General features: G+C 58.5%; 56 protein-coding genes and 1 tRNA gene (1 of these 57 running past the window's edge). 23 read left to right on the top strand and 34 right to left on the bottom strand.

Translation table 11 applies throughout. The annotated features are described in order from the left end of the window. The 8 genes from hscA to trmJ form a co-directional block, all read right to left on the bottom strand. Positions 1 to 648 carry the start of a Fe-S protein assembly chaperone HscA gene (gene hscA, locus ACIPIN_RS19445; protein WP_401121024.1) on the bottom strand. Its footprint begins 1,215 nt before the window's first position, so the window shows 648 of its 1,863 coding nt (coding positions 1-648); it begins with the start codon at positions 646 to 648; its stop codon lies beyond the left edge, outside the window. Between the two features lie 51 nt (positions 649 to 699). Continuing rightward, entirely contained in the window at positions 700 to 1,221 is a 522-nt protein-coding gene (gene hscB, locus ACIPIN_RS19440; RefSeq protein ID WP_401121021.1) for a co-chaperone HscB, read from the bottom strand. An 8-nt stretch (positions 1,222 to 1,229) separates the two neighbouring features. Then, positions 1,230 to 1,553: an iron-sulfur cluster assembly protein IscA gene (iscA, locus tag ACIPIN_RS19435; protein ID WP_019693468.1), complete on the bottom strand. Its 324-nt coding sequence runs from the start codon at positions 1,551 to 1,553 to the stop codon at positions 1,230 to 1,232. A 34-nt stretch (positions 1,554 to 1,587) separates the two neighbouring features. Then, positions 1,588 to 1,974, bottom strand: coding sequence for a Fe-S cluster assembly scaffold IscU (gene iscU, locus ACIPIN_RS19430; protein ID WP_003443374.1), 387 nt, complete (start codon positions 1,972 to 1,974; stop codon positions 1,588 to 1,590). 94 nt (positions 1,975 to 2,068) lie between these two features. Then, entirely contained in the window at positions 2,069 to 3,283 is a 1,215-nt protein-coding gene (locus ACIPIN_RS19425) for an IscS subfamily cysteine desulfurase (RefSeq protein WP_103319241.1), read from the bottom strand. 50 nt (positions 3,284 to 3,333) lie between these two features. Next, the gene (iscR, locus tag ACIPIN_RS19420) at positions 3,334 to 3,825 is read right to left on the bottom strand and encodes a Fe-S cluster assembly transcriptional regulator IscR (protein ID WP_019693470.1); all 492 of its coding nucleotides are present in this window, start codon (positions 3,823 to 3,825) and stop codon (positions 3,334 to 3,336) included. A gap of 267 nt (positions 3,826 to 4,092) precedes the next feature. Continuing rightward, complete coding sequence (cysE, locus tag ACIPIN_RS19415) at positions 4,093 to 4,869, bottom strand: serine O-acetyltransferase (protein WP_401121018.1); 777 nt, start codon at positions 4,867 to 4,869, stop codon at positions 4,093 to 4,095. Between the two features lie 2 nt (positions 4,870 to 4,871). After that, positions 4,872 to 5,642 (bottom strand): tRNA (cytosine(32)/uridine(32)-2'-O)-methyltransferase TrmJ, encoded by a 771-nt coding sequence (gene trmJ / locus ACIPIN_RS19410; RefSeq protein ID WP_401121016.1) that lies wholly within the window; start codon positions 5,640 to 5,642, stop codon positions 4,872 to 4,874. 145 nt (positions 5,643 to 5,787) lie between these two features. Between trmJ and suhB the strand changes: the two genes are divergently transcribed. Continuing rightward, positions 5,788 to 6,603: an inositol-phosphate phosphatase gene (suhB, locus tag ACIPIN_RS19405; protein ID WP_401121014.1), complete on the top strand. Its 816-nt coding sequence runs from the start codon at positions 5,788 to 5,790 to the stop codon at positions 6,601 to 6,603. A 170-nt stretch (positions 6,604 to 6,773) separates the two neighbouring features. Here the strand turns inward: suhB and ACIPIN_RS19400 are convergent, their stop codons facing one another. From ACIPIN_RS19400 to queA, 6 genes are all read right to left on the bottom strand, one after another. After that, positions 6,774 to 7,325, bottom strand: a complete 552-nt coding sequence (locus tag ACIPIN_RS19400) for a glycine zipper 2TM domain-containing protein (protein WP_401121011.1) — start codon at positions 7,323 to 7,325, stop codon at positions 6,774 to 6,776. 118 nt (positions 7,326 to 7,443) lie between these two features. Then, entirely contained in the window at positions 7,444 to 8,358 is a 915-nt protein-coding gene (gene secF / locus ACIPIN_RS19395) for a protein translocase subunit SecF (RefSeq protein ID WP_401121009.1), read from the bottom strand. A 9-nt stretch (positions 8,359 to 8,367) separates the two neighbouring features. After that, positions 8,368 to 10,236, bottom strand: coding sequence for a protein translocase subunit SecD (gene secD / locus ACIPIN_RS19390; RefSeq protein ID WP_401121008.1), 1,869 nt, complete (start codon positions 10,234 to 10,236; stop codon positions 8,368 to 8,370). A 64-nt stretch (positions 10,237 to 10,300) separates the two neighbouring features. Continuing rightward, positions 10,301 to 10,636 carry a preprotein translocase subunit YajC gene (gene yajC / locus ACIPIN_RS19385; RefSeq protein ID WP_401121007.1) on the bottom strand — a complete coding sequence of 112 codons (336 nt, stop codon included), beginning with the start codon at positions 10,634 to 10,636 and terminating at the stop codon, positions 10,301 to 10,303. A gap of 43 nt (positions 10,637 to 10,679) precedes the next feature. Further along, a complete protein-coding gene (tgt, locus tag ACIPIN_RS19380; protein ID WP_185015345.1) occupies positions 10,680 to 11,795 on the bottom strand; it encodes a tRNA guanosine(34) transglycosylase Tgt in 1,116 nt (371 codons plus the stop codon). 14 nt (positions 11,796 to 11,809) lie between these two features. Then, entirely contained in the window at positions 11,810 to 12,859 is a 1,050-nt protein-coding gene (gene queA / locus ACIPIN_RS19375; RefSeq protein WP_401121006.1) for a tRNA preQ1(34) S-adenosylmethionine ribosyltransferase-isomerase QueA, read from the bottom strand. A 107-nt stretch (positions 12,860 to 12,966) separates the two neighbouring features. Here queA and ACIPIN_RS19370 point away from each other — a divergent pair. From ACIPIN_RS19370 to ACIPIN_RS19360, 3 genes are all read left to right on the top strand, one after another. Then, positions 12,967 to 13,051: transfer RNA gene (locus ACIPIN_RS19370), tRNA-Leu, on the top strand. A 149-nt stretch (positions 13,052 to 13,200) separates the two neighbouring features. After that, the gene (locus tag ACIPIN_RS19365; protein ID WP_401121005.1) at positions 13,201 to 13,530 is read left to right on the top strand and encodes a hypothetical protein; all 330 of its coding nucleotides are present in this window, start codon (positions 13,201 to 13,203) and stop codon (positions 13,528 to 13,530) included. 265 nt (positions 13,531 to 13,795) lie between these two features. Then, positions 13,796 to 14,476, top strand: coding sequence for a hypothetical protein (locus ACIPIN_RS19360; RefSeq protein WP_401121004.1), 681 nt, complete (start codon positions 13,796 to 13,798; stop codon positions 14,474 to 14,476). Positions 14,477 to 14,840: 364 nt separating this feature from the next. Here ACIPIN_RS19360 and ACIPIN_RS19355 read toward each other — a convergent pair whose 3' ends face one another. The 6 genes from ACIPIN_RS19355 to ACIPIN_RS19330 form a co-directional block, all read right to left on the bottom strand. Continuing rightward, a complete protein-coding gene (locus ACIPIN_RS19355) occupies positions 14,841 to 15,278 on the bottom strand; it encodes a hypothetical protein (RefSeq protein WP_401121003.1) in 438 nt (145 codons plus the stop codon). A 284-nt stretch (positions 15,279 to 15,562) separates the two neighbouring features. Further along, positions 15,563 to 16,060, bottom strand: coding sequence for a DUF4411 family protein (locus ACIPIN_RS19350; protein WP_401121002.1), 498 nt, complete (start codon positions 16,058 to 16,060; stop codon positions 15,563 to 15,565). Further along, positions 16,057 to 17,193: an ImmA/IrrE family metallo-endopeptidase gene (locus tag ACIPIN_RS19345; RefSeq protein WP_401121001.1), complete on the bottom strand. Its 1,137-nt coding sequence runs from the start codon at positions 17,191 to 17,193 to the stop codon at positions 16,057 to 16,059. The genes ACIPIN_RS19350 and ACIPIN_RS19345 overlap by 4 nt, the downstream gene beginning before the upstream one ends. 410 nt (positions 17,194 to 17,603) lie before the next feature. Next, positions 17,604 to 17,861 (bottom strand): hypothetical protein, encoded by a 258-nt coding sequence (locus ACIPIN_RS19340; protein ID WP_145015107.1) that lies wholly within the window; start codon positions 17,859 to 17,861, stop codon positions 17,604 to 17,606. Between the two features lie 34 nt (positions 17,862 to 17,895). Continuing rightward, positions 17,896 to 18,279 (bottom strand): DUF6124 family protein, encoded by a 384-nt coding sequence (locus ACIPIN_RS19335; RefSeq protein ID WP_401121000.1) that lies wholly within the window; start codon positions 18,277 to 18,279, stop codon positions 17,896 to 17,898. 376 nt (positions 18,280 to 18,655) lie between these two features. Further along, positions 18,656 to 19,162 (bottom strand): AAA family ATPase, encoded by a 507-nt coding sequence (locus tag ACIPIN_RS19330; RefSeq protein ID WP_401120998.1) that lies wholly within the window; start codon positions 19,160 to 19,162, stop codon positions 18,656 to 18,658. Between the two features lie 449 nt (positions 19,163 to 19,611). Between ACIPIN_RS19330 and ACIPIN_RS19325 the strand changes: the two genes are divergently transcribed. The 5 genes from ACIPIN_RS19325 (at position 19,612) to ACIPIN_RS19305 (ending at position 25,755) form a co-directional block, all read left to right on the top strand. Next, the gene (locus ACIPIN_RS19325) at positions 19,612 to 20,088 is read left to right on the top strand and encodes a formate dehydrogenase subunit gamma (protein WP_401120996.1); all 477 of its coding nucleotides are present in this window, start codon (positions 19,612 to 19,614) and stop codon (positions 20,086 to 20,088) included. Then, the gene (locus ACIPIN_RS19320; protein WP_401120995.1) at positions 20,085 to 21,647 is read left to right on the top strand and encodes a formate dehydrogenase beta subunit; all 1,563 of its coding nucleotides are present in this window, start codon (positions 20,085 to 20,087) and stop codon (positions 21,645 to 21,647) included. Before ACIPIN_RS19325 ends, ACIPIN_RS19320 begins: the two co-directional genes overlap by 4 nt. Continuing rightward, positions 21,644 to 24,532 (top strand): formate dehydrogenase subunit alpha, encoded by a 2,889-nt coding sequence (fdhF, locus tag ACIPIN_RS19315; protein ID WP_401120994.1) that lies wholly within the window; start codon positions 21,644 to 21,646, stop codon positions 24,530 to 24,532. The genes ACIPIN_RS19320 and fdhF overlap by 4 nt, the downstream gene beginning before the upstream one ends. Further along, positions 24,529 to 24,750, top strand: coding sequence for a formate dehydrogenase subunit delta (locus tag ACIPIN_RS19310; protein ID WP_150802351.1), 222 nt, complete (start codon positions 24,529 to 24,531; stop codon positions 24,748 to 24,750). The genes fdhF and ACIPIN_RS19310 overlap by 4 nt, the downstream gene beginning before the upstream one ends. Before the next feature lie 216 nt (positions 24,751 to 24,966). Next, complete coding sequence (locus ACIPIN_RS19305; protein ID WP_401120993.1) at positions 24,967 to 25,755, top strand: hypothetical protein; 789 nt, start codon at positions 24,967 to 24,969, stop codon at positions 25,753 to 25,755. A gap of 50 nt (positions 25,756 to 25,805) precedes the next feature. Here ACIPIN_RS19305 and ACIPIN_RS19300 read toward each other — a convergent pair whose 3' ends face one another. From ACIPIN_RS19300 to ACIPIN_RS19290, 3 genes are all read right to left on the bottom strand, one after another. Continuing rightward, on the bottom strand, positions 25,806 to 26,213 hold the full coding sequence (locus tag ACIPIN_RS19300; RefSeq protein ID WP_401120992.1) for a hypothetical protein: 408 nt from the start codon (positions 26,211 to 26,213) through the stop codon (positions 25,806 to 25,808). A 130-nt stretch (positions 26,214 to 26,343) separates the two neighbouring features. After that, a complete protein-coding gene (locus ACIPIN_RS19295; RefSeq protein ID WP_401120991.1) occupies positions 26,344 to 27,465 on the bottom strand; it encodes an alginate lyase family protein in 1,122 nt (373 codons plus the stop codon). A 188-nt stretch (positions 27,466 to 27,653) separates the two neighbouring features. Further along, positions 27,654 to 28,538 carry a LysR family transcriptional regulator gene (locus ACIPIN_RS19290; RefSeq protein WP_401120989.1) on the bottom strand — a complete coding sequence of 295 codons (885 nt, stop codon included), beginning with the start codon at positions 28,536 to 28,538 and terminating at the stop codon, positions 27,654 to 27,656. 71 nt (positions 28,539 to 28,609) lie between these two features. Here ACIPIN_RS19290 and ACIPIN_RS19285 point away from each other — a divergent pair, with 71 nt between their 5' ends. Then, positions 28,610 to 29,887, top strand: coding sequence for an MFS transporter (locus ACIPIN_RS19285; RefSeq protein WP_401120987.1), 1,278 nt, complete (start codon positions 28,610 to 28,612; stop codon positions 29,885 to 29,887). A gap of 369 nt (positions 29,888 to 30,256) precedes the next feature. Continuing rightward, positions 30,257 to 30,892: a hypothetical protein gene (locus tag ACIPIN_RS19280; RefSeq protein WP_401120986.1), complete on the top strand. Its 636-nt coding sequence runs from the start codon at positions 30,257 to 30,259 to the stop codon at positions 30,890 to 30,892. Between the two features lie 39 nt (positions 30,893 to 30,931). On the opposite strand, the gene ACIPIN_RS19275 is transcribed toward ACIPIN_RS19280, so the two are convergent. The 3 genes from ACIPIN_RS19275 to ACIPIN_RS19265 all read right to left on the bottom strand — a co-directional run bounded on the left by ACIPIN_RS19275 (position 30,932) and on the right by ACIPIN_RS19265 (position 33,605). Continuing rightward, positions 30,932 to 31,474, bottom strand: a complete 543-nt coding sequence (locus ACIPIN_RS19275; RefSeq protein WP_401120984.1) for a hypothetical protein — start codon at positions 31,472 to 31,474, stop codon at positions 30,932 to 30,934. Positions 31,475 to 31,548: 74 nt separating this feature from the next. Further along, positions 31,549 to 32,886 carry an ATP-binding protein gene (locus tag ACIPIN_RS19270; RefSeq protein ID WP_401120982.1) on the bottom strand — a complete coding sequence of 446 codons (1,338 nt, stop codon included), beginning with the start codon at positions 32,884 to 32,886 and terminating at the stop codon, positions 31,549 to 31,551. An 8-nt stretch (positions 32,887 to 32,894) separates the two neighbouring features. Continuing rightward, on the bottom strand, positions 32,895 to 33,605 hold the full coding sequence (locus ACIPIN_RS19265; RefSeq protein ID WP_401120981.1) for a response regulator: 711 nt from the start codon (positions 33,603 to 33,605) through the stop codon (positions 32,895 to 32,897). A gap of 168 nt (positions 33,606 to 33,773) precedes the next feature. Here ACIPIN_RS19265 and ACIPIN_RS19260 point away from each other — a divergent pair, with 168 nt between their 5' ends. The 3 genes from ACIPIN_RS19260 (at position 33,774) to ACIPIN_RS19250 (ending at position 35,637) form a co-directional block, all read left to right on the top strand. Further along, positions 33,774 to 34,565 carry a VacJ family lipoprotein gene (locus tag ACIPIN_RS19260; protein WP_401120979.1) on the top strand — a complete coding sequence of 264 codons (792 nt, stop codon included), beginning with the start codon at positions 33,774 to 33,776 and terminating at the stop codon, positions 34,563 to 34,565. Then, positions 34,555 to 34,821 (top strand): hypothetical protein, encoded by a 267-nt coding sequence (locus ACIPIN_RS19255; protein WP_401120977.1) that lies wholly within the window; start codon positions 34,555 to 34,557, stop codon positions 34,819 to 34,821. The genes ACIPIN_RS19260 and ACIPIN_RS19255 overlap by 11 nt, the downstream gene beginning before the upstream one ends. A 237-nt stretch (positions 34,822 to 35,058) precedes the next feature. Further along, positions 35,059 to 35,637, top strand: a complete 579-nt coding sequence (locus tag ACIPIN_RS19250; protein WP_401120976.1) for a DedA family protein — start codon at positions 35,059 to 35,061, stop codon at positions 35,635 to 35,637. Positions 35,638 to 35,754: 117 nt separating this feature from the next. On the opposite strand, the gene ACIPIN_RS19245 is transcribed toward ACIPIN_RS19250, so the two are convergent. Continuing rightward, a complete protein-coding gene (locus tag ACIPIN_RS19245; RefSeq protein WP_401120975.1) occupies positions 35,755 to 36,936 on the bottom strand; it encodes an aspartate aminotransferase family protein in 1,182 nt (393 codons plus the stop codon). A 102-nt stretch (positions 36,937 to 37,038) separates the two neighbouring features. Here ACIPIN_RS19245 and ACIPIN_RS19240 point away from each other — a divergent pair, with 102 nt between their 5' ends. From ACIPIN_RS19240 to ACIPIN_RS19230, 3 genes are all read left to right on the top strand, one after another. Continuing rightward, positions 37,039 to 37,947, top strand: coding sequence for a LysR family transcriptional regulator (locus ACIPIN_RS19240; RefSeq protein WP_401120973.1), 909 nt, complete (start codon positions 37,039 to 37,041; stop codon positions 37,945 to 37,947). 142 nt (positions 37,948 to 38,089) lie between these two features. After that, the gene (locus ACIPIN_RS19235; RefSeq protein WP_401120972.1) at positions 38,090 to 39,103 is read left to right on the top strand and encodes a diguanylate cyclase domain-containing protein; all 1,014 of its coding nucleotides are present in this window, start codon (positions 38,090 to 38,092) and stop codon (positions 39,101 to 39,103) included. Between the two features lie 107 nt (positions 39,104 to 39,210). Next, positions 39,211 to 39,708, top strand: a complete 498-nt coding sequence (locus ACIPIN_RS19230; RefSeq protein ID WP_401120971.1) for a GNAT family N-acetyltransferase — start codon at positions 39,211 to 39,213, stop codon at positions 39,706 to 39,708. A gap of 19 nt (positions 39,709 to 39,727) precedes the next feature. Here ACIPIN_RS19230 and msrA read toward each other — a convergent pair whose 3' ends face one another. The 3 genes from msrA to msrB form a co-directional block, all read right to left on the bottom strand. Continuing rightward, a complete protein-coding gene (gene msrA, locus ACIPIN_RS19225; RefSeq protein ID WP_401120969.1) occupies positions 39,728 to 40,435 on the bottom strand; it encodes a peptide-methionine (S)-S-oxide reductase MsrA in 708 nt (235 codons plus the stop codon). An 87-nt stretch (positions 40,436 to 40,522) separates the two neighbouring features. Further along, the gene (locus ACIPIN_RS19220; protein WP_401120968.1) at positions 40,523 to 42,334 is read right to left on the bottom strand and encodes a cytochrome c biogenesis protein DipZ; all 1,812 of its coding nucleotides are present in this window, start codon (positions 42,332 to 42,334) and stop codon (positions 40,523 to 40,525) included. 44 nt (positions 42,335 to 42,378) lie between these two features. Further along, complete coding sequence (gene msrB / locus ACIPIN_RS19215; protein ID WP_401120967.1) at positions 42,379 to 42,897, bottom strand: peptide-methionine (R)-S-oxide reductase MsrB; 519 nt, start codon at positions 42,895 to 42,897, stop codon at positions 42,379 to 42,381. A 152-nt stretch (positions 42,898 to 43,049) separates the two neighbouring features. Here msrB and ACIPIN_RS19210 point away from each other — a divergent pair, with 152 nt between their 5' ends. The 3 genes from ACIPIN_RS19210 (at position 43,050) to ACIPIN_RS19200 (ending at position 45,892) form a co-directional block, all read left to right on the top strand. After that, entirely contained in the window at positions 43,050 to 43,766 is a 717-nt protein-coding gene (locus tag ACIPIN_RS19210) for a response regulator transcription factor (RefSeq protein WP_401120966.1), read from the top strand. Beyond that, a complete protein-coding gene (locus ACIPIN_RS19205; protein ID WP_401120965.1) occupies positions 43,763 to 45,289 on the top strand; it encodes a sensor histidine kinase in 1,527 nt (508 codons plus the stop codon). Before ACIPIN_RS19210 ends, ACIPIN_RS19205 begins: the two co-directional genes overlap by 4 nt. 90 nt (positions 45,290 to 45,379) lie before the next feature. Continuing rightward, positions 45,380 to 45,892, top strand: coding sequence for a hypothetical protein (locus tag ACIPIN_RS19200; protein ID WP_401120964.1), 513 nt, complete (start codon positions 45,380 to 45,382; stop codon positions 45,890 to 45,892). 51 nt (positions 45,893 to 45,943) lie between these two features. Here the strand turns inward: ACIPIN_RS19200 and ACIPIN_RS19195 are convergent, their stop codons facing one another. Both ACIPIN_RS19195 and ACIPIN_RS19190 read right to left on the bottom strand, forming a co-directional pair. Then, positions 45,944 to 47,299, bottom strand: coding sequence for a hypothetical protein (locus tag ACIPIN_RS19195; protein WP_401120962.1), 1,356 nt, complete (start codon positions 47,297 to 47,299; stop codon positions 45,944 to 45,946). Further along, a complete protein-coding gene (locus ACIPIN_RS19190; RefSeq protein WP_401120961.1) occupies positions 47,299 to 48,414 on the bottom strand; it encodes a LysR substrate-binding domain-containing protein in 1,116 nt (371 codons plus the stop codon). Before ACIPIN_RS19190 ends, ACIPIN_RS19195 begins: the two co-directional genes overlap by 1 nt. Positions 48,415 to 48,445: 31 nt before the next feature. On the opposite strand from ACIPIN_RS19190, the gene ACIPIN_RS19185 reads away from it, so the two are divergent. From ACIPIN_RS19185 to ACIPIN_RS19175, 3 genes are all read left to right on the top strand, one after another. Next, entirely contained in the window at positions 48,446 to 50,386 is a 1,941-nt protein-coding gene (locus tag ACIPIN_RS19185; RefSeq protein ID WP_401120959.1) for an FAD/NAD(P)-binding protein, read from the top strand. Next, positions 50,379 to 51,449 carry an NAD(P)H-dependent flavin oxidoreductase gene (locus ACIPIN_RS19180; RefSeq protein WP_401120958.1) on the top strand — a complete coding sequence of 357 codons (1,071 nt, stop codon included), beginning with the start codon at positions 50,379 to 50,381 and terminating at the stop codon, positions 51,447 to 51,449. The genes ACIPIN_RS19185 and ACIPIN_RS19180 overlap by 8 nt, the downstream gene beginning before the upstream one ends. A 350-nt stretch (positions 51,450 to 51,799) precedes the next feature. Beyond that, entirely contained in the window at positions 51,800 to 52,504 is a 705-nt protein-coding gene (locus ACIPIN_RS19175) for a hypothetical protein (RefSeq protein ID WP_401120956.1), read from the top strand. A 228-nt stretch (positions 52,505 to 52,732) separates the two neighbouring features. On the opposite strand, the gene sigJ is transcribed toward ACIPIN_RS19175, so the two are convergent. After that, positions 52,733 to 53,629: an RNA polymerase sigma factor SigJ gene (gene sigJ, locus ACIPIN_RS19170; protein WP_401120954.1), complete on the bottom strand. Its 897-nt coding sequence runs from the start codon at positions 53,627 to 53,629 to the stop codon at positions 52,733 to 52,735. Then, a complete protein-coding gene (locus ACIPIN_RS19165; protein ID WP_401120953.1) occupies positions 53,619 to 54,671 on the bottom strand; it encodes an alpha/beta fold hydrolase in 1,053 nt (350 codons plus the stop codon). Before ACIPIN_RS19165 ends, sigJ begins: the two co-directional genes overlap by 11 nt. Positions 54,672 to 55,268 lie beyond the last annotated feature (597 nt).

Below are 55,268 nucleotides of genomic sequence, written 5' to 3'. Positions count from 1 at the left end.
CGAAATATCGAAGGTGCCGCCGCCCAGGTCATAAATGGCAACCAGGCCTTCGGCCTGTTGATCCAGACCATAAGCCACCGCCGCAGCGGTCGGCTCGTTGAGCAAACGCAGCACGTTCAGACCGGCCAACTTGGCCGCGTCCTTGGTTGCCTGGCGCTGTGCGTCATCGAAATATGCCGGAACGGTGATCACCGCGCCAACCAGCTCGCCGCCCAGCGTCAACTCGGCGCGCTGACGCAGCACCTTGAGGATATCGGCGGAAATTTCGACCGGGCTTTTCGGCCCTTGCACGGTGTCGATAAACGGCATGTGCGACTCGCCATCGACAAAGCGGTACGGCAACTGTTCGCCCAATTGCTTGACGTCGGACAGACCACGACCCATCAAGCGCTTGACCGACAACACCGTGTTCAGCGGATCGGTAGCAGCTGCCAGTTTGGCGGACTCGCCGACCTCGACACGGTCAGCGTGATAGCGCACCGCAGACGGCATAATGACTTGCCCGTCAGCATCGGCCAGCGGCTCGGAAAGACCACTGCGCAACGCAGCGACCAGCGAATTGGTAGTGCCCAAGTCGATCCCCACAGCCAGACGACGCTGGTGCGGTTGAGGACTTTGGCCGGGTTCGGCGATCTGCAGTAGGGCCATCGTAATCCGGACTGATCGGTATATCAGGCGTGCGACCGAGGCGGCACTGGGTTAATCGTCGAGGCGCTCTTCTAACTGGCGCACTTCGTAGGTGAGCTTGTCGAGGAACTGCATGCGCCGCATCAGGCGTTCGGCCTGTTCACGTTGCGCTGCATCATTCCAGCAAGCCGCGAAGCTTTCGTTCAGTTCATCCTGAGCGACCTTCAGGCGACGCTTGAATACTGCAATCCCGGCCAGATCGGCACTGTCTTGCAGGTCTTCGAGCTCTTCGCGCCATTGCATCTGCTGCAGAAGAAATTCCGGATCATGCACCGTGACCTCCAGCGGCAGCTCACGACCACCCATGGCGAGCAGGTAACGCGCGCGCTTGGGGGGACTTTTGAGCGTCTGGTAGGCCTCGTTGAGGCTCGCGGATTGCTCTAGCGCCAGCCGTTGCTCGCGCTCGGAAGCGTCAGCAAAGCGGTCTGGATGAACGCCGCGCGCCAACTCACGGTAGCGCGTAGCCAGCTGATCGAGATCCAGAGTGAAGCTCGGTTGCAGCTCAAATAAAGCGAAATGACAAGGAATACCCACGAGCAGCCTCAGATGTTGAAGCTTTCGCCGCAGCCACATTCGCCGCGCACGTTGGGATTGTTGAACTTGAAGCCTTCGTTCAACCCTTCCTTGACGAAATCGAGCTCGGTACCGTCCAGGTAAGCCAGACTTTTCGGATCGATGATCACTTTCTCGCCGTGACTTACGAATACCTGATCGTCTGCCCCTACCTCATCGACAAACTCCAGCACGTAGGCAAGGCCGGAACAGCCCGTGGTGCGAACACCCAGACGAATCCCATCACCCTTGCCGCGCCCGTCGAGGGAGCGTCGCACGTGTTGAGCAGCCGCTTCTGTCATGCTGATAGCCATCGGTGACTCCTTACTCGTCGCCAAATCTTGAAAGTCAGATCAAGCCTTTCTTCTGCTTGTAATCGCGAACGGCAGCCTTGATGGCGTCTTCAGCGAGTACCGAGCAGTGGATTTTCACTGGCGGCAGGGCCAGTTCTTCGGCCAGCTGAGTGTTCTTGATGGTTTCTGCTTCATCCAGAGTCTTGCCCTTCATCCACTCGGTAGCGAGGGAGCTGGAAGCAATGGCAGAGCCGCAGCCGTAGGTCTTGAACTTGGCGTCTTCGATGATGCCTTGCTCGTTGACCTTGATTTGCAGGCGCATAACGTCGCCGCACGCTGGAGCGCCGACCATGCCGGTGCCGACATCAGGATCTTCCGCGTCCATCTTGCCGACGTTGCGCGGGTTCTCGTAGTGGTCGATGACCTTTTCGCTGTAAGCCATGATTCAATCCTCACTCATCAGAGAGTCGCTCTTCGGGCCCTGTAAGCCAACTTTTCAGTACGCTTACAGAGCCCGTATGCGGCGACTTAATTCGTTAGTGTGCCGCCCACTCGATCTTCGAAATGTCGACGCCGTCTTTGTACATGTCCCACAGCGGCGACAGAGCGCGCAGCTTGGTGACGGCCTCGCAGACTTTCTGCGCGGCATAATCGATTTCTTCTTCGGTGGTGAAACGGCCGAAGGTGAAGCGAATCGAGCTGTGTGCCAGTTCGTCGTTGCGGCCCAGGGCGCGCAGTACGTACGAAGGCTCAAGGGACGCCGAGGTGCAGGCCGAACCGGACGATACCGCCAGATCCTTGAGCGCCATGATCAGCGACTCGCCTTCAACGTAGTTGAAGCTCAGGTTCAGGTTGTGCGGAACACGGGCCGTCAGGCTGCCGTTGACGTACAGCTCTTCGAGGCCTTCGACCTGTTTGAAGAAGCGGTCGCTCAGGGCTTTGATACGGACGTTTTCGGTAGCCATGTCTTCTTTGGCCACACGGAACGCTTCGCCCATGCCAACGATCTGGTGAGTTGCCAGGGTGCCGGAACGCATGCCGCGCTCGTGACCGCCGCCGTGCATGGTCGCTTCAAGGCGAACACGCGGCTTGCGGCTTACGTACAGCGCGCCAATGCCTTTAGGACCATAGGTTTTGTGAGCCGAGAAGGACATCAGATCGACTTTCAGTTTCTGCAGGTCGATCTCGACCTTGCCGGTGGACTGCGCAGCGTCGACATGGAACAGGATGCCCTTGGAACGGGTCAGTTCACCGATGGCTGCGATGTCGTTGATGGTGCCGATTTCGTTGTTCACGTGCATGACCGACACCAGGATGGTGTCATCGCGCAGCGCGGCTTCGATCATCTCAGGCGTCACCAGACCGTCTTCACGAGGATCGAGGTAGGTGACTTCAAAACCTTCGCGCTCCAGTTGGCGCATGGTGTCGAGGACAGCCTTGTGTTCGATCTTGGTGGTGATCAGGTGCTTGCCTTTGGTGCCATAGAAATGCGCGACACCCTTGATTGCCAGGTTGTCGGACTCGGTAGCACCGGAGGTCCAGACGATTTCACGCGGGTCGGCATTGACCAGATCGGCGACCTGGCGGCGAGCGTTCTCGACCGATTCTTCGGCTTTCCAGCCGAACACGTGGGAGCGGGACGCCGGGTTACCGAAGTTTCCGTCGACCAGCAGGCATTCACTCATCTTTTGCGCGACACGCGGATCAACCGGGGTGGTCGCAGAGTAATCAAGGTAAATCGGCAATTTCATGGACTATCTCCTAAATCAGGCTGGCTGGCGTGCCGCTAGCTCTTTGGCTGTCATTCGACGGCGGACGCTTCAATCTTGTCCAGACGCGGTGTCTTGCTGTTGCAACGACGCTGGTCCTGACGCTGGGCTACTTCTTGCACCTCACGGCGAGTTACAAGGTCAGCCAAGCTGATACCGCTCAGAAATTCGTGAATTTGCAGGCTCAGATCACACCACAAGTGGTGGGTCAGACAGGTGTCGCCGCCATGGCAATCACCCAGCCCCTGGCATTTGGTCGCATCGACCGATTCGTTTACCGCATCGATTACCTGAGCAACCTGGATGCCCTGCATGTCACGCGATAGCTGGTAGCCACCGCCTGGACCACGGACACTGGAGACCAGATTGCTGCGGCGCAATTTGGCGAAAAGCTGTTCGAGGTAGGACAGGGAAATGCCTTGGCGCTCAGAGATATCGGCCAGGGACACCGGCCCATGTTGCGCGTGCAACGCCAGGTCAAGCATGGCGGTGACAGCGTATCGGCCTTTTGTAGTCAGTCGCATGGACAATTACCGCGGAGTTTCGGGATGGGGGCGAGTATGCAATTCCCGAGTATTTAAGTCAACTATAAGACCTAGTACTTTAGTCAGGTTTACCCGCAAAAGAGCGCGCGCACTATAGCAAAAGCGGGGGGCGAACGACCAGCAAATGCGCGTTATCGTTCTTCGCGAGCAAGCCCGCTCCCACACTTGATCTCTGTTGTGCACAAATTTGCGGCCTCTGAAGATCTAATGTGGGAGCGGGCTTGCTCGCGAAGGGGTCAACCCGATTCAACTGGCCTTGCTTTCGCCCTTGTCTTTTACGCAGGCGAAGTCTTCTTCGCGCAGCTCGGGCAAGTCTTTGGCGCAGTAAGGGCTGCCCAGATCCTTGAGCGCGCCGCACATGTCTTCCAGTCGACCATCGACCGCTTGCAAGTGATCCAGCAACTGACCGATGGCGCGCGCCACCGGGTCCGGCATGTCTTCGCCGACCCCGTAGGCATCGAAACCAATCTTCTCGGCCATGGCCTTGCGCTTGGCCTCCAGCTCATCATCGGATTTGACGATGATCCGCCCAGGAATCCCGACCACCGTCGCACCCGCCGGCACAGCCTTGGTCACCACCGCATTGGAACCCACCTTGGCACCAGCACCCACGGTGAACGGCCCCAGAACCTTGGCGCCCGCCCCCACCACCACGCCATCTTCCAGCGTGGGATGGCGCTTGCCTTTGTTCCAACTGGTACCGCCGAGAGTCACGCCCTGATACAGCGTCACGTCATTGCCGATTTCAGCGGTTTCGCCGATGACAATGCCCATGCCATGGTCAATAAAGAAGCGACGGCCAACCTTCGCACCCGGATGAATTTCGATCCCGGTCAACCAGCGACCGAAGTTCGATACCAGCCGTGCCAGCCATTTCCAGCCCATGCCCCATAACGCCGACGACAGGCGATGAATCCAGATGGCGTGCATGCCCGGGTAGCAGGTCAGCACCTCGAAAGCATTACGTGCCGCCGGGTCACGATGGAAAACGCTCTGGATATCTTCACGCAAACGCTCGAACATCATTAATCCTTCCGTTTAAGGAGCTCACCACGGGCCGCTTTTTGGGTTTCCGTGAGGATGCCACGCAAAATATTCATTTCCGCCCGGCTGACCGAGCTTCGTCCGTACAACCGACGCAGGCGCGCCATCAAGTGTCGCGGTTTTTCCGGATCGAGAAATTCGATGGCTACCAGCGTCTGCTCCAGATGCTCATAGAATCGCTCCAACTCATCCATGGTCGCCAGCTCACCACTCTTGGTGGACGCCACTTCATCCTTCTCGATCTTGCTTGGCTGACCTTGAGCCGCCAGCCAGGACATGCGCACTTCATAGCCCAACACCTGCACCGCTGCCCCGAGGTTCAGCGAACTGAACTCAGGGTCCGATGGGATGTGCACGTGATAATGACATCGCTGCAGCTCTTCATTGGTCAGGCCGGAGTCTTCACGACCAAACACCAAAGCGATCTCGGCGCCTTGCGCAGCCTCCTCGACCACTTTCACCCCACACTCACGGGGATCGAGCAGCGGCCAAGGGATACGACGATCACGAGCACTGGTGCCCAGCACCAGATTGCAGCCGACCAGTGCATCTTCCAGCGTGGCGACGACTTGCGCGTTTTCCAGGATGTCACCGGCACCGGAGGCCCGAGCATCGGCTTCGTGATGCGGGAACAAGCGCGGCTCGACCAGCACCAATCGCGACAGCCCCATGTTCTTCATGGCACGCGCAGCCCCACCGATATTCCCCGGATGGCTGGTATTGACCAGGACGACACGAATGTTCTGCAGCAAGGGAGGCGCTCTCTGACAGGGAAATGAGGAGCAAATCTTACAGTTCATCCTACCGTTAAGCTATGAAAGCGAACGTCGTCCTTCACCTGTAGAAAACTTCTGATAGAATGCTCGGCTTTCTTTAACAACCTTAGGTGACACATCCATGCAGCCCATGCTGAATATCGCGCTGCGCGCCGCCCGCAGCGCCAGTGAATTGATCTTCCGCTCCATCGAGCGCCTGGATACCATCAAGGTCGACGAAAAAGACGCCAAGGACTACGTGTCCGAAGTGGATCGCGCTGCCGAACAGAAAATCATCGACGCGCTGCGCAAGGCCTACCCTACCCACGGCATTCTCGGTGAAGAAACCGGCATGCACGCTGGCAGCGGCGAAGGCGAAGACTACCTGTGGATCATCGACCCACTGGACGGCACCACCAACTTCCTGCGCGGCGTTCCGCATTTTGCCGTCAGCATCGCCTGCAAATACCGTGGCCGCCTGGAACACGCAGTGGTTCTGGACCCGGTTCGCCAGGAAGAATTCACCGCCAGCCGTGGTCGTGGCGCTCAGCTCAACGGTCGTCGCCTGCGCGTAAGCGGTCGCACCAGCCTTGAAGGCGCGCTGCTGGGTACGGGCTTCCCGTTCCGTGATGACCAGATGGACAACCTCGACAACTACCTGGGCATGTTCCGCAGCCTGGTTGGCCAGACCGCCGGCATCCGCCGCGCTGGCGCAGCAAGCCTGGACCTGGCTTATGTTGCCGCCGGTCGTTACGACGCATTCTGGGAGTCGGGCCTGTCCGAGTGGGACATGGCTGCAGGCGCCCTACTGATCCAGGAAGCTGGCGGCCTGGTGAGCGACTTCACCGGTGGTCACGACTTCCTTGAAAAAGGCCACGTCGTTGCCGGTAACACCAAATGCTTCAAAGCAGTACTGACGGCCATCCAGCCGCACCTGCCAGCCTCGCTGAAACGCTAAGCGCCAGGCACAAAAAAGCACCCCTCGGGGTGCTTTTTTTATGCCTGAAATTTACCTCACCGCCCGCCCTTCGTAGGAGCACAGCTTGCTGGCGATGAAGGCAGCGCGGTGCATCTGTCAGACCGCGGTGATGCCATCGCGGGCAAGCCTTGCTCCTACAAATCGGCTCATTACTTCGCCGGTTGATTCTGACCCAGAATCAGGTGACCGTCCTTATCGACCGGAATCTGGTTGCCCGGATCACGATCCATCCGCACCTTACCTTCCTTGCCGCCCAGCGAATACCGAACGTCATAGCCTACGAGCTTGTCGCTGACGTCATTGACCGTTTCACAACGCCTTTGCATCGAGGTGCTGGTATCACGCTCCTGCATGCCTTCCTGCACCCTGTTGCCGGCGTAACCGCCGCCAACCGCGCCCGCCACGGTGGCAAGTTTTTTGCCATTACCGCCACCGACCATATTGCCCAACAGACCACCGCCGACTGCGCCGATCACTGTACCGAGGATCTGATGCTGATCCTTCACCGGCGCCTGCCGGGTAACAGGCACATCCCTGCATACTTCACGTGGAGTCTTGATCTGCGTTTTGACCGGCTCAACCGCCAGAACTTGCGCATACTCAGGGCCGTTGCTTTTTACCAGGCTGTAGGTGGCAACAGCGCCTCCGGCAGTTACACCGACAGCACCCAATACCGCACCAACCAGTAACGACTTGTTCACATGAACCTCCTGACCATCACATGCGGGACATGCCCGCGCTTCTCCCTGCGTTGGAGCATAAAAAAAGGCGCGAGTTCAATACTCGCGCCTTTTGGTTATAACGAGAGGAAATAACGCCTCAAGGACGATCGTCCACTTCTTTCTCGGTATTGGCAGAAGGAATCAAATCCTCGCTGCTCAGGCTCAGCCAGATCAGCACGACGTTAGCAATATAGATCGACGAGTAGGTACCCGCCAGAACGCCGATGAACAGTGCGATGGAGAAGCCGAACAGGTTGTCGCCACCGAAGAACAGCAGAGCCGAGATCGCCAGCAAGGTGGAGATCGATGTCGCCATGGTCCGCAGCAGGGTTTGCGTGGTCGAGACGTTGATGTTCTCGATCAGGCTGGCCTTGCGCAGCACACGGAAGTTCTCACGAACCCGGTCGAATACCACGATGGTGTCGTTGAGCGAGTAACCGATGATCGCCAGTACCGCCGCCAGCACCGTCAGGTCGAAGGTGACCTGGAAGAACGACAGGATACCGACGGTCACGATCACGTCGTGGATCAGCGAGACAATCGCACCGATCGCGAACTTCCACTGAAAGCGGAAAGCCAGGTAGATCAGAATGCCGCCCAGCGCCATCAGCATGCCGAGGCCGCCCTGGTCGCGCAGTTCTTCACCGACCTGCGGGCCTACGAACTCGACGCGCTTGACCACCGCCGGGTTGTCGCCGCCGACTTTCTGCAGCGCTTCAGCCACCTGGTGACCCAGTTGAGGGTCTTCGCCAGGCATGCGCACCAGCAAATCGGTGGTAGCGCCGAAGCTCTGAACGATCGCTTCGTGATAACCCGCTTCAGCCAACTGGCCGCGAACTTTCATGACATCGGCCGGACGCTCGTAGGTCAGCTCGATGAGCGTACCGCCGGTGAAGTCCAGCCCCCAGTTCATGCCCTTGTGGAAGCAGCTGAACAACGCCAGGGCCGTAAGGAACAATGTGACGCCGAACGCAACGTTGCGAACGCCCATGAAGTTGATAGTACGTAACATGGCAGCCCCTTAAATCCACAACTTCTTGAAGTCACGACCGCCGAAGATCAGGTTGACCATCGCGCGGGTAACCATGATGGCCGTGAACATCGAGGTCAGCACCCCGAGGGACATGGTCACTGCGAAGCCCTTGACCGGACCTGTACCCATGGCAAACAGAATCCCGCCCACCAGCAAGGTGGTCAGGTTGGCGTCGAGAATCGCAGTGAATGCCCGGCCGAAGCCTTCGTTGATTGCTCGCTGCACGGTCATGCCGGCTGCGATCTCTTCACGTATCCGCGAGAAGATCAGTACGTTGGCGTCGACCGCCATACCCATGGTCAACACGATACCGGCGATACCTGGCAGGGTCAGCGTTGCACCCAGCAGCGACATCAAGGCCAGCAGCAGCACCATGTTCACACCCAGCGCAACCGTGGCAACGATGCCGAAGAAGCGGTAGATGGCCATGATGAACAGCGAAACGAACAGCATGCCCCACAGCGACGCATCGATACCCTTGGTGATGTTGTCAGCACCCAGGCTTGGACCGATGGTGCGTTCTTCAGCAAAGTACATCGGTGCCGCCAGACCACCCGCGCGCAGCAGCAATGCCAGCTCCGAGGACTCGCCCTGACCGTTCAGGCCAGTGATGCGGAACTGAGCACCCAGCGGCGACTGAATGGTCGCCAGGCTGATGATCTTCTTCTCTTCCTTGAAGGTCTGAACCGGCACGTCTTTCTCGACGCCGTTGACCATTTGCTTGACGTAAGTCGTCACCGGGCGCTGCTCGATGAAGATCACCGCCATGCTGCGACCGACGTTGGAGCGCGTCGCACGGTTCATCAGCTCACCGCCGTGACCGTCCAGACGAATGTTCACTTCCGGCGTACCGTGCTCACCGAAACCAGCCTTGGCGTCAGTTACCTGGTCGCCAGTGATGATCAGGCCACGCTCGATTTGCGCAGGAGGACGCTTGCCTTCACGGAACTCGAAAGTCTCGGAGGTAGCTTTCGAAGCACCTGGCTCAGCCGCCAGACGGAACTCGAGGTTGGCCGTCTTGCCGAGGATACGCTTGGCTTCGGCAGTGTCTTGCACGCCTGGCAGCTCAACCACGATGCGGTTGGCACCCTGACGCTGAACGATAGGTTCGGCAACACCCAGCTCGTTGACGCGGTTACGGACCGTGGTCAAGTTCTGCTTGATGGAGTATTCGCGGATTTCCGCCAGCTTGGCCGGGGTCATCGCCAGACGCAGTACCGCCTGACCATTGAGGTCGGCCGGAACAATGTCGAAATCGTTGAAGTTCTTGCGGATCAGCGCACGGGCATCTTCGCGGGAAGCTTCATCACTGAAACCCAGCTGAATGGCACCATTGATTTGCGGCAGGCTGCGATAGCGCAGCTTCTCTTTACGCAACAGGCTCTTGACGTCGCCTTCGTAGACTTTCAGGCGGGCGTCGAGGGCTTTTTCCATGTCCACTTCGAGCAGGAAGTGCACACCACCGGACAAGTCCAGACCCAGTTTCATCGGATGCGCGGCGAGGCTGCGCAGCCATTGCGGAGTCGTTTGTGCCAGGTTCAGCGCGACAACATAGTCATCACCCAACGCCTTACGCACGACGTCTTTGGCTGGCAGTTGATCTTCAGCCTTGGTCAGACGCAACAAACCGCCCTTGCCATTGGCCGAAAGAGAGGCAGCCTTGACGTTGATCCCGGCGTCGTTGAGCGCCTTGCTCACACGATCCAGATCCGCCTGATTAACCTGCAGCGCAGTACTTGCACCGCTGACCTGAATGGCCGGATCGTCAGGATAAAGATTGGGAGCGGAATAAATCAGACCGACCGCCAGCACCGCCAGGATCAGAATGTATTTCCACAGAGGGTATTTGTTCAGCATCACGCCGCCCGCTTATGACGCGGGGCGCCTTGCGCGCCCCGTCGATTGAGTATGAAGTTGGAACTTAGATCGCTTTTAGCGTGCCTTTTGGCAGCGTGGCGGCGATGGCACCCTTCTGGAATTTCATTTCGACGGTGTCGGAGACTTCCAGAACAACGAAATCATCTGCCACTTTAGTGATCTTGCCGGCGATACCACCGGTGGTCACAACTTCGTCGCCTTTCTGCAGACTGCCCAGCAGGTTCTTCTGCTCTTTGGCGCGCTTGGCCTGTGGACGCCAGATCATCAGGTAGAAGATGACCAGGAAGCCGACCAGGAAAATCCACTCAAAGCCGCCGCCCATTGGGCCTGCCGCAGGGGCACCAGCATCAGCCATGGCATTAGAGATAAAAAAGCTCATTTAGCACTCCAGTTGCAAATGTTGAATCTTGGGGTCAGAAAACTCAGTCCAAAGGCGGCACAGGTAGCCCGCGCTTGGCGTAGAAGGCATCGACAAAGGCGGCCAATGTACCCTGTTGAATAGCCTCGCGCAAACCAGCCATAAGCACCTGGTAATGGCGCAAATTGTGGATGGTATTCAACATGCTACCCAGCATTTCACCGCACTTGTCCAGATGGTGCAGATAAGCACGGGAGAAGTTCTGGCAGGTGTAGCAATCGCAGGTCGGATCGAGCGGCGAATCATCATGGCGATGGAACGCGTTACGGATCTTCAGCACGCCAGTATCAATGAACAAGTGCCCATTGCGGGCATTACGGGTTGGCATCACGCAATCGAACATGTCCACCCCGCGGCGCACACCCTCAACCAAGTCTTCCGGTTTGCCAACGCCCATAAGGTAACGAGGTTTGTCAGCCGGCATCATGCCCGGCAGATAATCAAGCACCTTGATCATCTCGTGCTTGGGCTCGCCCACCGACAGACCGCCGATCGCCAGGCCATCAAAACCGATCTTGTCGAGGCCTTCCAGGGAGCGCATGCGCAGGTCCTGGTGCATGCCGCCCTGAACAATCCCGAACAGCGCCGCCGTGTTGTCTCCATGGGCGTTTTTCGAACGCTGAGCCCAACGCAACGACAACTCCATGGACACCCGCGCTACATCTTCGTCGGCCGGGTACGGCGTGCATTCGTCGAAAATCATCACGATGTCGGAGCCCAGGTCACGCTGAACCTGCATCGACTCTTCCGGGCCCATGAACACTTTCGCGCCATCAACCGGAGAGGCGAAGGTCACGCCCTCCTCCTTGATCTTGCGCATGGCGCCCAGGCTGAACACCTGGAAACCGCCGGAGTCGGTCAGAATCGGGCCTTTCCACTGCATGAAATCGTGCAGGTCGCCGTGCTTCTTGATCACTTCCGTGCCAGGACGCAGCCACAGGTGAAAGGTGTTGCCCAGAATGATCTCGGCGCCGGTGGCGACGATATCTCGCGGCAACATGCCCTTGACCGTGCCGTAAGTGCCGACCGGCATGAAGGCTGGCGTCTCGACAGTGCCACGCGGGAAAGTCAGACGACCGCGACGAGCCTTGCCGTCGGTGGCCAATAGCTCAAATGACATACGACTGGTGCGACTCATTCTTGATCCTCTGGGCCGCGTGGCGCGGGATTACGGGTGATGAACATCGCATCACCGTAGCTGAAAAAGCGGTATCCATGCTCGACGGCGGCCTTGTAGGCGGCCATGGTCTCGGGATAACCAGCGAACGCCGAAACCAGCATCAACAACGTGGATTCGGGCAAATGAAAGTTGGTCACCAGGGCATCGACCACATGGAACGGCCGGCCTGGGTAGATAAAGATATCGGTGTCGCCGCTGAACGGCTTGAGCACGCCATCACGGGCAGCGCTTTCGAGCGAACGCACGCTGGTGGTCCCCACCGCCACCACTCGCCCGCCACGCGCACGGCACGCAGCGACCGCATCCACCACGTCCTGGCCGACTTCCAGCCATTCGTTGTGCATGTGGTGATCTTCGATCCGCTCAACGCGTACCGGCTGAAAGGTGCCAGCGCCGACGTGCAAGGTCACGAACGCCGTCTCGACGCCCTTGGCGGCAATCGCCTCCAGCAACGGCTGATCGAAATGCAGCCCAGCAGTCGGTGCCGCCACTGCGCCCAAACGCTCGGCGTAGACCGTCTGATAACGCTCGCGGTCCGAACCTTCGTCCGGGCGGTCTATATAAGGAGGCAACGGCATGTGCCCGACGCGGTCGAGCAACGGCAGCACTTCTTCGGCGAACCCCAGTTCGAACAACGTATCGTGGCGCGCGAGCATTTCAGCTTCGCCACCGCCGTCGATGAGGATCTTCGAACCCGGCTTCGGCGACTTGCTGGAGCGCACATGGGCCAGCACGCGATGACTGTCGAGCACCCGCTCCACCAGAATTTCCAGCTTGCCGCCGGAAGCTTTCTGGCCAAACAGCCGCGCCGGAATCACCCGGGTATTGTTGAACACCATCAAATCGCCCGGGCGCAAATGCTCAAGCAAATCAGTGAATTGACGGTGTGCCAGAGCGCCGCTGACCCCATCCAGGGTCAACAGGCGACTACCGCGCCGCTCGGCCAAAGGGTGGCGAGCGATCAGCGAATCAGGGAGTTCGAAAGTAAAGTCAGCAACGCGCATGATGGGGTTCGTCTAGCAGGGCCGGGAAGTCTAGCGGAAATAGTGAAAATTCTCCATGTACCTGATTGACCGACGGTTATCTCATCTCTATACTTCGCCGCCATTGAGCCCTGATGGCGGAATTGGTAGACGCGGCGGATTCAAAATCCGTTTTCGAAAGGAGTGGGAGTTCGAGTCTCCCTCGGGGCACCAAAATTAAGAAAGGTCTTGCTTAGCAAGGCCTTTTTTTTCGCCTGCCAAAAAGCCCCCCTCCGTAGGAGCTGCCGAAGGCTGCGATCTTTTGATCCTGCTGTTCTTCCACACCTCCCACACAGGCAGGACATTTCAAAAGGATTCCCCCCATGGAATTACCCCTGGAAACAGTCGCCCTCTTCTCCCTCAAACTCGCCTACGAAACCGAAGGTCAAAGCCCGATCCTGCGCGACGACCTGATGATGGGCGACTACCAAAGGGACGTATTCGGCTTGCTGGTACGCAGAGGTGATGTCGCGACCATTAAGGTCAAAGTGGCTGAATGCGTGGGGCTGGCGCTTGAGGCGATAGGTGGGGCTGGTACACCGCTGGGTCGAGAGCTGGATAGATTGTCGGGAGACTTCAGCGCTGCGCAGACGCTGGAGCAGCTTGATAGTCCGCTTATTGCGCTTAAGGATTACTTGAAAGACATTCAGTGAATGGTTGGGTTGGGGGCAGGTTTGGTGCCCCTTTACACCGACTGATACTGGGCAGGGCTTTGGCTGAAATGAAAATGGACCTGCGCCTTCCCACTGATCGTTCCCACGCTCCGCGTGGTAACGCATCCCGTGACGCTCCGCGTTGCAACTAGCTTTCCCCCCAAAAAAAATCCCGCGAAAATAAATCTGTCGCCACTTTTGTAGGAGATAGACTTTAAGAGCTGACCAATGAGGTTCATTCACTAACAGAGAAAAGGAGTTCCGAATGGCGATTGTTGCATGCCCGGATTGCAATAAAGACGTATCTGACTCTGCGCCCGCTTGCCCTAACTGCGGTCGTCCAAACTCTAAACCGGTAACCAATGGCTCGACGCCTAAGCCTCCAGCTACCGATGCTCGACCGGTGGGCGTCATGCTTGCGCTTGGAATCTTAGTCCTACCAATCGTCTTTGCATGGTTCACGCTGGGTAAAGGGCGCACTTCCAAGGCAAGGATTCTGGCTTTCGGATACTTAGTCTTATCGATAGTGTTTGTTTCTATGCAGGGCGGCTCTTCCAGTCGCTCGTCTAGTACCTCTAGCGCATCGACATCTTCGTCGGTTTCCGCCCCAGCTCCTGAGCCAGCTAAAGAGCAGGCAATGCAAGTTGGGATCGGTCAAATCCTGTCGGACTATAAGGGCAATGAGGTAGCGGCGGATAATCGATACAAAGGGCGACTGATTCAGGTTACAGGGGCTGTTGGCGATATCAAAAAAGACTTTACTAACAATCTCTATGTAACTCTTGGTACTGGCGCGATGTATGAGCTTCCTTCGGTTCAGGCTTTTTTTGACGACTCCATGAATCAGCAGCTTGGAAATTTGCGCAAGGGGCAAAAAATTACTGTGGTTTGTCGCGTTAAAGGCCTGATGATGAATGTCCTGGCCGAGGACTGCTTCATTAAATAATTATGACAAATGTTCGAATAAAGCCCGCGAAAGCGGGCTTTTTATTGGCCTGAAAAACGGGATTTATTTTCATACTCGTTTTTCCACCAACTGAAATGGGCGACCTGAACAAGGTCGCCCATTTTTCATACCAACAGCACCTGCGCCTGCAATCGTCGCCCAACCACATCCAGCAAGTCGCAGCCATCGCGCAGTGAAGTCACCAGCACCCGCGCCAGCTCACTGTGAACACCCTCGCCCAAGGCGATGTTCTCCAGCAGTTGGGTCGCGGAGGGAAATACAAGGACAGACCACGATTATGGGTGTGAGAAAACGTGGTCTGTCCTCCTTAGATCCGAGCCTGGCTTTCGGCATGAGGGCTGGATCACCCAAGCTCTTTGATTTGCTGGTGAAAATTCCGTTTCCCTTCGATGGTTTCCTCTGAGCTATGCATGCCAGCTGTTTCAAGCTCAGCTGTCGCAGCGGCCCAAAGGGAAAAGAGGCTCTGACCTGGCATCGAGAGAATGCCCCGATGGATGTGATAACGGCCAGTAAGAAGTTCCCGAGCGGTGTAGTTGGCAATAGCAAGATAGGCAAGTGTACGCGGAGCAACGCCTTCCCGGATTTTCAGTACCAGCACGCCCGACTCCGACATAATAAGCCTGCGAATTTCGGAATTTATAAGGTTAAAACCCGAGTGAGGACCGAAGAGTGGTTTATTTTCAGCCTCACGGAGTTTACGTTCTTCAATAGCCAGCGCCATCAAAACTGCCTTGACTTCCATGGGTAAAAAAAACCGTTGAAATATGGAAAATTTAGTCATCGCACTACCTTTAATTAAGCTACGAGCACTCATTGCCACCGGCACATGTGGTATCGATCATAGCTGCTGGCGACACAAGATGTAGTGTCGCGACCGCTCCTTCAGTCTTCGTTGATATGGCACAGGCCAATTTCCACTCGCACATCCAGACAACCCGCAATAATAAATCCGTCCCCTTTTCCACAAAAATAAAAATAAACATCGGACTTTCCGTACTGGAGAAAAAGCACACTAATCAATACACTTAATAAACCTTCAGCCATGAATGACTTGAGTAAACCATCTTAAGCAGGCAACACGAACTTCGCTTCAAGCCTATGCAACAATTCAAACGTATTCAAAAAAGGAATATTAAGCTCCTGGCAAATATTGGGAATGATGAATTTTCGTTTAGCGTCGAGATTCAGCACTTCATGAGTAACGACTGTAGCCCCCGTAGTCATCGCCTTTGCAATCAACCATGGGTCAGCGCCCGCTAAAAACTCCTCCATAGCGCCTATTCTCATCTTAGGCGCTTGATCAGCCACAAGCCCCGCAACTTTGGCGAATGCCAGTTGCGTACCCTGATCGGCGATGGAGTGAAAGAAATCAGAATTATCCTTCGCCCAACCCGCCAAATCGTCATGCCCTTTTGTTAGCTCATCCATTACAGGTGTAATACTGGCTAAAGCTAATGCTTTATTTTTAAGTAATAACCATTGCCAAAATCCGGGACAGATAGCCATCCCGTAGTAACGGTTCTTTGCTTCGATCAGTGTGTTAGCGTCAAGTAAATTATTCATTCCGTAATCTTGCTGGCGAGAGTCCTTAATTTGGCAGGTTGCACACCGAGCAAGTGTCCCGCATCTCGCAGCAGCATCCGGCCACTCATTGCTTCGGTCAGCACTACCTTGCTTAGGCGAGGGCTGTTTTTCGCGGTGGCATTACGGTAATAGTCACCTGTTCCACCTTTTTCATCCTGGAAAGCCTTGAGGATCATTCGATAGTAAGCGCTGTATTGCGCCTGGCTTATATAACCAAGATCCAGTGCGCGGCGGCCGATAGCTAATTTGCTGACGTGAAACCGAGTGGCTAACGGAGCTAAATTGCTTTCCCAGTTAGCATCAACGTTCCATAGGGCGCGAAATTGGGTTTCGGGAGCCAGAAACTCACCTGCAACTGCATTGCAGAATCGCTCTTCGTCTCGACCATTAGCGGTATTTCCGTCAGACACTCCACTACTACCAATCCAGATATGTGCCAGTTCGTGAAGTAAGGTGAAGAGCCTGGCTGTGGGGGCGTCGGAACTGTTGATGAATACGACGGGGGCGAAGGCATTGCTGATGGCAAAACCCCGAAACTCGCTCACTTCGAGCTTGCGGTGAGTGTTCCCTAGGGCAATGCCGCTGCGCATCACCAAAATGCCCGCCGTTTCAGCAGCTTCGATCAAGGCACGGCTGTATTTTTCGTAATCCAGTCGAGCGATGTCAGGGTTCACGCCCAAGGTCCGACGGATATCGTCCACCACCTCTTTGACTTGAGATCGGCTATTAAAGCGACCGACAAATGCCAGCGGTTGATGCTCCTGTTGTTGCAGATACTCCAAGTACCAGTCTTGCTTACGTATAGCATCCCTCACTGTGTCCAACAGCTCCAGACTGGGTCGTTGACGAGCAATCCCTCCCACTGTCCGCAGATCAGGCAAAGGCAGGTTTTCGACTGGCGGCTGCTGAAGAAACAAAAAGCCAAAAGGAATGTGAGCGAGATTCGCCCACTTTTGAGCTTGAAGGAATGTTGGTTTGGTCTCGCCAGCTTCCCATTCCTGTACTCGATCACGTTTCACTGGCAGCTTTTTCGCAACCTGCTCGGTGGATAGGCCTGCACGCTCTCGAGACCATGTGAGCAGGCTGGGATTGACTAAGGCGGCTTGGCTCATAGGGTCGCAGGCAAATTAGATGGGGCCAGTAAACGTTCGAAAGCATCCTTGGCAGATGCATCCGACTGACGCCGGGTCCAGTTATCTGGCATTGCCTTTCTCCTTGGCTATTAAAGGTCTGGTAGCAGCGACTATAGATTAGTAGAGAAGCGGAGCTACCGACGGTAGAAACGCGCGATTATGAGGTAAATCCGCAACGACCCGAAGCGCAAAGATGTAACCTGCAGACAGATGGCATTGCCCTGTTTCAATGCGTTTCATGAAGCAAGTACACCTTTTTCCAGCACGCCGCCGCGCCTTCATCACCCGAATATCCGCAGTGACAGACCACGATTATCGATGTAAGTAAAACGTGGTCTACCCACTTTCCACCAAATGAAATAGGCGACCTGTACAAGGTCGCCCATTTTTCACACCAACAGCACCTCCACCTGCAATCGTCGCCCCACCACATCCAGCAAATCACAACCATCACGCAGCGAAGTCACCAGCACCCGCGCCAGTTCACTGTGAACCCCCTCGCCCATGGCGATGTTCTCCAGCAGTTGGGTCGCGGTGCGGATGCGGTAGGCCGCGGTTTCGTGCAGTACGTCGAGTGGCGCTTGGGTATCGATCAGCAGTGACGGGATGGTGCAGTCAATGCCGGTGACTGGCATGTATCGATCCATGACAAACCTCCATTGGGTAAACGAGCGCGGCCACTCAGTGGTGGACGGTGGGCTGACTCTCACCTGCGCCATCGGGCTGGTCGAGGTGGTCCAGTGCTCGGTTTACCAACAACTCCGCCAACACGGTCAGCTGTTGCATCGCCAGTGCCACATTGCGCCGTGAGCCTTCGAGTTCGAACGCCAGGTCGGTGGTCATGGCGTTGATAGAGGCGAGTGATTCGCTGGCGTGGACCAGCAAGGTTGGCGTGTCTATGTCAGGGACAATGGTGAATACATGGCTGACGGGATCAGGGTGACTGGGGTTACGCAAACGGGCACTGACGGCGCGTTGGGCGGCTTCGCTTAGCTGGATGGGATCTGCGGGATCAGAGGTAGATGGGGTCGAGACTTCGGGCGGATTGGGGGTGATCTTTTTCATGGTGGAGCTCCTGTCTTGGTTATAGAAGCTGCCAACCCCCTGCTGTCAAACAGGATTGGGTGGCAACTGTACGCGGGTTGACAGACCAGGAACACAGGCACCCGGTGCACCCGAAGATGCCCCACGCACAGCCGCCAAAACAAAACTGCACGCGGGGAAGCATGCCGATTTATCTGGAGGAGTGAAAGCCCGTGTTTTTTGCAGCCTGTCAAAGCCGATCGCTGATGCGCAGCGACACCTGAAGGCTATCCCTGAAGAAGAGCAGCCGCCAGTTCATGGAAGGCGCTACGGTTTGCGGGAAATGTCCTAGGACGGGGAGAAACACGGGACAGATAACGTTTCATCACATTCATAATCGGTGTCCCCGTTTCTTCCTCTACTCCCCGGATAAAAATCGTTTAGTGATCATTGCCACAGCCTCCACCGGAGACGTCAGGGCCGTATCTATATTAAACGGAGCGTTATCCCACGCCTCATATTCATGATCCAACACAGACTGCCAAGTTGGTGGGATCAGCCCAGGAATATCAATCGTCCTTGTTTCTACCCGTCGCTGGTGTTCATGTTTATCAGAGCAAACCACCTGGATATTCACTAATGGAGCACCAGAGCGTGTGGCGATTTCGCTCCACGCCTTTCGGCTTTCGCTTACTGGATTAACACAGTCAACTATGACCGTATTACCAAATCGAAGATTGCTCAGCGCAAGCTCATTAGCGACCATGTAACCGCTGCGCCCCACGTTTTGTGCCAGAACCCCGGCATTTCGGATAGCCTGCTCAATCGTATCGATCCGCAGATACACGGCACTTATTCTGGTAGTAAGGTCTCTCGCGATAGTCGTCTTTCCAGTGCCTGGAAGGCCGCTGAAGACAATGAGCATTCCATATCCTCCGGTTTGTGAGTTAAGCCAGTTTAGGCCGTTGCCAGTTATACGGCAGGGGGAAATCACTGATCGTTCCCACCTCAAGGAGGTGCCCGTGCCGCAAGCCTTTGATATCGCTTGTGTACGCAGTCCCTTAAGCGAAAAGCCATAACAATCCTTCAGCAACGACACCTTCGACCACACTCTTCTACACTCAACGGTTGGTCGTAGAAAGAACCAAACACGTCGCTTTCGTGCAGATGATTCAAAGGCAGCGTGGCAAGCTGCCGTATATGCCCTGAACAGGTGCGGCAAAGACCGCACCGGGCCCAACAAGATGCCCGCTCAGGGTGCCTGGCCAACGGCCTGAAAATGCCACGATACCGTGACGTGGTGTGAGTGCCGCAGCCGACACTTTCGGACGACCGACAACCGCCTGGTTTGTCCGTGACCGTGAGGAATGCTGTATGCCTGATGAGATGTTGAACCTGCCGATGGTCAACAGCCTGCTGGAGCGCCACAAGGGTTCGCCTGGCGCACTGTTGCCGATCCTTCATGATATTCAGGAGGGCATCGGTTACATCCCCGATGCCGCCATCCCCGAGATTGCCCACGCCCTCAACCTGAGTCAGGCCGAGGTTCGCGGGGTGATCAGTTTCTACCATGACTTCCGCACCGCGCCTCCGGCCCGGCATATCCTGCGTCTGTGCCGGGCCGAGTCCTGCCAGAGCCGCGGCGCCGAGCAGCTCGCCGCGCAGTTGCGCGAACGCCTGCAACTGGACGACCACGGCAGCAGCGCCGACGGCAACATCAGTCTTCGTCCGGTGTATTGCCTCGGCGCCTGCGCCTGCTCGCCCGCCCTTGAGCTGGATGGCCAGGTGCATGCGCGGCTCAGCGCCGAGCGCCTGGATGCGCTGCTCGACGCTTGCCTGGAGGACGCATGATGCCGAGTCTCTATCTGCCCTGTGATTCGCTTGCCCGCGCCGTGGGTGCCGATGAGGTGGCCGTGGCCCTTGCCACTCAGGCCCGGGAACGCAATCTGCCGCTGGACCTGCAACGCACCAGCTCGCGCGGCCTGTACTGGCTGGAACCACTGCTGGAAATGGACAGCCCGCAAGGCCGTATCGGCTTCGGCCCGCTGACCGCTGCCGATGTGCCGTCAGTGCTCGATGCCTTGCAAGGCGAGCCGTCTGCTCATCCGCTGGCCTTGGGCCTGGTGGAAGAGTTGCCCTATCTGAAGACGCAACAACGCCTGCTGTTTGCCCGCGCCGGCATTACCCGGCCGCTATCCCTGGACGATTACCGCGCCCACGGCGGTTTCGAGGGTTTAAAAAGGGCCGTCGCCCTTGGCGGCGAGCAGACGGCAACTGCCGTGTTCGATTCGGGCTTGCGTGGCCGTGGCGGCGCGGCCTTCCCCGCCGGGATCAAATGGCGCACGGTGCGCGCCACCCAGGCTGCGCAGAAATACATTGTGTGCAACGCCGACGAAGGCGACTCCGGCACCTTCGCCGACCGCATGTTGATGGAAGGCGACCCTTTCCTGCTGATCGAAGGCATGGCCATTGCCGGCATCACCGTTGGGGCCAGTTACGGCTACATTTATGTGCGCTCGGAATATCCACAGGCCGTGGCCACCCTGCGCGAGGCGCTGGACATCGCCCGGTCCGCCGGTTACCTCGGCGCCAATGTCGGCGGCAGCGGCCAGGCCTACGATATGGAAGTGCGCGTTGGTGCTGGCGCTTACATTTGCGGTGAAGAAACCGCGCTGCTCGACTCGCTCGAAGGCAAGCGCGGGATCGTCCGCGCCAAGCCGCCGATCCCGGCCTTGCAGGGTCTGTTCGGCCTGCCGACCCTGGTGCATAACGTGCTGACGCTGGCCTCGGTGCCGCTGATTCTGGCGAAGGGCGCGCAATTCTATCGCGATTACGGCATGGGCCGTTCCCTGGGCACCATGCCCTTCCAGCTGGCGGGCAATGTTCGTCACGGCGGCCTGGTGGAGCGGGCCTTTGGCCTGACCCTGCGGGAACTGGTGGAAGACTACGGCGGCGGTACCGCCAGTGGCCGGCCGCTGAAGGCCGCACAGGTTGGCGGCCCTCTTGGCGCCTGGGTGCCGCCGGGGCAATTCGACACGCCGCTGGATTACGAAGCGTTCGCCGCCATCGGCGCCATGCTTGGTCACGGTGGTGTGGTGGTGGCTGACGACAGCCTCGACATGGCCCACATGGCGCGCTTCGCCATGCAGTTCTGCGCCGAGGAATCCTGTGGCAAATGCACGCCATGCCGCATTGGCTCGACCCGGGGCGTGGAGGTGATCGACCGCCTGCTGGCCGCGCCTGACCAGAGCGCTCGTGATGAGCAGGTGATCATTCTCAAGGACCTGTGCGACACCCTGCAGTACGGTTCGTTGTGCGCGCTGGGCGGCATGGTCTCCTTTCCGGTCGCCAGCGCCCTCAAGTACTTCCCCGCCGACTTCGGTCTGCAATCTTCGGAGGCCGACCAATGATCACTCTCTTCGACCCGAACACCGATATCGATCTGGGCACCCCGGCCCGCAACAGCGAAGTGCAGGTCACCCTGAACATCGACGGCCAAAGCATCAGCGTGCCCGAAGGGACCTCGGTGATGCGCGCCGCCGCGCTGCTGGGCACCACCATTCCCAAACTGTGTGCCACCGACAGCCTGGAAGCCTTCGGCTCCTGCCGCATGTGCCTGGTGGAAATCGACGGCATGCGCGGCTACCCGGCGTCCTGCACCACGCCGGTCAGCGAAGGCATGAGCGTGCACACCCAGACGCCGAAGCTCGCCACCCTGCGCCGCAACGTCATGGAGCTGTACATCTCCGATCACCCGCTGGACTGTCTGACCTGCTCGGCCAACGGCAACTGCGAGCTGCAAACCGTCGCCGGCCAAGTCGGCCTGCGGGAGGTGCGTTACGGCTATGAAGGCGACAACCATCTGGCCGATGTGAAGGACACTTCCAACCCCTACTTCGACTACGACCCGAGCAAGTGCATCGTCTGCAACCGCTGCGTGCGCGCCTGCGAAGAAACCCAGGGCACCTTTGCCCTGACCATCACCGGGCGCGGTTTCGAATCCCGGGTCGCGGCCGCCGGTGGCGAGAACTTCCTCGACTCGGAATGCGTGTCCTGCGGCGCCTGTGTACAAGCCTGCCCGACCGCGACGCTGATGGAAAAAAGCGTGGTCGAACTGGGTCAGCCCGAACACAGCGTGATCACTACCTGTGCCTATTGCGGCGTGGGCTGCTCGTTCCGCGCCGAGATGAAAGGCGACCAGGTCGTGCGCATGGTCCCCGACAAGAACGGCCAGGCCAACCACGGCCACTCCTGCGTCAAAGGGCGCTTTGCCTGGGGCTACGCCACCCACCCGGATCGCATCACCAAGCCGATGATCCGCAAGCACATCAACGACCCTTGGCAGGAAGTCAGCTGGGATGAAGCGGTGACCTACGCCGCCAGCGAATTCCGCCGGCTGCAGCAAAAGTACGGCCGCGACTCCATTGGCGGCATCACCTCCAGCCGCTGCACCAACGAAGAAACCTACCTGGTGCAAAAACTGGTACGCGCTGCCTTCGGCAACAACAACGTCGACACCTGTGCGCGGGTCTGCCACTCGCCGACCGGCTATGGCCTGAAACAAACCCTGGGCGAGTCCGCCGGCACCCAGAGTTTCGACTCGGTGATGCAAGCCGACGTGATCCTGGTGATGGGCGCCAACCCCAGCGACGCCCACCCGGTGTTCGCCTCCCAGCTCAAGCGCCGCCTGCGTGAAGGCGCGCGGCTGATCGTCATCGACCCACGCCGCATTGATCTGGTGGACACGGTGCATGCCCGCGCCGAACTGCACCTGGCCCTGCGTCCGGGCACCAACGTCGCCATGCTCAACGCCCTGGCCCACGTCATCGTCACCGAAGGCTTGCTCAACCAGGCCTTTATCGACGCCCGTTGCGAGGGCCGCGATTTCGCCCACTGGAGCGAGTTCGTCAGCCGCGCGGAAAACTCGCCGGAAGTCCTTGGCGCCATCTGCGGCGTCGCCGCTGCCGACATCCGTGCCGCCGCCCGTCTGTATGCCACCGGCGGCAATGCGGCGATCTACTACGGTCTGGGCGTCACCGAACACAGCCAGGGCAGCACTGCGGTCATGGGCATCGCCAACCTGGCCATGGCCACTGGCAACATCGGCCGCGAAGGCGTGGGCGTGAACCCGCTGCGTGGGCAGAACAACGTTCAGGGTTCCTGCGACATGGGCTCCTTCCCCCACGAGTTGCCCGGCTACCGGCACATCTCCAACGAGGTGGTACGAGCGCAGTTCGAACAGGCCTGGAACGTCACCCTGCAACCCGACCCGGGCCTGCGCATCCCGAACATGTTCGAGGCAGCCCTGGGCGGCAGCTTCAAGGGCCTTTATTGCCAGGGCGAAGACATCGCCCAGAGTGACCCCAATACCCAGCACGTCACCGCGGCCCTGTCGGCCATGGAATGCATCGTGGTGCAGGACATTTTCCTCAACGAAACCGCCAAGTTCGCGCACGTGTTCCTGCCGGGCAGCTCGTTCCTGGAAAAAGACGGCACCTTCACCAACGCCGAGCGGCGCATCTCCCGAGTGCGCAAAGTCATGGAACCTCTGGGCGGCAAGGCCGACTGGGAGGGCACAGTGGCCCTGGCCAACGCCCTCGGTTACCCCATGAACTATCAGCACCCGTCAGAAATCATGGATGAAATCGCCAGCCTGACGCCGACCTTCACTAACGTCAGCTACACCGAACTGGAGCGCCACGGCAGCCTGCAATGGCCGTGCAACGCCGCGGCACCGGACGGCACGCCGACCATGCACATCGAGGAATTCGTGCGCGGCAAGGGGCGCTTCATGCTCACCGGCTACGTGCCCACCGAGGAAAAGGTCAACAATCGCTATCCCCTTCTGCTGACCACCGGGCGCATCCTCAGCCAGTACAACGTCGGCGCCCAGACCCGGCGTACCGACAACGTCGCCTGGCACGACGAAGACCGCCTGGAAATCCACCCGACCGACGCCGAGAACCGTGGCATCAACGAAGGTGACTGGGTCGGCATCGGCAGCCGCGCCGGGCAAACCGTCCTGCGTGCGCGGATCACCGAACGGGTAGCCCCAGGCGTGGTGTACACCACCTTCCACTTCCCTGAATCGGGGGCCAACGTCATCACCACCGACAACTCCGACTGGGCCACCAACTGTCCGGAGTACAAGGTCACCGCCGTGGAAGTCAGCCGCGTCTACCACCCTTCCGAGTGGCAAAAACGCTACCAGGAATTCAGCGACGATCAACAACGCTTGCTCGACGAACGCCGCCAGGCACGCACCACCGGAGCAAAAGCCGAGGTACGCCGATGAGTACCGCCAACCTGATCAAAATGGCCAACCAGATCGCCCAGTACTTCGCCAGCGAACCGGACCAGCAACAGGCCGTGCTCGGCGTGCGTAATCACCTGCAGATGTACTGGACGCCCGGCATGCGCAAGGAGTTGCTGGCCTGGCAGACGGCGCATCAGGGGGCAGACTTGCACCCACTGGCGCAGGCGGCGGTCAGTGGGGCGGGCTGGGAGGCTTAGGTTCAGAAGATTCCTTGGGAGATTGCCCCTTGGCCTGTGAAGACAGGCCAAGGGAAATACGGGACACCCATTTGGGTCCTGCGCTGGCCAGGTCGATCGCGCGCCTCCATATACAGTTGTTCACGCCTAAGAACCTCACTAAGCTCAGCACACCGCGCTACTGGCGACGGCTAAACACTCTTGCACCTTACAAAAAGATCAAAAAGGAAAGCCTCCATGGAATCGGTTGCTGCGGGCGCGCGAGTGCGCTGCAAAATTCTTCTGGCGATTATGTGTGTCACCGGTTTGGGGAATTCCGCGCTGGCCATTGCGGGTAATGAGGGAGCACGGGAACTGGTGCAGGTGGAGCGGCCGGAGCCCCTGGACGGTATGCATGCCCTTATCCGCAACAGCGCTTACGAGATGTGTGCGGACACGGCAAAACTGATGAACCTGCCGGTCAAACCTTTCCCCCCGACCCCGGCCGATTTCCTGACTGAGCGCATCACCGTGATTGCTGATGCCAGTCACTACCTGCGCAAGGTTGAACATCCGTACTCGGAAGTGGTGGACCGGATGACACCGCAAGACGGTTGCGAATATCGAATCGAGCCCAATCAACAGGTCGATATTACTATTGTCAGTGGCGACAAAATGACCTCTGTCACCCGTGATATGGACGGTCAATGGCAGATCAATGAAGATCTGGCTACCGGAGTGGCCAAACTGCGCCGCGATGACTTGTCCACCTACTCGACACCACTCACCATCAATGGTGTCAGCCTGCGCTGCCTGCCGGCTACCGACCCCATCATCAGCCCCAATGACCTGCAGGCGCTGTGCGTCGATGGTAGTGAAACGCCAGTGAGCGACGCCGAGGGCAAACCCGTCGTGCTCTACTCGCGCAACAAGCCAATGGGTATCAATCCCGCCGAACCGTATGTGGTGATTCTGGAGCCAGTTTCACTCAAATCCCTGACCGAGATTGACCCCAAGGTTTTTGATCCGGCGAGCTATGCCCAGTAATGGAAAAGGGGATAGATCTATTTTCGGAAAATACGGGACACAGGACACGTTCATAAAATGAATCCGTCCCCTTTTGGGTCATCGCCGCGAGTAGTTCGATGCCAAGCGACAGGCGAGAGAAGCAGAACGGTCAGAAGGAACGCTACCTGCGAAAGATAGAACGGCTCGAGCCACTGCCGATTCAATGCGACGTAAAACGTGTTATGAACGACGTCTGCGATGATGATTGCCGCTGTGAGAGCGATGCCTACCCTTGGTTTGATGAAAAGAAACAGTGCCGCCAAAGGATCAAAAATCGTAAGCGCCCCCCAGAACACTCGGCTAGCCCAATAAGCGTCATTGCCATATCCGTAGTCCCAGAAAAATCCATGTTGAAAATCTGCCCGCAAATGATTGGCCGTAGCGACCAAAAGACAGCAGGCAAATAAAAAGCGGATGGAGAATGACGCGCTCGGCATGATTTGATCTGTTTACGTGAAGAACTCCAAACATGATATCGGGGAAATACAGGGACAGACCACGATTTCAGACATGAAAAAACGTAGTCTGTCCCCGTTTTTTTTGTGGCCGGGGAGCGCGGGTAATGACTTACAGAGCCTCTCCATACAACAAGGCGATTTCGTATCCATCCATTCCGAGATTGCCCTGATGAATGGCAACATCGCCGTCGGTACGGGGAATCCTGCGCTGCAAAATCCGAAAATATGCCGCGTTGCGCACACCATTCAGGTGCCCACCGTTGCTGGCGTAGTAAGGGAAGGTTTCCGGATGTAAGGTCCAACCGGCTGCTCTTGCATAGGCGAGGGCAAGTTGCTGACCAGCGTTGCTTGCATAAACGTTGAAGCCCTCATTGCGCAAGACTTCCGCGGCCAGCGTGGTGGGCAGCAACGTATAGTGGGTATACGAAAGGCCGTTTACCCCTTTATCTGGTCCGCCACACCAATCTGTTGTGTTGCTCCGGCAGATTTCAGCCGCCATTGATCCATCTGACGATACCTGACTAAGCATCAGGGCGCTCCAGCGATTTTTTGCCTGCTCCATGAGGCGGCGGTCATTGAGATAGGCAGCACTGCTGGCTTCAAGCAGCACACCCCAGTTGCCAAAGTTATTTGATCGCGATGCGACCGAAAGGGGCAGCACGCGTTCGCGCAGGAAGCTCTTGAACGTAGCGTCATGCCACTGACTGTCGGCACGAAGCATCACCGCGGCCAACACATACTTGGGAAACGTGAAGTTGAAATCAGCGGTACCTTGCCCGCGGTCGATGTGTTGCACACCAGCCGCCCACGCATCGAGTATGCGCTCACTGGTTTTCGCGTATCGCCGATCGCCGCTCAGCACGAAACACAGCGCCTCTTGATAGGCGACGAGGCCGTCGTCTCCCAGTGACTTGGCGATGCGTTGCTCGCCTGCCCGATCGGCATAATGCGGTGGCGGCGTGAAATCAGCGACTGGATGAGGGGTGTAGTCAAGGTTCCGATCGCACGTCGCATGGAGTGCGGACCACCGCCCTGGTGACGCGCGTAGCGAATCGACCAGCTCCGCACTTGGCCATGCCGCCTGCTTGCTGGGCGCCACTGCCTTGGAAGACGCGGCATGGCTAGCTTCCTGGACAGCGCAGCCCGTGCAGACCAGGATCCAGAGGACGGTGGCAGCCAGGTTTCGAACCCAGGTGGAAGGCCGGTTTGGTGCGAGTTTACGAAGAGTCATACAGTGAACGTCCGTGAGGTGGGGAGGCCGGCTAGATGATTCTCAGATTTATTTAACCCCGCAAACAGCCATTAAGCATCAGCTGAAGGAAACACGGGACAGACCACAATTACGGATGTGAGAGAACGTGGTCTGCCCTCTCATTTTCGTTTTATATACGCATCACTCTAAATCTCGCGTTTTATCGCTCAGTAAACAATTTCACTTCGAATAGCCTGTATGACGATATTCGACAAACGCTCGGTCAGCGGATCAGGGTTAGCCTCTCTTCGATGCAGCGTCAGGGCTATGGAGGGTAAAGGCGGCAAACCTCGTTCGCTGGCAGCCAGCAGTTCGGTCCCCGACTGCAAGCCCAAGGCTGTCCTGATCGTGTACCCCAAACCTGCCTCGGTCGCCGCGGACAGGCCGTTGAGGCTGGAACTGGTGAACGACAGCAGCCAGGGAATCCCCTCGCGAGTCAGCGCCGCAGTGGCCTGCGAATGAAAAGGGCATGGTGCGTCAAACGCGATGATGGGCAGCGGTTCCCCTGATTCGATGCGCCAGTCGAGGTACTGGTGGGAAGACCCGATCCACTCCATTTGCAGTTCCGCCACCCTCTCCTGATATCCGACTCCCGGTACGTCCCCCCACACCACCGCCAAATCGAGCGAGCCATTTTCGATCCGGCTCAGCAGGTCGGCATTGCGCGCAATCCGGGCTTCCACTCGAACATCGGGATGAGCCCTGGCGAACCTGCCCAGCACCGTCGGCAAGAAGCTACTGAGATCCTCCTGAAGCCCGAGGCGTACCCATCCCTTGAGCTTCAGTTCGGAGACGGCAGTGATGGTCTCGTCGTTGAGGCTCAATAGACGTCGAGAGTAATTGAGCAGCACCTCTCCTGTATCCGTCAGGGCAAGCCCGCGACCTGCCTTTTTGAAAAGCGGTGAGCCCACCTGGGCTTCCAGCTTTTTCAACTGGGCACTGATGGCTGAAGTCGAACGCGCGAGTTTTTGCGCCGCCTTGGCAAAGCTGCCCAGTTCGACCCCGGTGACGAAACTGCGCATGGCATCTAAATCGAAATTAACCGGCCTCATGACAATCCTGTTTTTCGGGACGAATAGACAAAATAATTTGATATTCGAGACGATACCCTCATGAGAGTCTTTTGACCCACAACTATTCAACCAGTGGGATTCTTATGCCTGTAGATAACGGTCACCGCTGGAAAGTGCTGGGTGTCGGCGTTGCTGCCAACGCAAGCTTTTCCAGTGTTGTGGGTGGACTACCAGCGACAGCTGTTTATATGCGAGCAACGTATCAGCTTGATAACACAGAGCTGGGGCTGGTCTTGGGGGTTTTAGGACTCGGTATTGCCGTCAGCGAGATCCCGTGGGGGCTTTTGACTGATCGCTGGGGTGATCGTCCTGTGCTGCTGACGGGGCTTCTCACCTCCGGCATCGCACTGCTTGGGCTGGCCATGCTTGCCTTGTATGCACCCATGATAGTGTTGCTGGCCGTAGGGCTGTTCGTGGTGGGTCTGCTGGGGAGCAGCGTCAACGGCGCCAGTGGCCGAGCCATCATGGCCTGGTTCAAAGAGGGCGAACGCGGGCTGGCCATGAGCATTCGGCAAACGGCGGTCCCGGGAGGTTATGCCTTAGGGGCAGTCGTGCTGCCCTACCTTGCCCATACCTATGGATTTGTCGAAGTATTCAGTGCCTCTGCCATCTTCTGTCTCACCGCCTGCCTGTTTGCCTGGTTCTGGTTGTATGAGCCGGACTTCTCCAGCGACGCGGCGAAAAAACAGAGTAAAGAGCCCACAACCAGCCCGTTAAAAGACTCAAGAGTCTGGCGAATCGTTTTAGCCATCGGCCTGCTATGCGCCCCGCAATTTGCCATTCTTACTTATGCCGCCGTGTTCTTTCATGACTTTGGCAAGATCAACATCACGCTAGTTTCCGCTACGTTGGCGGTCATACAGATCGGCGCGATCGTCAGCAGAATCTGGAGCGGACGCTGGACCGATAAAAATAAAAACCGCCGTAGTTACCTTAAAACCTGTGCAGGGTTGAGTGCCCTGACCTTTTTGGTTCTGGGCTGCACGGTATCGGCCGCGAGCTTTTACGGCATGAGCGAAACGCCGCTGGCCAGCGCCCTGATCATCGGCGTGATGGTAGTCGCCGGGATCAGCGTATCCGCCTGGCACGGTGTGGCCTACACCGAACTGGCGACACTGGCAGGCGCCAGTCGGGCAGGCACGGCGCTGGCCATGGGCAATACCTGCGTCTTTGTCGTGCTGTTCGCGACCCCTATCGCTGCGTCCGCCCTCATGACTCATTTCTCATGGGGCGCGGTGTGGCTGGCTGCTGCCTTTTGTGCCCTGTTGACGGTGCCGCTCTTTCCACGCGTGGAAAAAGCCTATGCATTGGAACTTGGTTCGGCCTGAGATCGCTCTCCCTGAAACGCCATGGAAAAGCACGGAAAAGGGGACTGATTTATTTTCATGACAACTGGACGCCAGTTGTGGGAATTCAATCAGCCCCCCTATTAATTTTCGCTAACCCTCCAACACTGGCAACACCACCCTCACCTCCAGCCCTCCGACCGTATAGCTACACGGATCAACAACCTTGATCAACGTTGACTGACTTCCCCTGCACGTGAAGCAGCCGCTCAGGCTATGGAAAAATCTGCACTTTTTTCCGATCCCCATCCAACTTTTCTCAGATATGGCCTTTTGAAATCACCCGACACTCTCTAGAATCCGCCCTGCACTCCGCATGGAGGCGCTTTGCCATCAATTAAGGAAGTCGTCATGCAATTTGGAAAAATTCTGGGGTTGGCCCTGGTGCTTGGGTTGAGCGGTTGCGCCAGTTTTACCAAGGACGAAGTGGCTCCGGTGACTATGCCATCCATGTCCGCTTATTCGAACAAGCCGAATGTCTATGTGGACTTCGACTTCTATCAAGGCGAGCCAAAAAGCGCTTCAGCCGTTGAAGTTCCACAAGCGCGCGACATGCTCAAGCCTGAACTGCAAAAAGTGCTGAACGATTCCGGGCTCTTTGGCCGCGTCACGCTGGACAAGTTCCAGCAACAGCCTGGCGACTACAACCTGCGCCTCAAGGTTTACAACCACCCGCCGGGGGGTGGCCAGTTGGCCATGGCCTATATCAGTGGGCTCACCTTGACCGTCATCCCGACGATGGGGACGGATGAATACACCATGAGCCTCGAGGCGCTTGACCAACAAGGGCTGACAGTCAGCAATACCAGTAACCATGACGCGATCCATACCTGGATGGGCATCTGGTTTCTGCCTTTGATGGGTAACACTCCGAAAGCGGCGGTTAGCGATACCTTCAGTCGTCAGGTCAACGCGTTGCTCAAACAATTGGTGGAGAGCAAGAGCCTGAAATATTCGGCACTCGACTCCCGCGTGCCACGGGCCTGATAAAAAACAAGAGCCGCACTTGCGGCTCTTTTTTCACCCTCATTTCAGGGCCTGGATGAACTGCGGGTCGCTGTACAAGGTTTTCAGCAAATCACGAACCATCGGGTTGTAGGCATTGGCAGCATTCGGGATCGCAATGAATCCGAAAAAGCTGCTGTCCCATTGGCGGTTCACATCCTTGGTCGCGTCGTAAACCACCTCATTGCCCTTGAACAACGTAAAACGGGCTGCAAGCTCGCCAGTACCGGTGCCCATGCCTCCTGTCAGCTCATTTTTGACCAGCAATACATCGAGGCGCCGCTGTGCTTGCGGATCCAGCAGGCCCGCTCGACGCAGTTCTTCGTTGATGGCCTCCTGAATATGCAGAGGGATGCTGCCACTCGGCGAGCGGATCGGATTAGCCCGAACCGTCAGCGAGCCCTGGCCAGAGTCCGCCTTCACCTGAGCATTGCTGATCGATTGCAGCGGTGGGGTCTGTTTGAGCTGTTGGACGTTCTCGTAACTCGGCTCATAACGCGTCATGGTCACACCGCAACCTTGCAACAGCACGAGCAACGGGACAAGCAGGAGGGTTTTTTTCACGGCGTTTCCTTGCGTGAGTGTAGGGGAGCGGGATTATCGCTAGATGGCAGCTGGCCATCAATCATAAATCATCTTTACCCCACCTGCACCGGCAACACCACCCGCGCCTCCAACCCTCCACCTGAGCGGTTGCGCACGGTCAGCGTGCCGCCGTGTTCCAGAACGATCGCCCGTGCTGCCGAAAGTCCCAACCCAACACCACCCGTGCTCTTATTCCGCGACCCTTCCAACCGAAAGAACGGCGCAAACACCTGTTCATAACTATCAGCAGGAATCCCCGGCCCGCGATCAAGTACACGAACGATCACCTGCTCATCCTCCTGCCGCAGTTCAATCGCCGGTTCGCAGGCGTATTTGATCGCGTTATCCAGCAGGTTAGTGATAACCCGTTTCAGCCCCAGCGGGCGGCCGAAGTAGACCAGTCGGGGTGGGCCGCTGAAGGCGATGTAGATGGACTGGTCGCGGTAATCGTCGATCAGGGTTTGCAGCAGTTCGGCCAGGTCGAACTGGGTCGCCTGTTCCAGGCGGGCGTCGTCGCGGAAGAATTCCAGGGCCGAGTTGATCATGGCCTGCATTTCGTCGACGTCGCGGAACAGTCGCTGTTGCTGCTCTGGGTCTTCGATGAATTCGCCGCGCAGGCGCATTCGGGTCAGGGGCGTGCGCAGGTCGTGGGAGATGGCGGCGAGCATTTGCGTGCGGTCTTTGATGAAGTGCTGCAACTGGGCCTGCATGGCATTGAACGCCAGGATCGCCTGACGAATTTCATGCGGGCCGACCGGCTCGATGGGCGGGGCGCGAAAATCGACGCCAAAGCGTCGTGCGCCTTGGGCGAATTGCTGCAAGGGTTTGGCCAGACGTCGGGTGGCGATCAGCGCCACGATGCCGGTCGACAGCAGCACCAGTACGATCACGATCAGGGTTCGAGGCCCTTCCGCCAGCCCCCAACTGCGTGAAGGCACGCTGAACATCAGCCAGGACTCATCCGCCAATTGCACCAGCAAGGCGTAGTGACCGTTTTTTTGTGGCCAGTCGCTGGGTTGATAGGCTTCGACCCGTCGTGTCGGGGTGTTGAACAGACGCTGGGCCTCAGGTGAGGCGGTGCGGTACGCCGCGTCGGGAGTGTCCGGCAAGTCGAGGCCTTGACGGGTGGCATGCCAGCTCACGCTAAAAGCGCTATTGCTGGCGGCCTCGGCCAGTCGTTCGCGCTGTGATGCTTGCGAAGCTTCAATCATCCGGGTGATGGATGCGGTCTTTTCGAGAAGGCCGGTCTCGGCCAGCGGTGGATACGCCCAGACACCGGCCAGCTGGATAAACAACGCGTTGAAGGCCAGCGAAGTGAGCATCGCGATGAGGGTGGTCAGGGCGATCCAACGGGCCACGGTGTCACGCGGGCGCAGACGCAAACCGGTCATGAGTCTTTTCACTGGCGGGTCACGCTGGGGGTGAACAGGTAACCGCCGTTGCGTACCGTGCGAATCATCTCCGGGCGCTTGGTGTCGTACTCCAGCTTGCGCCGCAAACGGCTGACCTGAACGTCGATGCTGCGATCGAACGCCTCATGCGTGCGACCCCGCGCCAGGTCCAGCAACTGCTCCCGGGTGAGAATGCGCTGTGGATGCTCGACAAACACCAATAGCAAATCGAACTCCCCGGCCGACAGCGGGATCATCACCTGATCCGGTGAGCGCAGTTCCCGGCGAGTGAGGTCCAGCTGCCAGTCGGCGAATTTGATCAGCGGACGCGGCGCTTCCCCGGTCAGCGGGCGACTCTCCCCCGCCCGACGCAACACCGCGCGCACCCGAGCCAGCAGCTCCCGGGCGTCGAACGGCTTGCTCAGGTAATCGTCGGCGCCCATCTCCAGCCCCACCACCCGATCACTCAACTCACCCATGGCGGTCAGCATGATCACTGGCGTCGGGAATTGCTGGCGCAGGCGCTGACACAGCGTCAACCCGTTCTCGCCCGGCAGCATCAGGTCGAGAATGATCAGGTCCGGCGCCTCACGCTCAATCGCCGCCCACATCGCAACGCCATCGGTGGCAACCTCCACCGCATAGCCTTGTTGCACGAAAAACTTCTTCAGCAGCGCGAGGACCTCAAGGTCGTCGTCCACGATCAAAAGACTGCTCACCAGCGGCATCACTTAAGGTCTGAAAGAACCAACATCTAAAACCATTCGGCGAAGTCCGTCACATATTTCAATCCGGTAACAAAGCGTCAGCGCGGTAAAAAAGCAGACATCTTTGCGCAAGGCCCGAATGTCAGCATCCGGCACCTTTTCTCCAGAGACTGTTTGCCCATGCCCTCGCTCACGCGTTCCACCGCGCTGGTTCGCCACACCGCACTGCTGCTGACCCTGACTTACCTCGCCGGATGCACCAGCCGTACGCCGGACGAGAGCAGCGTCACCTGCGCGAAAGTCAGCTACCCATTGTACGACCCGGCCGAGCGGCTCAACCGTGGCATCTTCGCCTTCAACCAGACCGTCGACAAGTACGCCCTGGCCCCCGTCGCCCGTGGCTATCGGCACATGCCTGAGTTCTTTCAAAAGGGTGTGCATAACTTCACGAGCAACTTCGGTGAGCCCAAGGTTTTTATCAACGACCTGCTGCAGGGCAACCCGCAACGCTCGGTCAATACCCTGGGGCGTTTCACGGTCAACACCACCGTCGGCCTGCTCGGCCTGATCGACGTCTCCGATCCGCTGGGTATCCCCCGCCACACCGCCGACTTCGGCCAGACCTTTGGCGTGTGGGGCATCGGCAACGGCCCAATCGTTGAAATGCCGCTGCTGGGCACTGCCAACAGCCGCGATGCCACCGGGCGGGTGCTCGACCTGGCCTTCAACCCCTTCGGCAACAACAGCGACACCGTCCGCACCCTCACCACCGTCAACCTGGTCGGCGGTGTGATCGATAAGCGCGCGACTCTGTTACCGCTCACCGACAGCCTGCAACACATGCCGGATTACTACAGTGCCCTGCGCGACGTCGCCGCCGAGCATCGCGCCAACTTCGTGCTGGAAGGCAAACAAGGCGCCACCGAACCGCAAAAACACCGCTGCCAGGAAGCCCCGACCGATGATCTCTGAACGCCAGTCCCTGATCCTGCAACAACGCGTGGTGAAACGCGCAGACGCCGGCCTGCACTGCCGCGAAGTCAGCCTGCAGCTGTCGAGTGATCAGCGCGAGCTGATCCTCACCCGCTACACCGAACACTACAGCCCCGACGGCTTGCAATGGGTCGAACGCAGCCACCGCGTGCCGGTGACCGACATGCTGCGCTGGGTGATTGAACATGGCGAGCCGCAAACCTTGGTGCAGGGTGGTGAGATGTCAGAGCTTTGATTGATCACTCCCACGCTCCCGCCTGGGAATACAGCCCGTGACGCTCCGCGTCGCTGGACGCAGAGCGTCTGAACATCATGACGATCTGACCGGTAAACTAAGGGCCGTGGGCAGCCGCTACTATTTTGATATCGTTTCCGCTCTCCATGCACAGGTGACGACAGTCGCAACGAACTCACCCGGTAACGGTCCACAGTTGCCAAGTACCCGCAACATTCAAAAGGTCGTCGATAGCCCATGTTCGCGCACATAGACCTCAACCACTTCCTCGCGACCTACGGCTACTGGGCGATTTTCCTTGGCTGTGTCATGGAAGGCGAAACCATCCTGATTTTGGGCGGCATGGCGGCGCATCAGCATTTGCTGAAGCTCTGGCCAGTGATTGCCTGGGCCAGCACCGGCGGAATGCTGGGGGATCAGTTGCTGTTCTGGACCGGCCGCTATTTCGGCGCGCGACTCTTACCTCGTCTCAAACGCCATCAAGCGCAGATCAAGCGAGTCACTGGGCTGATCGATCGTTACCCGTCGACGTCGGTTGTTTCCGTGCGCTTTCTGTACGGCATGCGGTTGGTGGGCCCCATGGTGATCGGTGCCAGTGGCCTGTCGCCGCTGCGGTTTTCACTGTTGAACATGTTCGGCGCAATGGTCTGGGCCACGCTGTTTATCACCGGTGGTTATTGGGCTGGCGAAGCGCTTCAGCGATTGTTCGGTAACCTCAGGCCTTACCGGCTGCCGATTGCCCTGGGGGTTGTGGGGGTCGTTGCGCTTGTGGCGGTGATCCTGCACCTGAGGAACAAGCGTAAGTTACAGGAGTAAATCAGGCGCCTTCGTACCTTACGACGGACAAGAAACCGTAGGAGCCTGGCTTGCCAGCGATGGCATCCGTGAGACCGCCATCGCGGGCAAGCCTTGCTCCTACAGGAGGGGTAACGATCAGCAGTCAGCGCCCCTCACCACCCGCCCAACCCCCCGCACGATCATCTCCACCTCCCGCTCATCGATGGTCAGCGGCGGCAGCAAGCGGATGGTTTTGCCCCGCGTCACGTTGATCAGCAGCCCGTGATCCCGCGCGGCGATCAAGGTCAGGTCGCGAATGGGCTGGGCCAGTTCGATACCGATCATCAAGCCTTGGCCACGGATCGCCAGCACCTGCGGCTCGCCATCGAGTTCGGCATGCAAGCGTGCGAGCAAGCGTTCGCCCTGGCGTTTGGCGTTCTCCAGCAGGCCTTGCTCTTCGATGATCTCCAGCACCGTGCAACCCACCCGACACGCCAGCGGGTTTCCTCCAAAGGTGCTGCCATGGCTGCCTGGGGTGAAGAGTTCGGCGGCTTTGCCGCGAGCCAGGCACGCGCCGATGGGGACACCGTTACCCAGGCCTTTGGCCAGGGTCATGACGTCCGGCACGATGCCTTCGTGCTGAAAGGCAAACCATTGCCCGGTGCGGCCGATACCGGTCTGAATCTCGTCGAGCATCAGCAGCCAGTTGCGCCGATTGCACCGTTCGCGCAGGGCTATCAAATAGCCGGGTGGCGCGAGTTGCACGCCGCTTTCGCCCTGAATCGGTTCCATCAGAATCGCCACGATGCGCTGGCCGTAGGTCTGATGGGCCTGATCCAGCGCCGCGAGATCACCGAACGGGACTTTGATGAAATCCCCCGGTAACCCCTGAAATCCCAAACGCACCGCAGGGCCATCGCTGGCAGACAAGGTGCCAAGAGTGCGGCCATGAAAGGCGTTTTCCATGACCACCACCAACGGCTGCTCGACGCCTTTGTGCCAACCATACAAGCGGGCCAGTTTCAGCGCGGTTTCATTGGCCTCGGCGCCGGAGTTGTTGAAGAACACCCGGTCGAGCCCCGACAACTGCGTCAGCTTGTGCGCCAACCGTTGCTGCCAGTCGATGCTGTACAGGTTGGACGTGTGCAGCAACAGGCCGGCCTGTTCGCTGATGGCGCTGACCACTCGCGGGTGCGAGTGGCCGACATTGGTCACCGCCACACCCGCCACCGCATCCAGGTATTCACGACCGGCCTGATCCCACAGGCGTGTGCCCAGCCCTTTGGTAAAGCTCAAGGCCAGGGGTTGATAGGTGGTCATCAGGCAGGCGGCAGTCATGACATCAAGCTCCATCATCAGTCGGTGTTTTTGCAGTATCGTTAACCACCTGCGCTGGATAAACGCCTTAACACTTCAATCATTTTAAAGCTGAGCTTGATAATGGACTTACTGCTGGCGATGTCGGTTTACGTGAAAGTGGTCGAGGCTGGCAGCATGACCGCCGCCGCCCTGGAGTGCGAAATGTCGACCACCATGGTCGGCAATCACCTGCGAGCGCTGGAGCAACGCCTGGGCGTCAGCTTGCTTAACCGTACGACGCGGCGTCAGCGCTTGACCGAATTTGGCTCGACCTACTATCAACGCTGTCTTGAGGTGCTGGGGCTGGTGGCCGACTCCGAGCGGCTGGCCGAACAAACGCAGGGCGAACCCAGCGGCACACTGCGGATCACCGCCCCACTGACCTTTGGCACAGAACGCCTGGCGCCAGCCTTGAGCGAGTTCGTGCTGCGCTGCCCGCAGGTCAAGCTGGACGTGGTGTTGACCAACCAACGCCTTGATCTGCTGGACAACGGCTTTGATGCCGCAATTCGCCTGGGTAATACCGACCCGTCCAACCTGATCGCCCGGCCGTTGGAGGACTACACCCTGACAATGTGTGCATCGCCGGCGTATCTGGCACGCCGTGGCACACCGCAAAAACCGGAGGAACTGGCCGATCACGACTGCCTGGCCTTCGCCTACCCGGCGGGCGATGAATGGCGCTCGGTAGAAAAGCAGTGGCGCCTGAGCGGGCCCGACGGTGAGATCGTCGTTGCGGTGAGCGGCCCGATGCTGATCAATAGCTCATCAGGCCTGCATCAAGCGGCGCGCACCGGAATGGGCGTGGTGATGCTGCCCGATGCACTGGTGGATCAAGATCTTCGGGAAGGGAAACTGGTGGCACTGATGCAGGACTATCAACTGCCTCGCCGCCCGATGAATCTGATCTACGCGCAAGACCGATACCGCCTGCCAAAACTGCGCAGTTTTGTCGAATTTGCATTGCAGACGTGGGGCAAACAAAACTGACCGCTCGCAATCATCCCAGGCTTTTTTTACTAGCGCAGAGGCTTCTACCCCTTGATTCCCGGCGCTAGAGTGTCAAAGTGCCACAAGCTGGTCTCCACGACTGGCTGGCCACTTCAAGATCAGGGCAGCAGGGAGAGCGGTGATGGGTGAGTCGTCCAATATCGAGCCGTTGAAGGTCAGCCTGACTGATCTGAATGAAGACATGCTGCACGCGATTCTGGAACTGGTCAGCGACGGGATCTGGGACTGGAACGCCAAGACCGGGTTCGTCTACCGCAGCCGCAGCTGGTACGAAATGCTCGGCTACGAGCCTCATGCACTTGAGAACACTGTGCTGACCTGGGAGAACTTGATTCATCCCGACGATTACCTGCGGGTGATGATGCATTTCGATGACCACCTGCATCAGCGCTCACCCCATTATCTAGCCGAGTATCGTTGCCGCACCCAGGATGGCAGTTACACCTGGATCGAGGATCGCGGTCATGTGATCGCGCGTAACGCTGATGGCTCAGTGGCACGGATGATCGGGGCGAATCGCAGCATTGAAGACAAGAAGCGTCTGCTCGAGCAACTCGAACGGCGCAATCATTCCCTGGAAGCGATGGTCGAGGAACGGACCCGCGAGTTGTCTCTGGTCAATCAGCAGTTACAGGCTCAGTTGGACGAGAACCGCAAACTGGCAGAAAGCGACACCCTGACCGGGATCGCCAACCGCTATCTCCTGGAAAAAGCCCTGCCCCTGGAATGCGACCGCTCCCAGCGTTTTCGTCAGCCGCTGTCGCTGATCGCCATGGACATCGATGACTTCAAATGCATCAACGACCATTACGGCCATGCCTTGGGCGACGCAGCGCTGGTGCATGTGGTCGAAAGCGTTAAACGCTGCGTGCGCGAAGGCGACTTACTGGCGCGTTGGGGCGGCGATGAGTTCATCGTGATCCTGCCCAACAGCTCCCTGGCCAACGCACGAACCCTCGCCGAAAAAATCCGCCTTGAGCTGTCGAGCCTGCCACCGGTGGGCGACTTCCAGGTCACCATGAGCTTTGGCATAGCGCAGCGCTTTGAGGACGAGCAACAAACCGGCCTGCTGGCCAGGGCGGATCAAGCGTTGTATCGCTCGAAGATCACCGGCAAGAACATGATTTCCGGATGATGAGCCTGGGCTTTGAGGAGCGCCCTCGAATCAGATAGAGCAGTATGTTCTGCAGCGGTTTGAAGACCACGGACAGTCACTTGATAAAAGGACGATCACACAAGAGTATGGAAATTTCACTGATCTATCGTCGAGCGACGGTCGCTGACCTTCCGGGCATCTGTGAGCTGGGGCAACAGCTCAATAGCCTGCACCACCGCGAACGACCGGATATTTACGCGCCTGAAACGCATCTATTCATGCGCGACCAAGCCCACTGGCGTCCTTATCTCGACGGTGAAAACCAGATAACGTTCCTCGCCGAGCAGGCTGGCGTTGCCATCGGTTTTATCACCCTTCAGGTAACGTTGTTCAACAGCCCACTGTTGCAGCCGCAACGAGTTTCCCGTGTTGGCTCAGTATGCGTCGACGAGGCATTTCGCGGGCGAGGTGTTGGTCGCAAACTGATGGAAATGGCTCAAGACTGGGCCATCGAACAGGGTGCCAGCGACTTGCGTTTAACCGTATGGGCGTTCAACAAACCCGCATTACGCCTTTACGAAGAGTTGGGTTATGAGGTTCGCGCTTTCGAAATGGGCAAACGTCTGGAAAACGGGCTGGCCTGACTAGCCCCCCCGTTTCTGTCTAAGGTCCCGCCTTCACCAACACCGGTTTCTCCTGATACCGCTCCGGGTACAGCTGTTTAAGCTGCGCCACTTTCGGCAGATCGTTGATCACGATGTAGGGATACGTCGGATGCTCCGTCAGGAAGTTCTGATGGTAGGCCTCTGCCGGGTAGAAGCCGTTGTAGGTTTCGAGTTTGGTCACGATCGGTTTGTTGAAGGAATGCGCGGCATTCAACTGTGCGATGTAGGCTTGGGCAACTTTTTGTTGCTCGGCACTTTCCACAAAAATTGCCGAGCGATATTGGGTGCCGGTGTCGGGCCCTTGGCGGTTGAGTTCGGTGGGGTTGTGAGCCACCGAGAAGTAGATTTGCAGCAACGTGCCATAACTCACCTGAGCAGGATCGAAAGTGACCTGAACGGATTCCGCATGCCCCGTGTCGCCATCGCTGACACGCTCGTATTGCGCAGTGTTCGCTGCGCCTCCGGCGTAACCGGAGACCGCATTCTTGACGCCTTTGATATGCTGGAACACGCCTTGAACGCCCCAGAAGCAACCGCCGGCGAACACCGCCGTTTCGCTGTTGGCCTTGGGGGTTTCGTCGAGGGCTGGTGGCGCGATGGCGACTGCATCCTCGGCAACCCCGAATGAAAACGCCATGCATTGGCCTGCAACGGTGGCGACGGCCAGCCCGAGCAGGGTCTGGCGCCAGGTGAATCGGGTTTTCATGATGACGACTCCTGCATAAGTAGATTCAAGATGTGCCGGAGAAGATCGCAGCCTCCGGCAGCTCCTACGGGTATGGGGTAATGCTCATCAACCAAAGGTAAACGCATACGCCGACACGCCCGGGTCAAGGAACTCGATGCTGAAGGTCCGATCTGCCACGTCGCCGGGTTGGCGCACCAATTGATAGAGACGTTGTTCGGTGACGCTGCCGCTGCCATCCGGTGCGACGTCGGTGCCGTGGGCATCGCCTGGGGCCTTGCCGTCGATCATGACTTTGAAACGCACCGGTTTGCCGTCGGCGCCAGGGCCTAGCACCAGGTGCAGGTCACGGGCATGGAAGCGGTAGACGATGCGGCTGGCCGGGGCAGCCGATATGGCGCGTTCCGAACCGACGTTCCATTGACCGTCCAGCGTCCAGTCATTCAGTGCCAACGTCGCGGGCGAGCTGTACGCGGCGACCTTGTCGGGCGCGAGGCTCGCCTCAGGTACGAAATGTTCTGAGCGCTGATAGCCGACGTAGGTTTCCGGCGAGCGTACTTCGTTCATGTCCGGCGCCCGTTGCACGCCTTGAGCGCTGGCGTCGATCAGGCCATCGGCAACTTTCGCCGCGCCGGCTTCGCGTAACAGTTGCTGAATCACCCGTTCCGATTCGGCGTAGTTGCCCTCACCAAAATGGTGATAACGAATGCGTCCCTGAGCGTCGGCAAAATAGTGCGCCGGCCAGTATTCGTTGTTGAAAGCACGCCAGATTTTGTAATCGTTATCGATGGCCACCGGATAGGTGATACCCAAATCCTTCATGGCCTTGGTCACGTTGCCCACATCCCGTTCGAAGGCGAACTCCGGTGCATGGACACCGATCACCACCAGGCCCTGATCGCGATACTTCTCTGCCCAGGCTTTGACGTACGGCAAGGTGCGCAGGCAGTTGATGCAGGAGTAGGTCCAGAAATCCACCAACACTACTTTTCCCTTCAACGCTTGAGCGCTAAGCGGCGGCGAATTGAGCCACTGCACGGCCCCCTCCAGCGACGGCAGGTTGCCTTCGACGGGCAGCGTCGCGGACTCTTTGGCGGCCATTTTCATCGCACCACCGGCAGCCATCATGCTGGAGCCTGATTGATCGTCTGCGGACTGTGGAATCTGCGCCATCATTGCCCCGCTGCTGGCGGGTGATTTACCCGCCAGTCGACCGACCAACGCTTGTTCAAGCCCACCGGTGGATGCGGTCGACACCCGCGCCAGAATGCCGGTGTCCAGCCCCAAAGCAATGGCTGCCACACCCGCCAGCATCGCCGCACCGAGACCACGGCGCAGCCATTCACCGGCACCGATCGAACGTTTCATCGCCGCGAAGACTTTACCGCCCAGCAGCAAGGCGACCGCGAGGGAAGTGGCGGCACCCAACGCGTAAGCCAGCAACAGCAAGGTGGTGCCGATGCTTGCCCCTTGCAGCGCCGCGCCGGTCAGCACCAGCCCGAGAATCGGCCCGGCGCACGGTGCCCAGAGCAGGCCCGTGGCGACGCCGATCAAAAACGAAGCACCGGGACGCGGCCGGGCATCGGCGCCCGCCACTTCCGACAGCCGACTGCCAGCTGCCACCAGAGGACGAGTCAGCCGTTCGGCGAGTTGTGGCAGCAGCAGCGTCAACCCGAACAGTGCTACGAACAGCAACGCGAGCCAGCGACCGTACTGATTGAGTTGCACCACCCAACCGCCGCCCACCGCCGCCAACGAGGCGACGAGCGCGAAGGTCAGCGCCATCCCCGCCAACAGCGGCAAGCCACTCTTGATAAACGGCTGCCCGGTGCGAGCGAAGACAAAGGGCAGTACCGGCAGAATGCACGGGCTGACAATCGTCAGCACACCACCGAGATAGGCGAGGACCAGAAGCCACATAACGAGGACCTGTATGAAGTGAAGGAAAGAACCTGCCCATGGTGTCAGGCCGATTGCGGCTCAAAAGTCATCGCCAGACCATTCATGCAGTAGCGTAGACCGGTCGGTTTTGGCCCGTCGTTGAACACATGGCCCAAATGCCCGCCGCAGCGTCGACAATGAACTTCCTCGCGCAACACACCAAACGAGTGGTCTTCGCGAGTCGCGACCGCATGTTCCAAAGGTGCCCAGAAACTCGGCCAACCGGTATGGCTGTCGAACTTGGTGCTTGATGAAAACAGCGCCAGATCGCAGCCTGCACAGGCGAAAATGCCGTCGCGGTGTTCGTTGTTCAGTGCGCTGCTGTAGGCCCGTTCGGTGCCCTCTTTACGCAGGATTTCGTACTGCTCGGCGCTGAGCATCGCGTGCCACTCGGCATCGCTATGGGTGACCTCGAAGGTCTCGGCAGCGCTCGCCTCGCTGACCAGCACCGAGCGCACGGTCATTTTTGGCAATACACCGGCAACCAGCGCCGCAAGGCCCAGCCCGCCGCCCGTTAGAAGAATCTGTCGCCGTGAAAACATGGCCCTCTCCCTAAATTCGCCGTGGTTTACATGGAACACAGCCTAGGCTTCAGTTGATCGCCAAATCCTCACGTGGAGTTAAACAATTCGTGATAACTCGCCGAGGGAAAACCCCGCACAATGCATTCACTGCGCAACAGGATTTAGCCCAAATGGATCAACCCAAACGAGTTCTGGTGGTCGAGGACGATGTGCACATCGCCGACCTGATCTGCCTGCACCTGCGCGACGAGCAGTTCGAAGTCGTGCACAGCGCCGATGGCAACGAAGGATTGCGCCTGCTCGAACAAGGCAGCTGGGATGCGTTGATTCTCGACCTGATGCTGCCGGGCGTCGACGGTCTGGAAATCTGCCGCCGCGCCCGCGCCATGGCCCGATACACGCCCATCATCATCACCAGCGCCCGGTCGAGCGAAGTGCACCGCATCCTCGGCCTGGAGCTGGGAGCCGACGATTACCTGGCCAAACCGTTTTCGATGCTTGAGCTGGTTGCACGGGTCAAAGCCCTGTTGCGGCGGGTCGACGCCATGGCCCGCAACCTGAAAATGGATGCCGGCAGCCTCACCTGCGACGGGCTGTTCATCGACCCGATCACCCGCGACGTGTCCCTCAACGGTAAGCGTCTGGACCTCACGCCACGGGAGTTCGATCTGCTGTATTTCTTCGCCCGGCAGCCGGGCAAAGTCTTCTCGCGCATGGACCTGCTGAACGCCGTCTGGGGTTATAGCCACGAAGGCTACGAGCACACCGTCAATACTCACATCAATCGCTTGCGGGCCAAGATCGAAACCGACCCGGCGCAACCGGTGCGCATTCTCACGGTGTGGGGCCGTGGCTATAAATTCGCCCCGGCGCAGGAGCAGCCATGAGACTGACACTCACCCAGCGCCTGTCGGCGGTGTTTGCCCTGTTGCTGTTGGTGTGCAGCGGCACCTCGGTGTGGATGCAGGTGCGCTCCAACCACATGCATGAGCTGGAAGTGGTGCAAGGTTTGTCCCGGGACCTGGCGCAGCACATTGCCCACGACACCCAGTTGATGGATGCCAACGGCTTGAAACCCGATGCGCTGCGCGAGTTGTTCAGTCAGTTGATGCTGGTTAACCCGAGTGTCGAGGTCTATCTGCTCGACAGCAGCGGCCGGGTGGTCGGCAATGCCGCGCCCGAAGGCCACCTGCGTCGCGAGCAGGTCAATCTGGCGCCCGTGCGGCGCTTGCTCAACGGTGAGGCCCTGCCGATTCTCGGCGACGACCCGCGCAGCATCGACGGGCGCAAGGTGTTCAGCGCCGCGCCACTCAAGGTCAACGGTCAACAGGTCGGCTATCTCTACGTGGTGCTGCTCAGCGAAGAACATGACCGCTTCGCCGAACGCGGGGCCACCAGCGTGGCGCTGAACACCGCGCTGTGGTCGATCGGGATGGTCGCGTTACTGTGCCTGATCGCCGGTCTCACGGCGTTTACCCTGATCACCCGACCGCTACGCCGCTTGACCGACACGGTGGCGCATTTCGACATCGACGGAGCACCAGTCGCCCCGCCCTCGCCCGCGCCATCAGGCTCACCGGACAACCTAACCAGTCACGATGAAATCGCCGTGCTCGATGCGGCTTTCCGGCAAATGCAAAACCGTCTGGGCGAACAATGGCGTTCCCTGACCCGCCAGGATCAGGAGCGCCGCGAGCTGGTCGCCAACATTTCCCACGACCTGCGCACACCGCTGGCATCGCTGCATGGCTACCTCGAAACCCTGTCACTGAAAGATGCCAGCCTGACCCCGGCCGAGCGCCGCCGCTACCTGGGCATCGCCCTCGACCAAAGCCGCAAGGTCGGCGGCCTGGCGCAATCGTTGCTGGAACTGGTGCGCCTGGAACACGGCTTCGTCCAACCGGTGCTTGAGCGCTTTTCACTGACCGATCTGGTGCAGGACATCTTCCAGAAATTCGAACTGACCGCCGAAGCCCGGCAAGTGCAACTCAAGGCAAGCTTCGCACCGAATGTGTCAGCGGTCTGCGCCGACCTTGGGTTGATCGAGCGTGTGCTGACCAACCTGTTCGACAACGCTTTGCGCCACACACCCGGCGGCGGGGAGATTGATATAAGCCTCGTCCCCCAAGGCAAGTTCGTCGAGATCACCGTCAGCGACAGCGGCCCGGGCATCGCCGCCGAGCTGCGCGAAGGCTTGTTCCTGCGTCCGTTCAACATTGGCGGTGCGCGCCGCGACGGCGGTTTGGGATTGCGCATCGTGCAGCGGATTCTGCAACTGCATGGCCGCGAAATTCGCTTGATGGACGTGCCAGGGCAAGGCGCGACCTTCCGCTTTTCGCTGCCGGTGGATGAAGAAACAGCGGCAGCGTTGGCGGTTCGCTCGATGAATCTGAATTCGCCCCAGCGATAATCCGCCAGTCTCCCTGACACCTACTCATGCAAGGACGCCGACCATGTTTTACGCAACCACCCTGCTCCAGCCGTGCGCGGGTATCCGCTGATGCTCGATACCCTGCAAGGCACGCCCCTATGGGTCTACGGGGTTTTCCTGTTGATCTGTTATTACGGGTTCAGGGCCAGAACGCCCAGTCGGGAAAGCAAACTCTCCCTGCTGATCACACCGGGCATCCTGACGCTCTGGTCGTTCTTTTCGCTGAACTACCACGAGCATGCCGAGTTGGCGCTGGGCAGCTGGGTTGCCGGCATCGCACTGGGCAGTCTGGCGGCGATTGCGCTGTTCTCGCGTCGCGGGCTGACGCTGGACAGCGACGGTAAAGGGCTGATCGTTCCCGGCACCTGGAAAATCCTCTGCATCTCGCTGCTGTTTTTCGCGGTGAAATACTTCATCGGTTATCAGGCCGCCGTTCACCCGGAACGCTCGGCCAGTGTGCAGATGCTGAGGCTCACAGGCACAGCCTCGGGGTTTACGGTCGGGCTCTTTTGCGGTCGGGCAATCACGCTGTACCGCGAATTGATGGCGTTGCTGGCCCTCAAAAACACTTCCCTCGCATAAAGAAAAGCCCGCACTTCATACCGAAGGTGGGCTTTTTTAACGTCGCAACAGCTACCCGGCCACCGCGACCATGTACACAAACCCGGCCACGGCAAACGCCAATGCGAATTTTGCGTGGCTTTGAAAACTGACCTTCCATGGCGACTCATTGACTGACGCGGCCGCCGTCACGGCGCTGATGGACACTGGCGAGATCAGTTGCGAGATCACGAACATCGCGATCCACGCCTGATACTCGACCGTGACCGGCAGTTGGGTGATGGGATGAAAGATCGGAAACGCGCCGGAAAACAAAATCATCGGGTGAATGCCGATGATGCTCAGCAGCGGCATCAGCCCCAGAATCAACATCAGTTGCACCGGCGCCGAACTCAACAGCTGTTTGAAGTCGCCGCCCAATGGGCTGAACAACTGTGCGGTTTCCGGCGCGCCGAGCGCCACTTGCAGTGCTCCGCAGGCGATGAACAAGAGGATTTCGGCACTTGAACGCTGAAAACCGTCACCGATGGTCGCGGCCAGTTCCGCGATACCGTATTTGACCAGCAGCGACACTGCGCCAGTGATGGAAACCGCCAGCGCGACCGTCGTCACCGTGGTGTAACCGAGCAGCAACTTGCCGACCACGATCACACTGATAAAGATGACCATCGGCAGCATCAGCCCATGGGAAGCACCGTGTTTTTCCACAGGCGCCAGTTCGATCGCCGGTTCCGACTCGCTGCGGGTGAACAGCAGGCACAACAGCGCCAACGGCAACCCGGTGAGCAAGGCGTGCGACCAGCTCAGCCCGGGGAACATCGCGCTGACCGCCGCCGCCCCTGCGGTGGTCGGCGCAATGAACATCGTTGCGCATACCGCACGCATGGCCAAACGCAGGTGGTACATATGATTCAGGCGGGTGCTGCGGGTGAGCGAGCCGACGATGGGCACGGTCGCCAGGCTCAGGAAGAAGGCCATCGCACTGTATAGAAGAAAGATCGGCCGCGCACTGCGCCGAACCGCCGGGTGGCTGAGTGCTCGCTCGATCCGGCCTTTGATGTCCTGCCGATCCAGGTAAGCGCGCAATTGCCCAATCCCCAGCAACAGCAAAATCACCCCTTCAAACGAACCGGCACCGCGCACCGGGTTGAAAGGGATCGTGGTGAAGACCGCGAGCGCGGCAACAATCACCAGCAACCCCAGCCCCAGACGCGCAGATGTTTTGCCGAGGCAACTGCTGAAGGTCAGCGCCAGCCCGGCGACAATCAGGCCGAAGGTCAGTGCATCCGCCACCTCGCCGTGAGGAATGACCAGCGCCTTGGCGATCAGCCACATCACCAGCGCCGTGGCGATCACCGCCAGCGCGGTGCTGCGTGTCCGCCACTTCGACGCCACAGAAGAGTGGAGGGAGAGCGTGTCCTTGGACATTAAAAATTCCTGAGCTGAGCCGTATCACTTTGTGCGATGGCGATCGGCAGGCGTTCCTTGGCCAGAGCGTTGGTGATCACCAGCGCATCGCACACCGTTTCAGAAAACGACGCCATGGCCGGCGTCCAGGTGTTCTGCTGCGCCGCCGCAAAATAGGTGTCGACGATCGCATAGCGCTCCGGCAGGTCGAGGCTGTAGATGTTGAAGCGCGACTTCTGAGCCTCGACCGTGGACTTTGGCAGTACGGCATAACCCATGCCCGCCGCAACACAGCCGAGCATCGCGTCCAGCGTGCCGAAATCAATGATCCGCACCGCTGAAACACCGCAAGAGGCCAGCAACAATTCAATACTGTGGCGATAACTGCAGCCTTGGCGGAAGGCCAGGAAGGTTGCCGTCAGCAGGGTTTCCTTGGGCGGCATTTTCTCCAGCGGCCGGGAGGAAATCAGCACCAGTTCCTCGGTGAAGGCTTTGTACATGTGGAACCGTCGATGATCGACTTTGCCGGCCACAAACACGCAATCGAAGCGCCCTTCCGCCAATCCCCTGACCAGATCTGCCGTCGGCCCGGTGGTAAGTTTGATATCGACTTCCGGGTTCTTGCCATGAAAGCTCGCCAGGATCCCCGGCAAGCGAAACGCCGTGGTGGTCTCCATCGCGCCGATGCGCAACTCGCCACTTAGGGACTGGTTGCCTCGGAAAAAGGCTACAGCCTCGTCGTGATTTCGCTGAATCCTGTCAGCATATTCGCTAAGTGCGTGACCGGCGGAGGTGAGACGCGCCCGGCCATTGCGGTCGATCAGTTGAGCACCCAACTCGGTTTCGAGCTTCTTGATATGCGCGGTGACGTTGGACTGCACGGTGTGCAGGCGTTCGGCGGCCGCCACAAAGCTGCCCGTCTCAGCCACAGCCAAAAAAATACGCAGTGATTTGAGCTGCATGGATCTGCCATCCCTGGACGCGAACATCTCGAAAAGTGATGCGCAGTATCTCGGATAATCGTTGGCAAAGCTATTTTTGCGCTGCGTATCCTGCCCCGGATTTAAACGCATATGAGGTGATGTTGAGCAGAACACGACCTGAAACTGGGAGATGTCCTGCACAACGTCGAGCAAACGCCTCTCTAAGTACAAGGGAGTTGGGCAGATGCAACAAGCTACGCTAGCGATCGCGATTATCGGCATGGGGCCACGAGGCCTGAATGTGCTCGAGCGAATCACCGCCTACGCTTGCGATCAGAAAACCGACAAGAAAATAGCAGTGCATCTCATCGACCCCGGTGTACCGGGCGAAGGCATTCACCATTCCTCGCAACCTGACTACCTGCAACTCAACACGGTAGCGTCGCAGATCACCCTGTTCATGGACCCGACCGTGGTCGACGCCGGGCCGTTGATTGAAGGGCCAAGCCTGTACGAATGGGCTGTCGGCAACTGGAAACACCCGTTACCGCTGGGGCCCGACACCTACCTGCCACGCAGTGCTTTTGGCGAATACCTGAACTGGGTCTTCAAGTTCCTGATCGACCGACTGGAACAGCACTGCGACGTGCACCTGCATACGTGCACGGCCACCGATATCGAGCAGACCGCGACCCAATCGTTTGTCATCCAGACTACGCACGGCAAAACGATTAACGCCGACTGCCTGTTCCTGACCACGGGCCACTCGGAAAACCATCCGGACGCGCTGGACATCGACCGTCGCGCCTTTGTCGCGACCCACCGTTTCAACAACGCCAACCTGCGCTACGTGGTCACTGGGCCACTGCCGATCCACAAGCAACTCGACGAGATTGCCCCTGATGCCTCGGTGGCTATCGAAGGCATGGGCCTGACCGCCATCGATGCGATCACCGCGCTGACCGTGGGTCGTGGTGGCCGCTTCGAGCGTGACGAAGCGACCGGCGTGCTGAACTATCAACCGTCTGGCACAGAGCCGTCGCTGGCGCTGTTCTCGCGCAGCGGAATTCCGTTCGCCGCCCGCGCGGTGAACCAGAAGGGTGTCTCGGGCCAATACCAGGCACGGTTCCTGACCCTCGACCGGATCAATAAATGGAAGCAGACCCACCAGCCTGGTGAGCTCGATTTCCACGGCCATATCTTCCCGCTGATTCTGCGCGACATGGCTCACGCTTATTACTTGTCCCATGCCACCCGGTTGCATGGCAGCTCCTTCGCCGAGTTGCTCGACACCACCCTGGTCCATCTCGACACGCCCGCAGCTGAAAACGTGCTGCGCCAATGCTGCCCACAGATTCCGCAGTTTTCCTGGGACAAACTCGCCAACCCCATCAGCCGCAACGACCTGGCCAGCAAGGAACACTTCCATCAGTGGCTGACCGACTACCTGGAGCAAGACCTGGCCGAAGCGCGTGAAGGCAATTGCGAAAGCCCGATCAAGGCCGCGTGCGATGTGCTGCGCGACATTCGCGACAACTTGCGTCGAGTAGTCGATTTCGGCGCGCTGTCGGCCGCGTCGCACAAGCGCTTTATGAGCGAGTTCATCCCGGTGATGAACCGCCTGGCCGTTGGCCCGCCACTGCAACGCACCGAAGAAATGCTCGCGCTGATGCGTGCGGGCTACCTGATGGTCAGCTTCGGCCCGGGGGCCCGTGCGTACATGGACAGCGCGTCGTATTCGTTCGTGATCAAAAGCACGAGCCTGCCCGACCGCGAGTTCCGCGCCGATGTGCTGATTCGCGCTCGGGTGCCGAAGTCGTCGCCCAACCAGGACAAATCACCACTGCTCTATCGCCTGCTGGAGAAAGGCCTGGTTCGCCCGTTCACCAATCAGGGCATGGAGGTCAGCGGCATCGATGTCGATGAAGGCCTGCACATCGTCCCGCTGAACGGCAAACCGCTGAGCAATACCTGGGCATTGGGGACGATCTGCGAAGGCGCCAAGTTCTACACCTACATCGTCCCGCGACCGTTCGTGAATTCCACCGCACTGGTGGACGCCGGGCGCAGCGTGGGCGAGTTGTTCCGGCAGATCAACGCAGCGCAAATCGCGAAAAAACCGGCCGCCTACGTCGTTGATTCGTCGGCCGCCAACAATCGGGAAAGGACCTTGGCGTATGAATGAGCACCTCAACCCTATAAACCTGACGCTGACGGAACTGCTCGGCGTCCAGTATCCAATCATCCAGGCGCCCATGGTTGGCGTGTCCACCCCGGCACTCGCGGCGGCGGTGTCGAATGCCGGCGCCTTGGGCTCGATCGGGCTGGGCGCGAGCAACGTCAATCAGGCCAAGACGATGATTGCCGACACCCGTGCACTGACCCGCAACCCCTTCAACGTCAACCTGTTCTGCCATCGCCCGCCCGAGCCGGACCTGAGCCTGCAGACCGAGTGGCTGAATCACCTGCAACCGCTGTTTGCCGAGTTCGACGCCTCGAAGCCCACCACGCTGAATGAGATCTACACCAGTTTCCTCGATGACCCGGACATGCTCGAACTGCTGCTGGTGGAACGTCCGGCCGTGGTCAGCTTTCATTTCGGTCTGCCGCCAGCTTCCTGGATCGATGCCTTGAAGAGGGCTGGCATTGTGCTGCTGGCCACCGCGACCGATCCACACGAAGCCGAGCTGATCGAACGCGCCGGCCTCGACGCGATTATCGCCCAAGGCGTCGAAGCCGGCGGCCATCGCGGCGTGTTCAACCCGCAGCAGGACGCTCTGACCGGAACCCTGGCGCTGGTCAGAACCCTCAGCCAGCAGCGTTCGATCCCGATCATCGCCGCAGGCGGGATCATGGACGGGCAGTCGATCAGCGCCATGCTCAAACTCGGCGCACAAGGTGCGCAGTTGGGCACCGCGTTTATCCTGTGCCCCGAGTCCGCTGCCAACCCGCGCTACCGCGCCGACCTGAAAAGCCCGAAAGCCGCCCACACACGCATCACCAGCGCGATTTCCGGACGACCGGCGCGGGGCATGGTCAACCGCCTGATCACCGACCTCGACGCCGCCAGCGCACCGCAATGCCCGGCGTACCCGCTGACTTACGACGCCGCCAAAGCCCTGCACGCAGCCGCGAGTGCCAAGGGTTGCAACGAGTTCGCGGTGCAGTGGGCTGGCCAGGGTGCCGCGCTGGCACGGGAAATGAGCGCCCGTGAGATGGTTGAAGTCTTGGTCGCCGAGATGAACTGAATACCGCTTGCCCTAATGCCGGTAAGTAAAGGGACTTCAGGCTCGGCACATTCCCCGTAGCAGCTGGCGCAGCCGAACGCAGGCTTCGCCAGCTGCTACGGATCGTGTAGCGGCTTAACTTACCGGCATTACGGTTTGCCCACCGGCCTCCCTTTAGCCCTGCCTTCGGATCGAGCGCGGGGCTTTTTTTGCGCAATGTTTCGCCCGTGTTGCTGTCACATGGGTCGCCGCGTGGTCCTAATCGTCCGTTGCCTCGTGACAACACCGCAGCGGTCCAATAGATTAAGCGACCCGAAAACGCCGACGCCGTTCTCGTCTCAAATTCTGTTTAAAGAAGTAGTGAAATTTCAATGCCAGATTCCAACACCGCTGAATCCGTAATCACCTTGTCGTCCAAAGCGGAATACGAAAACTCCATCAATCTTTCACAACACGTGCCGCAGGCCAAAACCATCAGCGAGATGGTCCTGGACGCCTTCCACACCTCGAAAGAAAGCGACCAGATTCGCGAGTTGCGCACGGCCATCCGCCAGGCTCACGACCGCTTCGACGACGACAAAGCCTACGAACTGATGGGCGAACTCAAACAGCTCAAGGACGCCGAGGCCGCCGATATCGCCGCCCTGGAAGACCTGAGCAGCAAGTTCCCGATCAGCCGGATTCTGTCGAGCTTCAAGGATGACCCAAGCTTTCAGGAACTGGTCTACGGCCTGGCGCTGAAAGTGCTGAACCAGACCCATCAAGCGATCAGCAACCCGAGCAGCGGCAAAAGCAAAGCTGCCCGCGCCAAGAAAGACATCGAAGTGTTCAGCATCAGCAAGGACGGCGTCAGCGTCAGCCTGCCACTGCGCAACCCACGGGTTAAACCGAACGCCGACCGCGAAGCCTTCGAATTCCTCGGTTTCACCTTTGTCGGTGAAGGCGATGAGGCGGAGCTGGAAAGCGAGACGTTCATCGACAATGCTGGCGCCGAGCAACCGGCTACGCGCAAAGCCATCGTTATCGCCCTGCAACAGCAGACGGCGTTTGAGGGTTACAGCATCGCTGCGCAGTAAGCACCGACGACACCCGGCTCCTGTAGGAGCTGCCGCAGGCTGCGATCTTTTGACCGTAAGCGACCCATGAACCCCACGTACCGTTAGATGGGCTTTACGTTTACCGTGGCATCCCTGGCGAGCAGTTCCACGTGTTGACGGCTGTTGAAAACCGCATTTTTATGGCGGCCGTGTCGTTTTTTGGCTGAACGCCCACCTGGACCGACAATGTGGCGAGCAACCGGTCATCTAACTCGGGAGTAGGTTTAGATGGGCCAATTTCTGTGGATTGCGCATCGCATAGATTGCTTTGATCTGACCATTGTCATTGAAGCTCAGCGCGGTGGTTTGGACGGCCTGACCTTGTAAGTTATAGAGGATGACCGCCGGCAGGCTGTTGATAGTCGAAAGGCGTAAGTGGAAATCCTGCGGTCGCCACAATTTTGCGAAACCAATAAGTGTCCTTGATATCAAGTTCACGCCATTTAGGGGCCGAGGCACTGCAGTGACAATACCGCCACCGTCGGAAAGCATCACCACGTCCTCAGTTAGCAGTTGCGCAAGACTCTCGACATCACCGCTTGAAATGGCTTGCACAAATGCCTTCAGCAGCGTGGTGGCTTTCTCCTGTTCAATATCCACAATTGATTTTTCGCGTTGCACGAGTTTTCGCGCACGCGCGGCCAACTGGCGGCATGTTGCTTCGCTTCGCGCCAGCCGATGGGAAATTTCCTCATAGCTTTGATCAAATACGTCATGCAGCAGAAAAGCGGCTCGTTCAAGTATGGTCAACCGCTCAAGGGTCAGCATGAAGGCGATGGATATGCTCTGCGCATATTCCAAGTTCGCCATTGGACCCGGGTCATAGGCGCAGTGCTCATCCTCAAGTGGTTCCGGTAGCCAGCAGCCGACGTACTGCTCACGCCGTGCACGCGCAGACTGCATGCGATCCAGACAAAGATTGGTGACTATGCGGGACAGATATGCTCGGGGGTGGTCCACCATAGTCAGATCTACTCTACTTTGGCGCAGCCATGCGTCTTGCACAACATCCTGCCCTTCGGAGAAAGAGCCCAGCATCCGGTACGCCAGTGCTTGCAAATATCCCCGATGATCTTCAAATGAATGGCTTGCGTCAGTTTCCATCTTGCGTCACAGGATTTTTGGAGGCATTACGGACCTCATGCAAGACTGTCAGAACGGAGTCAATGACCAACTTGGGGCGTTCGAGCTGCAAGTAGTGACCAGCGCCTGCCACCACCACTTGTTTGCTACCGGTTTCTCGGGCTAAGGCGCGTTGACCATCGATCCAGTGCTGGCGCATATATTTGGTTTCCCACCCAGGCGGAAATTCGCTCTGTGCATTTGTGCTGAGCACCACAATGGGCATGGCCGGAATGGACGGAAGCTTGCGGGCAACGTCCAAGGCCGAATCAACAGCCAAGTATTCGGTACGCAATGCGCGGTAGTTTTTACTTTGCATTGCGAGAGTACGGGCGGCTGGTTGCTCGGCCAAGGGAAGCTTGTCCAATACCACTGACGCTGGCATGTTTGTAAGCCGTGTCAAACCCAAGGGTGCCAGCCAAGTGGCTGAGTTGGTCAAGAGATCCATGTTGCGACTGTAACGCGCATGAGCCTCGGGATCCATGTTGAATGTTTGGTCATGCTGCAGTGCATCAATGAGCACCAATCCGGCGACCTCGTCAGGATGGGTCTGAGCCAACATTTGAGCCAACAAACCGCCCAATGAATGGCCAACCACGACAATGCGGCCGTGCAAATCCGCATTGTGTAAGAGTGTGCGCAGATCATCCACGGCCAGCAACCCAGTGCGTGCAGTCGGGGACTCGTCAGACCAGGCATACCCCGCGCGGTCGTAGGCACAAACGGTGGTTGTCTTGGCAAGTTCAGGTTGGACCAAAGCCCAGTCCTGGGACCACCCGCTGAGACCAGATTCCAATAGAACAATGGGTTGTCCATGGCCTTCACAATGAATGTGCAAGCGATGATCGCCAACGCTTACCATTTGACCCGGGGCGGGGTAGTCAGTTTGCCCTTTTGCGGTGAGCAGGCTCTGTGTGACCGCACCGATTCCTCCCAACCCCAAGAGGATCAAGATGACCAAAGTGATCTTTCCATGCTGATATTGCTGGCGGACATGGTTTGCCCAATGTGAAAAAGGATCCATGCTTCGCGCTCCTGAAATTTGTGCAGATCCCCTTAAGACGAAGTAGCGAACGTTTTTGTGACATCGCTGGACGGTCTCCACTGCGCTTTTAACTGACAGACAGCGCTATCCGTGTTCAAAATGAGTGTCAGTTGGCACTGGAATTAGAGGGCGAGGTTCCATGACCGGTCTGGCTGCACATGAGCTAACCACTTTCCCACCTCGTGTGACTGCATTGGGTTGATGTCCTGTGCTTGTCTTAACCAGAAAATTGCCACGTCACCGTCGGTCCGCGGGTAGGTTTATGACCGGTTTGGAGCAGCCAATTCTCAATGCTGTGTACCCGATTTCAGTCTTATGCAGTCCGTCAGAAACGGCACATCTTCCTCGCCCATACCGTTTATCGACAACTCTGGCGCCGAGCAACCGGCTACGCGCAAGGCCATCGTTACCGCGCTTCACCAGCAAACCGCTTTCGACGGTTACAGCATCGCTATGCAATAAGCACCGACGATGCCCTGCTCCTGTAGATACCGTCTTGAGCCTCACCGGGCAAGCGCAAGTTTCGGGTCAAAGGGTTGACCCGACTTGAGCACGCCGTAAACGAAGTGCAACAGC

The sequence above is a fragment of the Pseudomonas sp. NPDC087697 genome (genome assembly GCF_044743155.1).
Lineage (GTDB): Bacteria > Pseudomonadota > Gammaproteobacteria > Pseudomonadales > Pseudomonadaceae > Aquipseudomonas.
Note: the sequence above shows the minus strand (reverse complement) of the source record. Positions and strands in the feature narration are given on the sequence as shown.

Bases quoted from the DNA above. Each gene is read 5' to 3' on its own strand.
- iscA (WP_019693468.1), bottom strand. From the start codon at position 1,553: ATGGCTATCAGCATGACAGAAGCGGCTGCTCAACACGTGCGACGCTCC.
- iscU (WP_003443374.1), bottom strand. From the start codon at position 1,974: ATGGCTTACAGCGAAAAGGTCATCGACCACTACGAGAACCCGCGCAAC.
- ACIPIN_RS19425 (WP_103319241.1), bottom strand. From the start codon at position 3,283: ATGAAATTGCCGATTTACCTTGATTACTCTGCGACCACCCCGGTTGAT.
- iscR (WP_019693470.1), bottom strand. From the start codon at position 3,825: ATGCGACTGACTACAAAAGGCCGATACGCTGTCACCGCCATGCTTGAC.
- cysE (WP_401121018.1), bottom strand. From the start codon at position 4,869: ATGTTCGAGCGTTTGCGTGAAGATATCCAGAGCGTTTTCCATCGTGAC.
- suhB (WP_401121014.1), top strand. From the start codon at position 5,788: ATGCAGCCCATGCTGAATATCGCGCTGCGCGCCGCCCGCAGCGCCAGT.
- secF (WP_401121009.1), bottom strand. From the start codon at position 8,358: ATGTTACGTACTATCAACTTCATGGGCGTTCGCAACGTTGCGTTCGGC.
- secD (WP_401121008.1), bottom strand. From the start codon at position 10,236: ATGCTGAACAAATACCCTCTGTGGAAATACATTCTGATCCTGGCGGTG.
- yajC (WP_401121007.1), bottom strand. From the start codon at position 10,636: ATGAGCTTTTTTATCTCTAATGCCATGGCTGATGCTGGTGCCCCTGCG.
- tgt (WP_185015345.1), bottom strand. From the start codon at position 11,795: ATGTCATTTGAGCTATTGGCCACCGACGGCAAGGCTCGTCGCGGTCGT.
- queA (WP_401121006.1), bottom strand. From the start codon at position 12,859: ATGCGCGTTGCTGACTTTACTTTCGAACTCCCTGATTCGCTGATCGCT.
- ACIPIN_RS19365 (WP_401121005.1), top strand. From the start codon at position 13,201: ATGGAATTACCCCTGGAAACAGTCGCCCTCTTCTCCCTCAAACTCGCC.
- ACIPIN_RS19360 (WP_401121004.1), top strand. From the start codon at position 13,796: ATGGCGATTGTTGCATGCCCGGATTGCAATAAAGACGTATCTGACTCT.
- ACIPIN_RS19355 (WP_401121003.1), bottom strand. From the start codon at position 15,278: ATGACTAAATTTTCCATATTTCAACGGTTTTTTTTACCCATGGAAGTC.
- ACIPIN_RS19350 (WP_401121002.1), bottom strand. From the start codon at position 16,060: ATGAATAATTTACTTGACGCTAACACACTGATCGAAGCAAAGAACCGT.
- ACIPIN_RS19345 (WP_401121001.1), bottom strand. From the start codon at position 17,193: ATGAGCCAAGCCGCCTTAGTCAATCCCAGCCTGCTCACATGGTCTCGA.
- ACIPIN_RS19340 (WP_145015107.1), bottom strand. From the start codon at position 17,861: ATGGATCGATACATGCCAGTCACCGGCATTGACTGCACCATCCCGTCA.
- ACIPIN_RS19335 (WP_401121000.1), bottom strand. From the start codon at position 18,279: ATGAAAAAGATCACCCCCAATCCGCCCGAAGTCTCGACCCCATCTACC.
- ACIPIN_RS19330 (WP_401120998.1), bottom strand. From the start codon at position 19,162: ATGCTCATTGTCTTCAGCGGCCTTCCAGGCACTGGAAAGACGACTATC.
- ACIPIN_RS19325 (WP_401120996.1), top strand. From the start codon at position 19,612: ATGCCTGATGAGATGTTGAACCTGCCGATGGTCAACAGCCTGCTGGAG.
- ACIPIN_RS19320 (WP_401120995.1), top strand. From the start codon at position 20,085: ATGATGCCGAGTCTCTATCTGCCCTGTGATTCGCTTGCCCGCGCCGTG.
- fdhF (WP_401120994.1), top strand. From the start codon at position 21,644: ATGATCACTCTCTTCGACCCGAACACCGATATCGATCTGGGCACCCCG.
- ACIPIN_RS19310 (WP_150802351.1), top strand. From the start codon at position 24,529: ATGAGTACCGCCAACCTGATCAAAATGGCCAACCAGATCGCCCAGTAC.
- ACIPIN_RS19305 (WP_401120993.1), top strand. From the start codon at position 24,967: ATGGAATCGGTTGCTGCGGGCGCGCGAGTGCGCTGCAAAATTCTTCTG.
- ACIPIN_RS19300 (WP_401120992.1), bottom strand. From the start codon at position 26,213: ATGCCGAGCGCGTCATTCTCCATCCGCTTTTTATTTGCCTGCTGTCTT.
- ACIPIN_RS19295 (WP_401120991.1), bottom strand. From the start codon at position 27,465: ATGACTCTTCGTAAACTCGCACCAAACCGGCCTTCCACCTGGGTTCGA.
- ACIPIN_RS19290 (WP_401120989.1), bottom strand. From the start codon at position 28,538: ATGAGGCCGGTTAATTTCGATTTAGATGCCATGCGCAGTTTCGTCACC.
- ACIPIN_RS19280 (WP_401120986.1), top strand. From the start codon at position 30,257: ATGCAATTTGGAAAAATTCTGGGGTTGGCCCTGGTGCTTGGGTTGAGC.
- ACIPIN_RS19270 (WP_401120982.1), bottom strand. From the start codon at position 32,886: ATGACCGGTTTGCGTCTGCGCCCGCGTGACACCGTGGCCCGTTGGATC.
- ACIPIN_RS19260 (WP_401120979.1), top strand. From the start codon at position 33,774: ATGCCCTCGCTCACGCGTTCCACCGCGCTGGTTCGCCACACCGCACTG.
- ACIPIN_RS19255 (WP_401120977.1), top strand. From the start codon at position 34,555: ATGATCTCTGAACGCCAGTCCCTGATCCTGCAACAACGCGTGGTGAAA.
- ACIPIN_RS19250 (WP_401120976.1), top strand. From the start codon at position 35,059: ATGTTCGCGCACATAGACCTCAACCACTTCCTCGCGACCTACGGCTAC.
- ACIPIN_RS19245 (WP_401120975.1), bottom strand. From the start codon at position 36,936: ATGACTGCCGCCTGCCTGATGACCACCTATCAACCCCTGGCCTTGAGC.
- ACIPIN_RS19240 (WP_401120973.1), top strand. From the start codon at position 37,039: ATGGACTTACTGCTGGCGATGTCGGTTTACGTGAAAGTGGTCGAGGCT.
- ACIPIN_RS19235 (WP_401120972.1), top strand. From the start codon at position 38,090: ATGGGTGAGTCGTCCAATATCGAGCCGTTGAAGGTCAGCCTGACTGAT.
- ACIPIN_RS19230 (WP_401120971.1), top strand. From the start codon at position 39,211: ATGGAAATTTCACTGATCTATCGTCGAGCGACGGTCGCTGACCTTCCG.
- msrA (WP_401120969.1), bottom strand. From the start codon at position 40,435: ATGAAAACCCGATTCACCTGGCGCCAGACCCTGCTCGGGCTGGCCGTC.
- ACIPIN_RS19220 (WP_401120968.1), bottom strand. From the start codon at position 42,334: ATGTGGCTTCTGGTCCTCGCCTATCTCGGTGGTGTGCTGACGATTGTC.
- msrB (WP_401120967.1), bottom strand. From the start codon at position 42,897: ATGTTTTCACGGCGACAGATTCTTCTAACGGGCGGCGGGCTGGGCCTT.
- ACIPIN_RS19210 (WP_401120966.1), top strand. From the start codon at position 43,050: ATGGATCAACCCAAACGAGTTCTGGTGGTCGAGGACGATGTGCACATC.
- ACIPIN_RS19205 (WP_401120965.1), top strand. From the start codon at position 43,763: ATGAGACTGACACTCACCCAGCGCCTGTCGGCGGTGTTTGCCCTGTTG.
- ACIPIN_RS19200 (WP_401120964.1), top strand. From the start codon at position 45,380: ATGCTCGATACCCTGCAAGGCACGCCCCTATGGGTCTACGGGGTTTTC.
- ACIPIN_RS19195 (WP_401120962.1), bottom strand. From the start codon at position 47,299: ATGTCCAAGGACACGCTCTCCCTCCACTCTTCTGTGGCGTCGAAGTGG.
- ACIPIN_RS19185 (WP_401120959.1), top strand. From the start codon at position 48,446: ATGCAACAAGCTACGCTAGCGATCGCGATTATCGGCATGGGGCCACGA.
- ACIPIN_RS19180 (WP_401120958.1), top strand. From the start codon at position 50,379: ATGAATGAGCACCTCAACCCTATAAACCTGACGCTGACGGAACTGCTC.
- ACIPIN_RS19175 (WP_401120956.1), top strand. From the start codon at position 51,800: ATGCCAGATTCCAACACCGCTGAATCCGTAATCACCTTGTCGTCCAAA.
- sigJ (WP_401120954.1), bottom strand. From the start codon at position 53,629: ATGGAAACTGACGCAAGCCATTCATTTGAAGATCATCGGGGATATTTG.
- ACIPIN_RS19165 (WP_401120953.1), bottom strand. From the start codon at position 54,671: ATGGATCCTTTTTCACATTGGGCAAACCATGTCCGCCAGCAATATCAG.